The sequence below is a fragment of the Thalassoglobus neptunius genome (assembly GCF_007859735.1).
Taxonomy (GTDB): Bacteria; Planctomycetota; Planctomycetia; order Planctomycetales; family Planctomycetaceae; genus Thalassoglobus; species Thalassoglobus neptunius.
Map to the genome: position 1 here is coordinate 1 of NZ_SIHI01000001.1, position 57,671 is coordinate 57,671.

Below are 57,671 nucleotides of genomic sequence, written 5' to 3' on the forward strand. Positions count from 1 at the left end.
ATTCAGGACTGGCGGATGACTTACAACCACCGCCGTCCGCACAGCTCTCTTGGAGGGTTGACGCCTGCCGAATTTTCGACTCAGTGTGCTTCCGTTCCAGAGAAGGTTCCGCCTACGGCTCCACCTTCTCCTCCACTCCAGCACACTGACTTACTTACCTAACCCCAACTCTCATAAGCCTGGTTCAAACTTCGGGGGCATTTCAATTCCACAGTACGTGGACGGTTTTCTTTTACATGTATTGTTTGTTCATGTTAAAGGAAAGAGTCATCGACTGGAAGAAAATTCGTTCGACTGGAAGTCAATTTATTCTGCTGAGACCGGTTGAAGAGTGGGAGCCGATGAGGGAGCTGTCACTGGCCAACCGAGTGCCCATTGCAGTTGAAACTGCGCGGAGTTGTATTCGATGACCGAGTTGAGATACGACCGTTCCGCGTTTTCCAGTGCACGGATCGATTGAAGGACCTCAATTGGCAATCCCTGTCCATCGCGGATTCTGCCGAGATCGCGCTCGAAGGCATCCATCGCGGTGGGAATCGCTTTTCGTGTGATTTCGATTCGTTCACTCCGATGCACGACTTGTGAGTAAGCCTCAACCACTTCTTGCGCGACTTGATCGAGCAATCGAATCTTTTCGTATTTCGCCTGTTCGATCTGGGCACACGCCGCACGACGTTGTGCTCGTTCGCCGAAGCAGAGGTTTCGAATTTCCCAGGTCACGATTGCGTCGAAATCGACACGGTTGTTGACGTTGTCGATCTCGGTACCGAGTCCTCCGCCGAAACCACTGTCGCTTAAACCTAATAACACGCTGGGAACGAATGGGCTATATTTCTGTCGCTGATATTGATCGCAGGCCGCCGCAACGAGAGCTTGTGCTTCCTTAAGTTCGGGACGATGAGCGAGCCCGGAGCTAATTAAAGATCCCTTGCTATGTTCCAGTGGAACGAGTGTGATGGGAATCACCGACGGCTCAACCGGGATAATACGACGGGAAGCGTCGACACTTAATTCCTGAGCGAGTCGACTTGCTGCGATGTCGGACAGTTCGCGAACTTCGGAAATTCGACTTTCGACCAGCGTCAGCTCTGTCGCCATTCGGTCAGCGTCGGCCTGCAGGCCCTGCCCCGTTGCTGCAAAGTCTGCAGTAAGCTTTGCCAGTTCTTGAGTCCTTGCTTTACTTTGATTCAAAACTGCGAGGTCTTGCTCAGCTTCAAGCAAGTTTAAGTAAGCCAAAGCAACTTCGAGGAGTTGCTGATTCTGCACGACATTGGCAGCATGTCCTTGAGCCCATGCGGTCTTCTGTGCAATTTGTGGCTGGAAAATTGCATCCGCCATGTGGAAGCGTGCGACGAGACCGGGAATGGGAGTTGTGCCAGCACCGGTTGCACCTGCTCCGAATCCGTATTGAAGAGACGAGCGATTCACATCGACGATGTCACCGTCGCTGGCTTGATAGTTTCCGTCATGGCGGTGGTAGCTGAATCCCGCTTGAATGGATGGAAGCCAGAGAACCTCAGCTTGCTCCAGTTCCGCATAAGCTTCCTGGACCCGCCAGCGAGCCAAACCGATCTCAGGGTTCTGACCACCCACCATTGCGAGTGCCGTTGCGAGGTGCATCGGCAATGCGTTGACGTATTGGGTGTCAGCTTCGGTTTCATTCTCGTCCGGAGCCGCAGGAAGCGGAACGAGTTTTTCGGGATCCGCTCCGGTCTGAAGAATCTCGGGAGTCTCGGAGTTGTTGTCGCTGGGAGCACTCGTGAGTTTTTGTTGTGTCGACGCAGGACGGCCGGCTTCCACTCCTAACTTTGGTCGTCGAGCGGAACCTGAAAGAGTGTTGTTTGGCGCATCGACTTCCGAACCGCTCTTGAGAGTCTGGTGAGACACTGCCTGGATACTCGTTGGCGATTGAATCTGCTGCTCACGAGTCTGTGTGTGATGTTCGAGAGTCGAAGGAAGCATCTTCGAACTGGCGACCGCTGGAACGTTCGAGGTTGGTTGCGTCTGTGTCGGCGCAGCTTTAGGGCCTTGGACTCGCTGTCGATCAGAAACCGCCTTTCCAACAGCTTGAGAGAGTTTCTGCGACCGAGGGTGTTGAGGAGCACTACCCTGAACAACTGCAGGATATTCGACTGTCTTTTGAGCGCCTGGATATCCAGTTGCGGTGCATCCAGCAAGAATCGCTGAACCACCAAGCATCCACAATTTCTTCATTGATTGACGCATCCCACCACCTTCTCAGAACCAAAAGCGCTTTCTGATCGTGTTGGTCGTATCGTCTATCCTGTTGTGACGAATGTGAGCAACTGGTCGATCTTGACGAACTTGCACGCTGTGATGTCTCGGCGTGACGGTTAGGTAAAGTGTGAGGGGCGTAGGGCTGGGCACTCACGCTTTTGGGGCGGACAGCCACAGCTCAGATTGCGGAACTGGGAATCTGTACTCGGATATTCAGAACGAGGGGCGAGTTTGTTGTGCTGAACCGGCAATCGATGCCGAAGCCTTCGTGATAAGCTTTGCGGGTTGATCCGGTTTTGTTGACGAATCTCCCGGTTCTGTCGGGTGTGTCGCTCTTGCGGGCCAATCTTGTTGTTTGGGTTGATCGGGTTTCGACGATGCTGGGGGTGGGGCGGCGTCGGGCTTTTGTTTCCACCGCACGTTCACAGCCAATCTTCCCATTGAGATGCGACATGAGAATCCACAACTTAATCCAATCGTTCTGTATCGGAGCCCTGTTGCTGGTCGCCAGAACAGGGTTTGCCCAGTCATATGGAATCGAACTCCACAACACTCTCATGCCCGCTTCTTCAGGGATGGGGGGGACCAGCCTTTCTCGTCCGCAGGATTCCATCTCTGCGACGAACGGCAACCCGGCGACACTCACGCAGTATCACGGAACGAACGTTACTTTTGGTGGGGCATTTGGTGACGCAAACTTCCGCATCAGACAACATGACGCATTTCCTAATCCCCCACTTGATCCCATCGTCACTCCCTACTCTGCGAAGTCCGACTACCCGGCAACTGTGCTTCCGAATATCGGACTGACGCAGCAATTAGAGATCATGGGAATGCCAATGATTACCGGGATCGCGTTTGTTGGAGACGCGGGAGCAGGGGTTGATTTTACTGATTCTCCAGAGTCCGGAGGCGCAGCCGCAGGGTTGACCTTCCTGACTGTCGTTGCCAGCGGTGCAACAGAAGTGACGGACAATCTTTCGGTCGGTGGTTCATTTCGATTTACCACGGGAACGCTCGATTCTCCCTTTGCCGGAGTTTCGAGAAACAGTCTCGACTATGGAGTCCGGGGAACATTCGGTGCGAACTATAACCTCGGATACAACACAACTGTGGGTGTCACTTACCAGACAAAGCAGGAATTCAACTTCAACAACGCTGTCTTGTTGAACCTCGGGAATGGCAACTTTGGTGGCCCTCAAGATGTCTCGCTGGATCTTCCCCGCAACGTTGGTTTCGGAGTTGCGAACTCAAGTCTGATGAATGGGAACCTGTTATTAGCTGTCGATGTGATTTGGAAGAACTGGGACGATGCGGACCTTTTCTCGCCGATTTATGATGATCAGTGGGTTGTTCAAGTGGGATCTCAGCTCACACATGGCCGACTGAAATATCGACTGGGTTATGCTTACGCCCAAAACCCAATTCAGTCTCCGCCCACGGTCGGATCGATTGGGGGAGTGACTCCTCCCGGTCTCTTGGCGGGCGTCGAATATGTTCAGGCTCAGCTGGCAGTGATCAACGAGCATCGACTGTCGGGAGGCCTTGGAATCCAGGACTTTCTTCCGGGAATCGACGTTGATTGTTCGATCGGGAAAATGTTCGGAGCCTCTCAAGATCTCGGAAGCACAACCGTCGATCTGAGTTCTTATTGGTTGACCTTCGGGGTGACCTGGCACTTCGACGGACCCGGACGAAGCAACAGTTGCCTCTGAGATCGTTCTTCGTTGGCTTGATAACAGGTCTTGATGAATCGACGATCAATCAAGATGTCGAAGCAGTCATAACTCGCTTAACATACTAATAAGAAGACCTCGACAGTCGCACGAAGGCACTGTCGAGGTCTTATCTATTATCCATCGGTCGAGGTGACTCGATGAGAACGCTCTCTATTTGTTAAACAGGAAGTGACAAATGTCCCCGTCCTGCATGATGTATTCTTTGCCTTCGATTCGCATTTTTCCTGCTTGTTTAATCGCAGATTCCTTCTCGTATTCAACAAGCTCGTCGATTCCATAAACTTCGACGCGGATGAATCCTTTTTCGAAGTCGGTGTGGATCACTCCGGCCGCCTGAGGCGCCGTCGCCCCGATTGGAATTGTCCAGGCGCGGACTTCTTTCTCTCCGGCCGTGAAGTAACTTTGAAGCCCGAGCGTCTGATAGGCAGCACGAGCAAGCATCGCAAGTGAAGGTTCTGCCAGCCCGACCGATTCCAGCATTTCTTTTCGGTCGTTTTCGTCGAGTTCAGCAATTTCGGACTCGATCTTGGCACACACTGGCACGACTTGGGCGCCGGTCTTATCGGCGAACTCCCGCAAACTCATGACAAGCGGACCTTCACCTGATAAATCGTCTTCGTCAACATTCGCGACATACAGAACTGGTTTTGCTGTTAACAGCCCGAACCCGTTGACGATTTTTTGCTCTTCTTTATTAAGCGCCATTTTGCGAAGTGGTTGCTCATCGTTGAGGTGAGCTTGGCACTTCTCGATTACGGCGACGCGTTTCTTGGCGTCAGCATCTCCGCTGCGGGCAGTTCGCTGAGCTTTTCCCAGCGAGTTATCCAGAGTCTGCATGTCCGCCAGCATCAACTCTGTTTCAATGATGTCGATGTCAGAGACCGGATCAACTTTGCCTGAGACGTGAGTGACGTCTTCATCTTCAAAGCATCGAACGACCTGAATGATGGCGTCGACTTCCCGAATGTGGCTGAGGAACTTGTTCCCCAATCCTTCTCCGACGCTGGCCCCTTTCACAATGCCCGCGATGTCGACGAGTTTCAGCGCCGCTGGAATGATCTTCTGAGGTTGAAAATAGTGGGCAATTGTTTCCAACCGGCTATCGGGAACGTTGACGATTCCCTCGTTCGGTTCGATGGTGCAGAAAGGGTAATTCGCGCTTTGTGCTGACTGGGAACATGTCAACGCATTAAACAGAGTGCTCTTGCCAACGTTTGGCAATCCAACAATTCCGGCTTCCATGGTCTGTACTCGTTCAATTCAGTGACAATCGTTAGTGATGCTGCCACTCAAATGGTTTCAGGAAAAAAAGCCTTACATGCGATGAACGATGCAAGGCTTTTCGAAAGTTCGGTCATGGACACCGACGACGAATTTCGTCGGTGTCCATGATGATCAGTCATGTCAGAAGATGTTGCGACTCGAGTTGGAGGTTCGCATTGACCGTGGTCACGCAGTCCGCGGATCGATTTTATCCGGGTCGACTCCCAAATCGCTGAGAACGCCAGACAACGCTCCCTTGTCGAATTCCCCTTCTTCAGCGAGTGCAGAGAGCGTAGCGAATGTCACGCATTCAGCATCAACTTCGAAGTGGCGACGAAGGACTTGTCGGGTGTCGCTGCGTCCAAAGCCATCCGTTCCGAGAACGACATATCTTCCGGGAATCCACTCTCGAATCTGGTCAGCGACCATTCGGATGTTGTCGCTGGAAGAGATGAATGGACCGTTTTGACCAGCGAGAGCTTCGGTCAGGAATGAGGTCTTAGGAGCCTCATTTGGATGCAGTGTATTCCATCGGTTCACGGACATTGCATCGCGACACAGCTCGCTGTAGCTCGTGACGCTCCAGACATCCGTTCCGATGTCGTATTTCTCTTTGAGGAGTGTTTGGGCTGCAAGAACCTCTTTAAGGATCGTTCCCGACCCGAACAATTGCGGCCGCTTCGACTGCTTTGGACCACTCTCAGTTGAGCTGAGATGGTACATCCCGCTCAGAATTCCCTGTTCGATGCCTTCCGCTTCTGGCATTGCAGGCATTTCATAAGCTTCATTGTAAACCGAGAGATAGTAGAAGATCTCTTCTCCCTGAGCATACATTCGGCGAAGTCCATCCTGAATGATGACGCACAACTCATACGCATAAGCAGGGTCGAACGCAAGCAGGTTCGGGACCGTCGCTGCCATGACGTGCGAATGTCCGTCTTCGTGCTGGAGTCCTTCTCCGTTGAGCGTTGTTCGTCCGGAAGTTCCCCCGACGAGGAATCCCTTCGTGCGGCTGTCGGCAGCACACCAGATCAGATCGCCAACTCGCTGGAACCCGAACATCGAGTAATAGATGTAAAACGGGATCATGTTCATTCCGAGATTGCTATAGGCAGTCCCGGCAGCGATAAACGAACTCATCGCCCCAGCTTCATTAATTCCTTCTTCCAGAACCTGACCGTCTTTGGCTTCTTTGTAGTACATCAGGTTCCCGCCGATGCGGTCGACTGGCTCGTACAACTGCCCTTTACTGGAATAGATTCCGAATGTGGAGAAGAACGATTCCATACCGAAGGTTCGAGCTTCATCCGGAATGATCGGGACGATTCGTTCCCCGATGCTTTTGTGACGCATCAATCCCTGCAGAATCGCACCGTAAGCCTGCGTTGTCGAAACGCCGCCTTTTCCGCCGGTACCTGCGAGTTGACGCTTGAATGACTTGTCATCCAGTCCGGGAACTTCGAGTCGCTCATCAGTCGGCTTTCGAGCTGGGACGTGTCCCCCAAGTTGCTCACGTCTCGACTTCAGGTAGGACATCTCGGGACTGTCATCATCCGGTCGATAGAACGGCATCTGATCGACGTCTTCCGTGGCGATCGGAATGTTGAATCGCTCTCGGAAGGAGTGCAGTTCTTCATTGTTCATCTTCTTGGAGTTGTGCGCGATCATACGACCTTCACCCGCTTCACCAAGTCCATATCCCTTGATGGTTTTCGCGAGGATGACCGTCGGCGCACCTTTGTGGCTGACCGCAGCCTGATACGCAGCGAAGACCTTCTCTGGGTCGTGGCCACCGCGTTTCAACTTCTCAAGTTGATCGTCAGAGAGGTGATCGACCAGATCGAACAACTCCTCATCCGCTCCAAAGAAGTGTTCGCGAATATATTCGCCGCCCGCGACCACGTACTTTTGATACTGGCCGTCGACGATTTCGCCAACACGCTTCACAAGCTTCCCGTTAAAGTCGCGAGAGAAGAGGCTGTCCCAATCTCCTCCCCAAACAACTTTAATGCAGTTCCAACCAGCACCTCGGAACGCACCTTCCAGTTCTTGAATGATCTTGCCGTTTCCACGAACAGGACCATCAAGACGCTGCAGATTGCAGTTCACCACCCAGACAAGATTGTCGAGATGCTCTCGCGATGCCAATGTGATCGCTCCCAGTGATTCTGGCTCGTCGATCTCCCCATCGCCCAGGAATGCCCACACCTTCGATTTCGAGGTGTCCATCAAGCCGCGATGCTCCATGTATCGCAAGAATCGGGCATGATAAATGGAACAGATCGGACCCAGCCCCATGGAAACCGTTGGGAATTGCCAGAAGTCCGGCATCAGCCACGGATGCGGATAGGACGACAATCCAGATCCGCGTGGAACTTCCTGTCGAAAGTTTTCAAGTTCCGATTCGTTCAATCGGCCTTCCATGAACGCTCGAGCGTACATCCCTGGCGAGGCATGTCCCTGGAAATAGACCATGTCACCAGTGTGGTCTTCAGTACGAGCATGGAAGAAGTGGTTGTAGGCAACTTCGTAGAGAGTGGCCGAAGATGCATAGGTCGAAATATGACCGCCAACTCCACCTGTGGGATCATCAACAGATGTTTTCTTGTTAGCACGAACCACCATCGCCATCGCATTCCAGCGAATGAGCGACTTGATCCGCCGTTCCATGTCGAGATTGCCCGGATAGCGAGGCTGTTCTTCGACAGGAATTGTGTTGATGTAAGGAGTCGTCAATTCAAACGGCATCATCACACCGCGGTGATAAGCACGTTCGCGAAGCTGGACCAGCAGGTGTTCCGTACGCTCCGGACCGTAGCGGTGGAGAACATCTTCCAGCGATTGATACCATTCTTCCAGCTCGATAGGGTCAATCCCCTCGATCAAGCCTTCCGCTGATTGCACGAGATCATCGGTTGCCATACATCACTCTCTTCGTTTGACCGCACTTAACAATTCTGATCATGACTGCGATCGGAATGGATTTGTCTACTCCGATGTGTTGCGGAGATCCGCACTGGACGTAATGCGCAGAGTCTAACAGGCAAGTCGAGACGCATCATCCTCCAGATTCACAAGAATTCGCATCCGGACGATTCTTGACTCTAAGAAAGAGGGCGATTACCCTCTCCCACATCACGGATTCACGAAAAACCGTCCCAATCAGTATTTTCGTGCCCAGATTTGGTCAACACAACCGAGTCGACTTGCCGAAATCAAAAGAGCCTCGAAAGTCATCGGTTTTGAAACCCAACACCACGATTGGCGAAGCAGAAACTCAACGAGGCAGACGATTCTGAGATCAAGACCTCAAATTCGTCTCCAAACAAAAAACTCGGGGGGATTAGCTCAGTTGGGAGAGCGCTTGCATGGCATGCAAGAGGTCAGGGGTTCAAGTCCCCTATCCTCCACTTTACTAAGTTCTTGCTGAGACGCTTCTTGCGTCGACCGCCAATCTTCGATGTGTGCAGCAGAACCTTGATGTTGACCCTTTTTGCGGGGGTCAACGGTCCCAAATCAAGGAGCCTGCGCGATGGCACCACATCAATTCCGCGTCCCCAATCTCTGTCTCCACAAATCCTCCGGCCAAGCCTACGCGAAGTGGAAAGGGAAGCGGACTTACTTCGGAAAATGGAACTCTCCAGAAGCCATTGAGAAGTACGAAACCTTCATTGCAGAACTCCGACGTCTCCATGACGGAACGGGAGAACTCAATACAACGATTCGTTTACTCAGTATCGAATTCATGCGGCATGCTGCCGACTACTATCTCCATCCGGATGGTTCCCCGACTTCGGAACTTGCCTGTTATCGAGCAGTGTTGAAGGCGCTCGTTCACCTCTTCGGCGAACATCTGACTTGCGAGTTCGATCCCGCGAAGCTGATTTGTCTGCAAGAAGAATTTGCCAGAAACCACGCTCGGACGACGATCAATCGAAACATTTCCCGAATCCGATACGTATTCGGATGGGGAGTCATTAAAAACCTCGTCCCAACTTCCGTCCCTGATAAACTCAAGTTCGTTCCTCCCCTGAAATTGGGGCGGACGAAGGCGCGAGAACCAGAACCGGTTGCCTCCGTTCCTCTTGAGGTCATTAATCGGACTCTGCCAGGTCTGTCACCTTCGATTCGAGGAATGGTCCAGTTGCAGTTGAAGACTGCCGCTCGTCCGTCTGAGATCCGTTTACTCAAGGTTGGCGATCTCGATACGTCCGGAGAGGTCTGGATTTATTGTCCGGGGCGACACAAGAATTCATTTCGGGGGAAGTCTCGAATCATTACCGTCGGTCCAAAAGGGCAACAAATTCTCACTAGCGCTATGATCGGAAAAGAACCGGGAGACTACGTCTTCGCTCCAGACAATGCGACTCCGACTAAACCCTACACACTTGCTGCATACCGACGGGCCATTACACGCGTCTGTGATCGTCTGGCTCTTCCACGTTGGACACCGAATCAGCTCCGGCACACAGCAGCGACGGAGATCTGCAAATCCTTCGATCAGGATGCTTCTCGGACGGTCCTCGGCCACACTGACAAGTCGACGACGGAGATCTACCTCGATCGAGACGTTTCGCGAGCCGCAGAGATCATGTTAGCGATCGGGTAGCGAGTCTCGTTAACTAACTGTCGTCTAAAGTCATCGATATTCATTCTCGGACGCTAAGATTTCCTGGGTCTGAAATGCCCCCGAAGTTTGAACCAGGCTTATGAGAGTTGGGGTTAGGTAAGTAAGTCAGTGTGCTGGAGTGGAGGAGAAGGTGGAGCCGTAGGCGGAACCTTCTCTGGAACGGAAGCACACTGAGTCGAAAATTCGGCAGGCGTCAACCCTCCAAGAGAGCTGTGCGGACGGCGGTGGTTGTAAGTCATCCGCCAGTCCTGAATACGGTAAGCTGAATGGCGAGTACCGCTCACAGATGACCAGGACAGAACTCGAAACAAAAGGATACGGCAGACGCTGGCTTGTGGAATCATTCATGAGCGGATTGAAGCGAACCACAGGTGCCGCACTCTCAGCCAGAAGCGAGAAAGCCCTGTTCGTCGAAGCCGCCCTCAAAGTCCTCGCCTACGCCCTGAGGCGTTAGCCCACGATCAAAACCTGTGATTTGTTTTCAACACAGCAAATGATCTCGACAACACCTCTGTCGCTGGTGAAGTTTGCTTTTCCATGAGATCAACCCTCGACCCGATTCAACCTCGATGTAGAATGATTCCTGATGAAATCAATTCAGCGGAGCGAAGTCGTTCTGTGAATCCGTGAAGAATACAGGTGTTGAGAAAGGAATCGATGAATGGCTGGTCGTGGGAGCGGCGGAAATGTCATCGCAGCATTGTGCAGTTTTTTTATCCCCGGACTGGGACAACTCCTTCAGGGACGTCCGTTCGTTGGACTGATCCATCTGGCAATCGATCTGTTGCTGTGGATGTTCATGCTGGGATGGCTGATGCACATTTATTCTGCGTATTCAGCAGCTGTCTTCGATCCCTATCGACTCGACTGATTAACACATCCGCTGTCGGAATCTCCGCAACCTGAATACACTCAGGCGATGGGGCTGATGCTCTTCTGAATTACAAGCTCTCTGGCTCAGAAGGATCGTCTTTACCACGATCGGGCTTCAACTCAGTTTGCAGGATCGAAACCTTCTTCGGAATCGATCCCGCAGCCCAGACCGGGGCGACGCGAATCGTCCAGTGTGTCTCTTGAGGGAGAATCGTCGCTTCGGTCACTCGCCCACAGTAGATGGGAAGAGACGAAAGAGAAGCAGCAAGGTCCGTATAGACTAAGTCTCCAACCGCGACCGGCTCCGTCCCTTTGACTTCAAGAATCCGACAGTCTTCTCCGGTTCCCTCGAGAATTCCGGACGACCCGACGACGAGACCAAGTTCCGATTCACGAACAAGTCGGACAGCCATTCGAAACTGTGGATCGAAGATTGGTTGAACGACCGTTGTCCAGCGTCCCACCTGATGAGTTCGCCCCAGGAGCGCACGCCCGGTTGTGACCAGCCGGTCGAGCCGAATGTCTGCATTCTCTCCCTGATCAATCAGCAATCCAGGCTGTTCGAGAACGAGTTCCTCGCTGGAAATTCCGTGACGGCTTCCAGCTGAGACCAGCAGCGAAACCGTCATCGATGATTCTTCGCCCGTTACTCCCAGAACGTTGGCGTCGATGGCGCGTGTCTTCAGGAGCGATGAAGTCGGCGAAGGCGGAGTCACCTCCGGAACTTGTCGAAGCCGTTCGTTTTCGCGTTGCAGTTGCGCAATCTGAGTCTGGAGATCTCGTCTCTCCGCTTTGAAACGTTCGGCAGCTGCCTTGTCTTGCTGGTGTTCCTCGATCGGTGAATGCGACGCTTGAAACAACGACGAGACCGAACTCTCGGCTTTCTGAATTCCCTGCAACGTTAATCCGGCAGCATCTCCGAGAAACGTCCGCAGCTGCCCCTTCCAGTGAGTTGGACCGACGTGCAAGAGGAGTGCGAAGACGACCCAGCCAACGAAACAGAATATCGGATGTCTCCACGAAGCGGGCATTGGTTCGTCAGGTACTCAAGTTCTGAAGTGGGAAAAGGAGCAAACACATCATCTGTTCAGACGAATGAATTCGGTTCAAAACCCTGCTCCTTCGGTTTGGAACTTCTTTCGCCAATAGTGAAGATGCTCAAGACAGATGGCGGTTCCTCGAGCGACTGTCGTCAGGGGTTCGTCATCAACTCGAACTGGAATGCCCAGATGTTCCTGGAAGAACTGACCAGCATTGCGAAGTAGTGCCCCGCCGCCGGTCAGCACGAGACCAGTGTCCGCGAGATCACCGATCAGTTCTGGATCGCATCCTTCGATGGTCAGCTTGATACTTCCGACAATTTTCCACAGACACTCGACAAGTGCCTCGCGGATTTCTTCACTCGTGATTGTTGCCTTCCGCGGGATTCCGCTGATTCCATCAAGCCCGCGAACTTCGGTATTGAGTTCCGAAGCAAGCGGCGCGGCACTCCCGATTTCAATTTTGATTTGCTCCGCCGTTCCGATCCCGATTCTCAACGAGTAACGCTGGCGAATGTAGTCACGAATGGCTTCGTTCATCTCATCGCCCGCAACACGTGTCGACTGGCTGGCGACGATTTCGCCCAGGCTGAGAATGGCGGTTTCCGTTGTTCCGCCTCCAATATCACAGATCATATTGGCAAGCGGTTCGGAGATCGGAAGGCCAGCACCGATGCTGGCGGCTTTGGCTTCTTCGATGAGATAGATTCGACCGGCCCCGGCCCGCTCGGCCGAATTGAACACGGCTCGTTTCTCGACAGGAGAAATTTCCGAAGGAACAGCGATGACAACACGCGGTCGGAGCCCTCCCTTCGGAGGAGCGGCCTTGCGAATAAAGTAGTTGAGCATCTGCTCGCACAGGTGAAAGTCGGTGATCACTCCATGCTTGATCGGCCGCACAGCTTCAATCGAACCGGGAGTCCGGCCGACCATCTGCTTCGCAAGTTTCCCGATTGCAGCCCCTCTTCCCAGAATCTGGCGAGTCTCTTTCGATCGAGCGACGATCGTTGGCTCATTCAATACGACACCCTGCCCCCGTAAGGTGATCAAAGTGTTCACCGTACCGAGGTCAATTCCGAGATCGGGGCAAAGCCAGTCGCGCAGCCGATTGAGCATCCCTGCAGAGTGTCCATCCATGGTTTCGAGAGGAAGGACAAGTTGTATCGTGATTCCCGCTACGGCGGCAAGACGGAAACGACAACAAGCATGATCACTTGTCCACCTCTCGAAAATCGGGCCTCTTCTTCACTGACCTATTGGACTCGGCACGAGCCACCACAGTTCTCGTCTCCGAAAACGAAATCGGGCAAGTGCACAGGTCAGAGCAACTTGCTCTAAAACTCGCCCAACACATTTCCGTCGGAGCGTTCGCCGAGCCAGCGGAAGGTGTTGTAGTCCACATTCTCACTCAAGAAATGGACCGATCCATCAGCCAGCAGAAACTGAATTCCACCGACGTGGTTCGATGAGAAGTTAACGATGTGATTGGTCGAGTTGGGAGTGTGGTGCATCTGCATTCCGCCCATGCCGCCTCCCATTCCACCACCCATGCCTCCGCCCATACTCATCATTTGCCCCACATGTCCGAGAACAAGCGAAGCTGGACCTTCATCCGCCATCATCATCATTCCGGAAGAACGCATCGCGCCGGGGATCGCTGCATACCAGGTTGAGTTGGCAGCGACAGACGGGACTGATCGGTCGAAATGGTGAGTCGAAGCACGTTCACCGACCAGCATTGTGTTGGAAAGCCCGTCGGTCACGTCTCGAAATCGCGTGCTGCTGTTGCGATAGAAAACTCCTGCAGGATTGGGTTGTCCGGGACTCATCGTGACGCTTCCGTACCCAAACACTCCCACGAAGTTTGATTTGCTCAGTTGAACAGTCCCGGCGGTTCCGTCAACCGTGAACTGCATCGGGCCGGGATCAGACGGGCAAGTGAACGCGGAAATGGGAGTGGCTGCGCTAGCGAGGTTTGCTGCGTCATCAGCATTCAACTCAAAGTTGATCTGTTGGTAGAGTGCAGCCATTTCGAGCTGAGGCAGAATCATCGTTCCCCATGCGAAGTTCGGGCCGGCTTCGGCCGAAGCGGGATCGCCAGCTTGCACATCTCGAGTGATGTAGCCCGGCGGCAGAACATTCGCAAAGTCATGGTAATTGTGAAGTGCGAGACCGAGTTGTCTGAGATTGTTTTTGCACTGCGTTCGACGAGCTGCCTCACGGGCCTGTTGAACAGCAGGAAGAAGAAGTGCAATTAAGATGGCGATAATGGCAATCACCACAAGAAGTTCAATAAGTGTAAAAGCGCGACGGCGCTGTCTGCGAGAAAACATCTTTCCCTCCGAAAGTTGAGTCCCTGTCCAGCAACACTGGATCAGGGAAGTAGAATTGAGTTCGAATTGAAGCCTTCGAGCTCAACACTTCGGAGGAGGTGGATCAATGGGATCGACTCGACAAACAAGCTGTTCGTCGATGAGGGCACAGGAACTTCTCACCGGTCGATTCGAGCACCCTCCTGGAGAACTCGAAAGAATACGCGGCTCACAGTTCAGAACAAACAGAACCGACATCGGGGTTCCGCACCGGCAACTTCGCACTGAAACGGGATGGCTCGATTCCGAGCTCTGCTCACTTTCACCCGAGCAACACGAGGTCGATGAATTTGACGTTGAGCAACAACACTTCCCGTTCGACGTCCCGCCAGAACAGCACATGCTTTCCGTTTGACGATTCTTTGAACTGCACGTACACGTCTGCTGTCGGGTCGAAAACCCGACGCTGGTCAAGCAAATCCACACCGTCAGCGCGAAGAATGCGATTCGATCAAATGATGTCCTTCGTCGCAGACGCTGCATTATGAAGTCTAAAGCTTTCCTGAAACGGGCGAGTACTCGACGAGCATCCGGGAAGATCGCTGTGCTCGTCAGGATGCGAGACCACCATCACATGAGTGTACACCACCGAGCATCCCGCTCAAACACTCCACTCGCGACTCAAAGGCATTGTCAAATCTTGTAGAGAACTCCCTCAACGACGCTCTAAACGTTTTTTTAAGGAGTCGAAGCCGCCTGAGAGATCACTAGGCGATCCTGTCTTGAAACGAGTTCGAACGGCAATCAGTTTTATTCTCACCAGTCGAGAGCCATTTGCAATGGTTTCCTGTTCATAGGAAACGATCACCATCCCGACGGAAACGCATCGTCTTGAATTGGAATCTCATCGGGACTGCTTCAACAGTTCTTGTACGAATTGCGAATGAGAACCCTGAAAGACCTCGCCGAAGAACAGCCTAAAGCTGGGCGCTCGGCTCAGACTTCGTTTCGCGAATCCGTGTTCTCAGAAGCGTTTGAAGTCCGAAAATCGATTCGAAAAACTGCCGGTTTCTTCGTAGAGAAATCTGCTCCACGGACAAGTCATCAATCACCGGGACCGAAATCACCAGTCGATTTCGATTGCGCGTACACGTGATTTCTTTCACCCGTTGCGTTCTCGACGCATCCAGTGCGATGGCAATTCGCAAAATGGCGGCAAGTTTCGAGACAGCCACTCGGCGGTATCGATCAAGAGCGGCGTAAGTCTGATGGCTTGGTTTGGGAAGAGCCCGGCGATGGTACCGAGCGACCAGAGCGACCAGATTCAAGTCATCCGAAGTCAATCCGAACAGGCTGCTGTTCATGATCAAATACATCGAGTGCTTATGAACACTCGACTCACTGATGAACGTTCCAATTTCATGAAGGAGGGCCGCGACATACAGGAACGTTTCGAAGCGTTCATCCAGTTCATGCTCAGCTTGCAACTGACGAAACAATTGTCGACAGAGATCGGCAACACACGCAGCATGATCTTTGTCGACGTGATATTTCTCCGCCAGTTTCCAGGCAGAACGAATAATCTGTGATTGAAACTCCGCGCTCCAGTTTCCTCCGTCTGCCAGATCTCGAATGAGTCCATCTCGCAGATTGACGTTGGAGATCAAAACGGTCTCGACACCCAGAAGCTCGGCGAGCGTGAGATTGATCAGCAAAGCGGGAGCGATCGTTTCCGCTTCGGGAAACGACAGCTGATAGCGTGAAACAAGCGTCTCTTCCCGCTTCGTGAAGAGGAAGTCTGTGAACTCAGACAGATCGGAGCGAGAGATTTGAGTCAGCTTCTCATCACTGACCTGTTCTTTCGAAATCTGACTGGCAGCGAATCGAATATCCCCTCCCATCGCAACCATGATCGCGGGGACGTCCGGCTGAATCAGTTCGGTGAGCGGTTCAAGATGGCTGCGAATTTCTGTGAGCATCACGCGCCGCATCCGCTCTCTCGGAACGTTGTATGCAGCCAGAGTCTGTTGCATTCGCAGCGACCCCAAACGAAACGCTTGCGAGTGAGAGACGTTGCCCTGATTCAGAAGCAGCATCTCTGTGCTTCCACCGCCCACTTCCACAACAAAAGCTTGCGACTCGAAAAGCTCCGGCGTCGCCCGCAGCAGCGGTTGAACGCCACGGTACGTCACTCGATGAAGTTCGGCAGCATCGAGTGTCTCAACGAACAACCCTGTCGCGACGAAAATTCTGTCGACGAATGTCATTCGGTTCAGAGCTTCACGAACCGCACTCGTCGCGATCACTCGAATGTCTTCAGGTCGGACAATGGAGTATTCATCGAGTTTTCGTCGATAATCCTTGAGTGTCGCAACGCACTCCTCCATCGTCGAACGGGCAATCTCGCCGTTCGTGAAGGTATCTTTCCCGAGCGCAACTCCCTGAGAAAGCGATTCTAGCAGACGGACTTCGCCTTCCCCGCTGATCTCGGCAATCGCCATTCGAATCGACGTTGTCCCGACATCAATCACAGCGACCGTTCGGATTCGCCCAGTTGTCGTCCGGTGAATTGTGCTCACGTGCTGCCTCCTGACCATTTCTCTCCCGAGCAGATCGAACGCGTTCGCTGAGAGCACATCGAGAATGACTGGCGCATGCGCCCATCACCATTCGATGGCCGCTTCCTGGACGTTTCCTCTCACAAACCTGTGAGTTTCTTCGTCCGCGTGCATTCTCATCAGCTCAAAGCATGCTCGAGTTCTGCAACTTCCGGCACATCATAGAAAATGGGAGACCAGATCGCCCCTGAATTTCGAACAAGATTTTTAGAGCAGCCCAAATGTATTGTCAGTTCGTTAAGAACAACTCATCATCGGAAGACTCTTTCAACCCAACCTCGCTTCGTTCGGACTTGGCTCGCTGCGGCCGCGTATCGAGTTGAAGCATCGGGTTCAAAATCGATCAAGCCGATACGGAACGGCATCGACATGTGTCGTTGACTGAGTCACCAGCTCAGCGATCAACTTCCCAGTTGCTGGAGCCATTGAAACTCCCAGCATGCTATGTCCTGAAGCGACCCAGGTATTCTCAAGTTTCGGGACCTGGCCGATCATCGGAACACCATCCGCACTCATCGGACGCCACCCGTACCACTTCTCCTGAATCGGTTCAGCGGTCGGAGTGTGCAGATATTCTTTTGCCCCTTCGAGCAAAAGATTGAGTCGAGGCGGCGAGAGAGAAGAATCGTAACCGGCGAACTGCATTGTCGAACCGATTCGGTAAGCATCCGACAATGGAGTGATCGCGACACGGTGCTCTTCCAGAATCATTGGATAACGCGGGCAATTCTCAGGCCGAGGCATTGTCAGCGAATACCCCTTCCCCGGTTGAATCGGAAGCGACACCCCCAACTGCTTTACAAGTTGGGGCGTCCACGCTCCCAGCGCAACGATGAGTTGGTCGACTTTGATCTTGCCTGACGACGTCTCGATTTCGGTGATCGCCGAACGTGTTTGATGAAGATTCCGAACTTCCGTCTGCTCCCGAATCTCCACACCTTGCTGCTCAAGACAGGCTCGCCAGGCAGCCATCAATTGGCTCGGATGGATATGTGCATCGCACTCATAAAGCCATCCCCCTCCGAGGCCGGTCTTCAGAGCCGGTTCCAGTTCGTTGAGTTCCTCTCCAGCAAACGGCTTCGCACTCAGCCCGAATTCGTCCGTCAGAAGTTTGTCGACGTGCCTGTAATGTTCGAAGCTTTTTTCAGAGTGATGAACAAAAAGAAGCCCGTCGGAATGCCAATCGCAATCGGTCAGCACGCCTGTCTCGATCAGGTTTCCATAAAGCTCTCGTGATGAATCAAGCAGCGCCTGTCGTGCCCGTCCCGCAGCGAGCATGTGTCGACGATTGCAATGTGCTGCAAATTTCAACAGCCATCGCCAAAGAGTCGGGTCCCAACGCGGAGAGATTGAAAACGGTGAGTTCCGTTGAAAGAACGTCTTAAGAGTCGACTGAATCGCTCCCGGCTGGCAAAGGGGAAGAATATGGCTGGGCGAAATGAACCCACAATTTCCATGCGAACACGCCCCTCCAAAACTTCCTTTTTCCAGAATGGTGACGTCCGCACCGGTCTGACTCAGGTAGTAGGCACAGGCAGCTCCGACAACTCCACCGCCAATAATTGTGATGGAAGGTGCCTGAGAGTTCATGGAGTTGTTCGCTGTCGAGAGATTCGTGTCAGTCACGTCCGGATTCCAAAACGAAACGGGTCATTCGCATTCAGGAGGAGCGTCGATTCCGCAGTCACATAAGCAGATCCCGAGAGTGTCGGGATCACTCCTCCTTCAATCGGACGAACGCTTCCGGAGAAGATGCTACCGATGATGCTTTCTTGCCGGAACACTTCGTCGGGCTTTAACTTTCCATCCTCGTACAGACACGCGAGTTTGGCACTCGTTCCCGTTCCACAAGGAGATCGGTCATAAGCTTTTCCGGGGCAGAGAACAAAGTTCCGGGAATGATTCACCGGGTCCTTCGGGGAACCGAACAGTTCGATGTGATCGATTTCCGCTCCATCCGCCCCAACAATATTCTGAGCAGCCAGAGCCTTCCGAATCCTCCAGGAGACTGATGTCAGTTCCTCAACGTTAGCGAGTTCTAACTCGAAATTGTGTTCGCTGATCAGAAAGAACCAGTTTCCTCCCCAGGCAATATCGCCAACGAATGTTCCGAGACCCGGAACATTCACCGAGACATCTTTCGCGACTCGGTACGAAAGGACATTCGAAAACCGAACTTCGTGGTCATTGAGAAGTTCGAATTCGACAAGCCCCACCGGCGTCTCCAGAAAGTGCCGCCCCGGTTCAATCCGCTTGAGACCTCGAAGCGTGACTCCCACGCCGATTGTCCCGTGCCCACACATTCCCAACGGGCCGACGTTATTGAAAAAGATGACACCTGCAACAGCTTTCGGAGACTGCGGAGGCAAGAGCAGCGCTCCCACCATGACGTCCGAGCCACGGGGCTCGTTGACGACGGCTGAACGAAATTCGTCAAACTCGGTTCGGAAGCGTTCTCGCTGTTCAACAAGAGAACCTGTTCCGAGATTTGGTCCGCCTGAAATGACAACTCTTGTCGGTTCACCCCCGGTGTTCGAATCAATCACTCCGATTCGCTGGACCATTTCAGATTGTTCAGAAAAGGACATGAAGAATGATTTTCCGCTGATGCCTCACGAATCTTCAGAGCGTCTTCGAAACGGTCTTTTCGAATCGCTGCAAACTCAACGCGACGACGCTCTCAATATGTGAATCGAATGCCGTGTCATTGAATCTTCTGAAATTGTGACAAACTCGCTCGGTGTTGTCTTCCGATCGGAGCGCGTCCGGAAACAGATTGTCACTCGAATCCCGTTTGGGAAAGAGCCTCCGATGCCAACATCGTCATTGCGCAATCTCCTGGATTCACGTGAGCCAGCGCCGCACTCATCAAAAGAGATGAATACTGCATCAGCATCCAAACAGAGGAACCCTCTTAACGATTTCTTTCTCCTTCATGGAGTTCAAAACTCGTCGAATTCAATCGCGTTCCTCAGCTTAGGCAACTTGGGGCGAGATTGCGGCTGTTAACAAATAATCGAAATGTGAGTCTTGTAGGAATCAGTCAACTCGATCCGGTGAGATCGCCGATAGTCGAGAAGCAGGTTTCCTCACCGGGACCTTCCTCTTCGGGATTTTGAGTCTCGACGATTGCGAGTTCATTGAGCTCGATCGATCAAAATTCTCGGGAGCTAATCCGGTGAACCGACTTGAGGGAGTAATGTGAGATGCTGAGGATGCATCAAAAATCCGGCCGAAAATGGAGACTTGCCACAGCAGTTTTGGCGAGCCTCGCCGTTGGCTGCGTTCAATCTCGGAACGACGTTTCGTATCTGGGTGACCCCAACGTCAGCTATTACCGTGATCACGCCACCGAAATTGACTATCCGGCGGTCGATTCGCCCATATCTCCGGAAGTTGTCGACACACAGGTTCCCGTCACGGTCCGTTCGAAAGAACACTTGGAAATTCGTGAAATTTCGCTCGGAGAAGCGGTTCAGACCGCTCTGATGAATAGCGAAATCATCCGCCCGGCAGGAACATTCCTCTCGACGGGCAACAGCATCTATACGAATCCTAATCAGATTCCATCGGTTTACGATCCTGCCATTCAGGAGAGTGGAGTTCTCTTCGGAGGACGAGGTGTCGAAGCTGCGCTTTCCGCGTTTGATGCTCAGTTCCAGACTTCGATGATCTGGGGCCGAAATGAACAAGCGACAAACAACGCCTTCTCTGGCGGGGGAATCGCGGGTGGAGGGATTCAGGTTGCGGAAACCGGAACCTTCGCTTCATCGCTCTCAAAAACCTTCGCGAACGGGGGCAGTCTGAGCGTCAATCACAACGTCAACTACCTCGGAACGAACGCTCCGTCTGTCTTCCAGTCGGTCTATTCCGGGAACGTGCAGCTGCAATACCAGTTGCCGTTGTTAGCTGGTGCGGGGACTGAGTTTACACGCATTGCCGGACCGATTGGTCAGTCATTCGGCGGGATCTCCGGGGTCTCTCAGGGGGTCTTGATTGCCCGAATTAACAATGACGTCACCATCGCCGACTTCCAGCTGGCTGTGAGAAATCTCGTCAAAGATGTTGAGGATGCCTACTGGGACCTGTACCTCGCGTACCAGCAGTTCCACGTTGCGATTCAGACGCGGGAATCGACTTACAAGCTTCGCCAGTTGTTTGCCACTCAGTACGAAATCGGACAACAAGGCGTCTATCTTTCCGACGTCTATCAAGCTTCGGATCAGTTCTACGGAACCGAAGTTTCTGCCACGAACGCACAGGCCGCGATTTACTCGCAGGAAATTCGCCTCCGTCGCTTGCTTGGATTGCCGGTCAGCGATGGCACAGTCCTTCGTCCAAGCGATGCTCCAGTGACTGCTGAAATCATTCCTGACTGGTATCAGTCCTTGACTGAAGCTCTGACACATCGAACAGAACTTCGTCGACAAAAGTGGAACATCAAGAGTCTTCAATTGCAGCTTCAAGCAGCCGAAAGCCTCGTTCGTCCACGGCTTGACTTCGTGAGCGGTTATCAGATCAACGGGTTTGGAGATGAACTCCTGGGCTACAACCAACCGGAATTTGGTAACTTTTACGAATCCGTCGGAACCAGCAACCTGACCGGATGGAATCTCGGGTTTCAGATGCGATGGGATATCGGCATGAGGTCTCAGCGAGCCCAGGTGCAAAACTACGAACTGCGACTCGCCAAAGCTGAGAAAGTCCTGATGGAACAAGAGGAAGAAATCAGCCTCGAACTGGGGATTTCCTTCCAGGAACTGAGCCGGACTTATCAAGCTGCCGCCTCCAACTATAACCGAGTCGACGCTGTTCAACGGGAAATTAAGAACCGTCGCGAGCGATTGAATCTGATCGAAGATCCCGATGTGGTTCTGCGATCTGTGATTCGTGGTGCGGAAGCGGAAATTGCCTACCACCAAAGCGTGGTGGACTACAACAAAGCTATCACCAACTTTGAGTTGCGAAAAGGAACTCTTCTCATCAACAGCGGTGTGATGTTGGCTGAAGGGGGATGGCAACCCGAGGCATACGAAGATGCCCGGTATCACAGCGATGCCCGGCTTCACGCGAAGCCCGCAAAGTTGCCGGTTGAATCCCCACCATCCTTCTCGGTTGATGCTCCATTTGGGGGAGTGTACCTCTCGCGACCGGCATCGGAATCAGGCCATCAGTTGATGCCAATTGAATCGGATCTCGAATCACTTCCACCGATTGGTGACGATGTGGCTCCAATGGAAAATGGAGCTGCGGGATCAACTCCTCAACTTGCCCCACCGGCCCCATCGGGAGATGTTCCTGCTGCACCACCGTCACCGGCAGCCACACCGGCGGCTCCACAACCGCCAGCTGTGCAACAACAACCAACGGTTCCTTCGGTTACCCCGCAGGAAGCTCCAGAACCTCTGCAAAAGCCCAACGTTGATCCGCCTGCCAAACCGGACGGGCAAGGGAGCACAACATCGACAACAGAGGTCTTTGATGAGTCTTTCGTCTGGAAACCAAACAAGTAGCCGACTCTCAAGAGAACACGACACTCTCGACATTCACCTGCTGACACTTCGTCACCGCACGAATCTCGTCAGCGATGATCGCGGGAGATGTCGTCCTCGTTGAGCGAACACGTCTATCAAACGACAGAACGGCCCACAAATTGTGGGCCGTTCTTGTTTCGTCCTGAGCGAGTTGACTCAGTTATCAACCGGATTTTCGCAGCGAATGCTGAATTTCCAATCCCGATAAGGACAACGCTTTACGGTGCTTGTTCGTTCTCAGTGGAAGCGTCTTCTGATCCTCCAGCTGCGAGCTTGATGGTCTCGATAAAGACCGCCGTTTCATCTCGTTCCTCCATTCCCGGAGGTGCGAGATAACTGAATGCTCGAGTCGGAATTGGCTTGTCGAGCTGGATGTTGCTGAAATCGAGAGTCAGAATCGGCCGAAATGCTTTTCGGTCCTGAGCGAGTTGCTTCAGATACTGAATCCGGACCGGGAAGCTGTCTTCTGTTCGAAATGTGACCAGAACTCGATCAGGCAGAAACTGAACGACTTGCGTCATCATCGTGCCCAAATTGGCTTGCAGGGTTTCCTGCTGCATCGTGTTCCAGTGGCCCTGGATGATGGCAACAGGCGTTCCGCTTTCGTCTTCGTAGCGAATGTCATCGAAGAGGAAAGTTCGCTCCAGCGACGCGAGCATCGCCGGAAGTCCCCCGATGCCAATCTCCGCAGCCCGCATCGCCGCAGTTGCCTGAGGCTCGCTGAGATCGAGGTATTGCTGCGTTTCCTTCAGAATTTTCTGGATATCACGTCGGCTCAGTTCGATCTGGGGTGTTTCGCCCGCGTCGGCGGGCTCTTTCTTGCTGATCTCTCGCCGCGTGTGCAGGATCTGCCCGTCACAGACTTCGAGAAATTGCCCCTGCATATCCCCCAATTCTACAAAATACTCGACCCGGGTCCGGAACCCCGTCCCTGCCAGATACTTTCCGGAGGAGACGAACCGGTAATTCCCTAAAGTCGCCCGCTGAGACATGTCGGCCTGAACGGATTCTCTCTTGAATAGCTCAGATCGAGCCTGACGCAAGAGCCCGAGGGCCTCTTCGTTTTGGGCTGTAACAGTTTCCTCTTCAACGGGTTGCGCCGTTTCCTGCGACTCCTCCTCAGGGGGAGTTTCGGCCTGGGGCCAGGCGACGGCGATGGAAATCGGACCCGTCAACGCAACGAGGACGAGAAGTGTCAAAGTGAATCGATTTTGCATGTTGGCACGAAAATGACGAATTTTCCAAAGGTTCAGGTCTCAACGATCCGAAGAAAGAAGTGAGTGTGAGCCTGTTCTGTCGCAACGTGATCGCGACACACGGCCGGACAATACACGCAGTCGACACACGGTGTCACTGTCACAAATCAGTTTAGCTGTCATTGACACTGTTGGTCGACCGCAATCTGGAGCGATTCAACGAGACCAGAACGGAAGAGGTCAAACGATGCGACTCTATTTTCTGGCTTTGGGAACATTGCTGATCGTGTGCGTAGGATGTGCACATGATGGACAACAGCTTCTCGAAACTAACAAAAATCGGTACTATGCACCTCCTGCAGCAGCGCTGCAGCATCCTGGTCCTATGGTCGGTGGCCCCGGCCCCGGAGTGATGCAAGTCGGACACCAAGTTCCTGGCCCGCCAATGGGCGCAATGGGAGCAGCTCCCGGTGGAGCACCTTTCGTTTGTCCTCCTGGGACAGGCGGAGCAGTTGTGACAACCTCACAAGTGCGATTCCTCGGACCAGAGGGAATGCACGTTGGCTGGCAGATCGGTGGCGGATTCGCCGAAAACCAGTTGATGGCTCCAGGACGCTACAACTTCCGACAGGCTGCCACCTATCGGCTCAAGTTCAGCAACATTCCTGGTCGTGAAGGTCTGGTCGTCTATCCTTCGCTGCACATCTACCCAACTCATCCAACAACAGCAGCTTACCTCGAGCACAATGCTCTGCCGCTGCGAGTGAACGATGAGGACCTCGATCAGGTCGAAACCAACAACTTCGTCACGAAGGTCATCTACCTTCCAGATGCGAAGTATCAGGAACTCGCCATTGCTGGTGTTGAGGAACTCGTTTCCACACGACTGGCACCCGGACTTGATCCTGTGACTGAAGCTGACCGACGCGGAACAATCATGGCTGTCCTGCGAATGGGTAACATGGACCTCGAAATGCCTGGTCAGCCAGGACAGCTCGGCGAAGTTCGTGGAGCCAACGGAGAAATCGTTCAGACTCAGTACGCTGACGGTGAAAAAGGACAGCACATCGCACCTGTCCCAGTCGGAAGCCACGAAGGCATCGGACGCGGCGGAGTTCCTTCAGACATGATGGTTGGAACCTCAGGTGGTCCTGGACAACCTGCTTACGATCCAATCTCAGGAGTCAACGGAGTTCCTCAGTACGGAATGCCTTACGTTGGAACACCAATCGGACTTCCTGGTCCTCCTCACATCCCACTCGGTCGTCCAGCTGGTCTGCAGTCCATCACACTGCGAAACACCACCGACTACCAGGTTTCGGGTCCTGTTGAAGACATGTTGATCGACGTTCGACATGAGCCAGGAATTCGGATGCCAGAACCTGTCAAGTACATCCAGTACACAGAAAAGCATCCTGGATACCAGGCAAGCGACCTCTCGGTTCCAGCTTGGGCTCAGCAGTAATCTTTGACGAGACGACCGGGAGTTGCGACTCCCGGTCCTTTTGTGTTTTCAACCGCACACTGAATCGAGTGTGCGGTCACTGTCTATCTGAGTTCGGTCGAGCGAGTTCCTCATTCCGGCCGAAATGTTGCAAGTCGAAAGCGAACGATCATGCTTCCGAAACAAACACTCTCAGCCATGATTGCCATCATCGGCGTGCTGTTTTGCTCGTGGGCAGGTGCTGAAGACCGGCATTTCCTCATGAACGCGCAAACGATGCCGACAGGGGAGGCTGCTCGCTGGAGCCTGATGACCAATCCTCAGAAGTACGGCTACTTTCAACCGGTTGAAATCTCGCTTCCATCGGCCGGTCACGTCAGCTTCTATCAGGGTTCTCCACAGAGTCCTGTACTGACGCAAGCTCCTTCGCAAGCCGGAATGATGGTCGGACACACCTATCGTGTTCGAATCAGTGGAATGCCCGAGTACCCCGGCGTCGAGTTGTACCCAACCATCGAATTGCTGGATCGACTCCATCCGCCCGAAGGCGAAGCTGAGAACTTCCCGATTCCCATCGAACTGACTCGCGAAGAAATTCAGATCGTCCTTCAGGAACGAATGGTCACGAAAGTGGTCTATCTGGAACAGCCCGAGTTTGCCGTCCCGTTTGAACAAGGGGCACAAATTCATGTTGAGGATCTTCCAGTCAAAACGAATCTCATTCAGGCAGCCGATGAACGCGGCCGACCGATGGCCATCGTTCGTATCGGAGGACGGATTCCTGATCCGATGTCGCCGAACGACGAATTTTACAGTCGCTCACCCATCAAGATTTCCCCTGCCCGATAGAGCACATTTCGAACTGGGCCAATGAACTCATTCAGCCTGACGAGAAATTCGCTCACCCACCTATCCGGTTGAGTCACTTCACTTTCAACTGATCAACAGGAATCGCCGACGATGACAATTTTCCGTCGACTCCATCAGCCATCCCATCATGATCTGTTTCGTGCTGCAGCTCCCGTTCTGCTTGGCGGGGCGCTGTTGTTCGCATCTTCCTGCGGGTCCGCTCGCCCCTTTGGTCGATCGGCTTTCAACTCGAAGCCGTCTCCTCAGTTACAGGCGGAACAGGGAGTCCAACACGCCTACACGGACAGTGCCGATCCGTCCGGGAAAATGATCACCCAACTGGATCATCAGGCACGCACGTCGGCGACACAGACAACTCCAACTGTTCAGGAACAGCTCTCACGAGGCGAAGATCCCTTCCTGTCCACCCCTTCTGCTCCGACAAACCATGTCGATCCGGCATTCCAAACTGCCAGCGCACAGATGCCGCCCGCGACTGCTGCTCCTGTCGCTGCGATGAACTCCGGCCCTTATGGATCGGATGAAATCCTCCAGACATCGGCCGAAGTCATTGAACGAGCACAACGAGCGCAGCTGCAGGCAGCTGCTCGATACGCTCCCGAACCACGCGTTCCACTCAATTCACAAGTCCGGCAAGTTGCCTCTTTCGAATGCCCCACGGGAACCTGTCCTCCGTCGAGCGTTACAGCCAGTGGCCCTTGTGCATGTGCTGCCACTGGACCGGAATTCATCGGAGACGAATACGTCTGTGATGGTGGAGACCGCGACACCAAGGTTTATCATTACCGATCAGACCGCTACGGGCTGAATACTGAAGACACCGTCGGGGAGTGGGTTGACGAAATGGGCGAACTGCAAGTGAAGCCCTCAACGCGCACCTGCGTCTATGCACCTCGTTTCGGTTCGGTCCGCTCGGCAACTCTTCCGCAAGTTGGAATCGATGTCGATGGTGTGGCTGGGCATCACGATCAGGTTGGCCTCGCCGGAATGGATACCAAGCAGATCCTCGACGAGAAGACTCACACAGACGAAGCTCTGGCAATGCTGGTGCGATCCCGTGCAAGTGGATTGGAACACAAAGCCGCGGACGACTCGCTTCACCAGAACATCGCTCCACATCATCACATCAAACTTCTCAATGTCTATCAGGACATCGTCTTCCTGAAAGACGGGTTGTTCGACAAGATCGATCGAGCGGCATTGAGCGAAAGCATTGCCATTGCTCAGGACTGGACTGCCGATCAGGGAGTTGTCATCTACGCCCACGACCAGGCAGGACAGGAAGTCCAGGCTCGCATCTTCGCACAGGACTACACTGGAGTTGAAGACAAGAGTACGCCGGGCGAACTGGCCATCGTGAAAGCTGTCGATAAGTCGACCGCCAAGCCGGGCGAAGAGTTGACCTTCACGATCCGATTCGACAATACAGGTGACCGACCATTGAGCAAGGTTCGAATCGTCGACAATCTTTCTCCTCGTCTCGCATTCATCGAGAACTCTGTCGATTCGAATCTGGACGGAAGCGTCGATAAGGAAGACAACGGTCAGGGCAGCCAGATCCTGACATTCAAATTTGACAAACCTCTTGAAGGCCATACCGGAGGCTGGGTCTCCTTCAAGTGCCTGGTTCGCTAAGTCATTTGTGAAACAGTCGACCACGGTTCTGCGAAGTTGAATCACCTTCAACTTTGCAGAACCGTTTCTTTTTTGGTGAGGCGAATCTCGCGAATGTTCGTCATCACCAAATGACCGAACCTGCTGCGGCCGCTGATTCTTTGACCGTCGATTTTTGAGGATTCGACGCGCATCCTTGTCGCAAACATCTTGAAGCGTCAGAATGAGGGGAACCAGATCTGACCGAGTGGGGTCATTGAGAGAAACGAGACATTCTAGGGGACGACTTGGTGGTTCGCGTTGGCGTCATTGGAGGGACAGGTTACACAGCTCTTGAAGTAATGAGATTGCTTCAACGGCATCCTCATGCAGAAGTGACCGTTGTGACCAGCCGCTCCGAAACGGGTCCGGTGAGTTCTTCGCACCCGTCGCTGACGGGACAGATCACGGTCAACTTTACGAATCCCGATCCAGACGAGATCGCCGAGAAAACAGATGTCTGCTTCTGTTGTCTTCCCCATAAGGCGAGCATGGATTGCATTCCCTCACTGCTGGCTTCAGATGTCCGCGTCGTCGATCTTTCTGCGGATTATCGTCTTAGCGATCCGAGTGTGTACGAGAAGTGGTATGGCCACGTACACACCGATCCGACTCGCCTGGGCACCACAGTCTACGGTTTGCCCGAACTCTATCGAGACCAGATTCGCGGACAGAATTTGGTAGCAAACCCCGGTTGCTACACGAGTACGTCAATCCTTGCACTCGCTCCATTCCTAAAAGCAGACCTGATTGATCCCCAAGCCATTATTATCGATGCCAAGAGTGGAGTTTCTGGAGCGGGTCGTTCTCCGAAAGTGGCGACGTTGTATGCGGAATGCAATGAAAGCTTTTCCGCCTATTCGGTGGGCAATCACCGCCATGCTCCAGAGATCGAACAGGTCTTGTCGAATGCGTCGGGAAAGTCGGTCGAAGTGCTCTTCACGCCGCATCTAGTCCCGATGGATCGCGGGATCTTCGCCACGATCTATGCGACCCCAGCGAGAGACACAACTGAGAGTGAGCTGAAAGAAGCTCTGCGTGCGTTTTATTCCAACGAGAAATTCGTGCGCGTGGTCGATCACCTGCCGCGAACGAAAGATGTGGCGTATACGAATTTTTGCGATGTGACAGTGCGTTTGGTTCGCGGTCGAGTGATGATTCTCGCGGTGCTCGATAACATGATCAAAGGTGCTGCTGGCGTTGCGGTCCAGAATTTCAACTTGATTTCCGACTTTGACGAAGAGACTGCGTTGTTGTAACCAGCGATTCATGAGTGCATGGGAATTTTGATGCCCTTCGGTGGTTGTCTCAATAGAGTTCTCGAATCGATCAACGTCTCCGAAACAAATCGATCTGCCTAAACTTCTGGATCGGTTTCAGGTTCACTTCAAGAAGGCTTAAGGGGTGAGAGAGTATGAATGATTCATCTGAGAGTGCCTTCGAAAAAGAGCGTGAAGCCGTCGAAAAGCTGAGGGCAAGTCGACAGCAGATCCGCGATGAACTTTCAAAGGTCATCGTGGGCCAGGATGAAGTCATCGAACAGGTATTATTAACCCTGTTCGCCGGGGGACACTGCTTGATCACCGGGGCTCCCGGTCTGGCGAAGACACTGCTTGTCAAATCAATCGCCCAGATCTTCCATCTCGATTTTCGACGCATCCAGTTCACTCCGGACTTGATGCCGGCCGACATCACAGGCACTGAGATCCTGGAAGAGACTTCTCACGGACGTCGCGAAATGACCTTTGTGAGAGGGCCCGTTTTCGCTAACGTGATCCTCGCTGACGAGATCAATCGAACACCTCCTAAAACGCAGGCTGCGTTGCTTGAAGCAATGCAGGAGCATCAGGTCACAGCGGCCGGGGAAGTTTATCCGCTTGAGGAACCGTTTTTTGTGCTTGCAACACAGAACCCGATCGAGATGGAAGGAACTTATCCACTTCCAGAAGCCCAACTCGATCGATTCATGCTCAACGTTGTGATCAGCTACCTTCCCGCCGAAGATGAAGTCGCTGTCGTCGAGCGAACAACAGCCGGTCGGCCGGCGAAAATCGAACCGTTGTTCACCGGCGAAAATGTGCTCGCCTTTCACAGCGTCGTGCGGACTGTGCCTGTCGCGAGAGAGCTTATCGATTACGCCGTCCGGATCACGGCAGCATCCCGCCCCGGTCAGCCGGGGACACCGGAGTTCTCAAACAAATACGTCAGTTGGGGAGCCGGAACCCGGGCCTCTCAGTATCTGATTCTCGCTGCCAAAGCACGCGCTCTCCTGAACGGAAAAGCGCATGTCGGCGTTGAAGACATCAAAGCGATTGCGAAACCCGTTCTGCGGCATCGCATCCTTTTAAACTATAAAGCAGAGGCCGAAAGCTATTCCGTCGAAGACGTGATCGAAAAAATCCTCGACTCGATTTCGCCTCCCGTTTCCTGATGCGAACACGGATGCTTCAGCGGCATTGGCCAAGCCTTCGCCCTGAAGCTTTGTGAACTCAAGCAAAATTCCGCAGAGAAACCGGGGAACGGAACTATTCGGCGATCTCAAACTTGTGGGCTGTCAGTTTTCCCTCGAGCATTTCCGGAATGACGATCAGGTTCTGCTCAGCAATCACTGCCAGATCTGCGACTCCCTGAGGATACTCCTTCACAAGAGTGACTGATCCGTCCCCAGTCACGTGGAACAGCTTCCCGATTCTCCAATCGGTCACGAAATAGCCCCCGCGACCGTCCGATTCGATCCCGTCGAGGTGCCCGGTCGGTTCTGCTGTGATGACTGTGATTTCCTTGGTGTCTCGGTTGACTCTTTTCAGTCGTCCAAGGGCTTCGGTAGAGAAGTCTTCCGTATTAAATCCGGTTCCCCAACCTCCAATGATCAGAGAATTGCCTTCAACAAGAACACCGTTGGGATGTTCCAGCTCCGGACCTTCTAAAAAGACAGAAGCTTTGTTGTCTTTGATCTGGTAGATGCGGCTGGCGACCATATCTGAAACGTAAATCGTTCCATCGTCACTGGTGCAGAGATCGTTGAGGAACTTCGCTTCAGGAATCAGATACTCTTTGACAATTTCGCCAGCTTCAATATCAATGGCAACAACTCGATCAATGTCGCTGACGTACAGCGTGTTCTCGTGGCTTCGAATCCCTTTCGGGGCATTCAAACCTGTCACCCATTTGTGCGAGACAATCTTTCCATCGAGTGTCAGCTTAGTGATCCAGCCATCGCCATCTTTGGCCGCTCCGCCACCGCCGCCAATTTGCGAGAGGAAGAGAAAACCAGACTTCCGGTCGAGGTAAATGCTTTCCGGATGATCAAGTTCATCACCTGTGATGCTCCAGGATTCCTGCAGTTCGATTTCCGCTGACACGACGAGAGATTGTGACAGAAGGATTCCGAGAACGATTCCACAAATTGGCTGGATACTTCGCAGCATAATTAGTCCTGGTGTCTTAGGAATGAACGTGATCAAGGCGGGAACGCGAGGATGTTTCACCAGTAAACGCAATTCTCATCGCGAATGCAAATCAGTCGTGCGAAAATCGAGAACGACAAAATGCCAACGAATCTCCAACGACGTTGACTGGGAGAATCGCGAGCTTTGAACCCAACGTGGCAACTTGAGAGGCTTCGCAAGATTGCCTGATCAGCAAAGTCGTCTGGACGGAAAAACATTGATTGGACGCCATTCCCTTGCAACAATATTGATCCATCTTTTCAACGTAAGCGCGCTTCTCAATTCATTCGACCCGGCTGTCTCGCACTGCTTGCAGGACCAAATGTTTACAGGACCGAAATTGCATGTGGCAGCACGAGAGCATTCTCCGTTTTGGACATCGATCGTGAAACGTTACCGATTTCAGATTGTGATCGCCCTGGGACTCCTGGCCATCGCCGCTTTCCTTTGGTCCGGTCTAAACACACGCGCAGCAGTTGATGGTCCGAAACTGGGTCCGTTCGAATTCGAACGCGAGGGAGCATTGAGCCCTGAACTGGCAGCGAAGAGCCACTTCTACGGATGTGCCAACAAATCACCCAAACACTTCGTCCAGCATGTGCTGCTGGGAATTTGCGATGGACCGATCAACACGCTCCAGAAGTTCGCCGAGTGCCTGCATGAGACGGAATTTCATCACGACGGCCAATCGTATTCCGTCTACGATCTCCCGAAAGTGATGAACGCAAAACTCCCGGTGCGTGTCATCGCCAGCGGAGCCTTCGATCCGGAAGACAAGCGAGTTCTCGCTCTGCACAGCCAGATGATGAGCACCTACTACGCCGAAAAGTTCATGTGCTTCGACGTCGCAGGCACCTCTTACGATCGAAATGAATACCAGTCGCGTGTCGTTGTCGTCTTCGTCAACGGCCGCTGGTATTCCATGCCAAGATGCCGCAGCGCAAGAAGCTTCTACGAGATCGCAGACTCCATGGAACTGACACCACTCGATCCCGATCCAGCGATCTAGTCGAACCTCGCTGTTTCTCAACGCCCACTCACGAACTTCGCCTGACGAACGCACCTCACCTGTCAGATGGGAGACTTGGGTAATCCTGCCAACATATTGGGCAATCCGACATCGAATCATTTCGGAACACCTTTGCCGAATCCTCTCAATCTGTCGGCAAAAAATGCCGATAAGAAAAATAGCGAAATACTAGATTGTGGGTTGGATTCGAGATGCCAGCCACACATCTTGGGGATCGCTCAAATGGGGCTTGAAAACAGCCCAAAGCGACCGTTGTTTCAATGGATGAGTCCGGGTAAACTCCGGTCGCCGTTGCGATGGATGCGACGCTTCAATTCAAGATGTCTTTCAGAAAAGGGACTCAAGGATGAGTCAGTTCGCCATCTTCTCTGGTCCAGCTCTTTGTGATCAGCCTGAGATTTACTCCTTCTCCGAATTCGCAGGCCGACTGAAGTCAACGACTCAACTGCGTGCTGAAGATCGTGCCCGCCTGGAATTTCGCAATCGAACATGCCCGCATTGCGATCGGACGACCGTCGACCCGATTGAGCTTCGAGATGGGCAATTCGGCCGCAATGGAGCCATGATTCCCGGAACCGGAACACTTGTCGGATTCGGTTGCCATGCGTGCGGACACGAATGGCCCGCCTAGAGCAAGTTGCTCTTTCCGGTGTACTCGCTTGACCTTTTCATTAGGTAGAAGGGCCGAGTTTGCTCGTACGAGTGAGTGCAAGCCAAATCAGAGAATACTCCAGAGATGGCGGGGAGATGCCCGTTCACGAAGGTTCGACTGATTCCGCTTCCGTCTCAGACTCGGTTGTCGCTTCGGACTTCGTGCAAATGTGAATCGTCATGCCTGAGCGTGTCAGTGACCAGTCGATTTCCCATTCGGAAGGCAGATCGAAGTCAACACGTTTCGGGACTCGAAAGACGAGAGTCGCATCTGGCGTCGTCACATTTTCTCGAGCGAGGCGTCGCATTGAGTTCCACAGTGGCGACCCTGTCTTGATGTTCGGAACCATCGCATAGGGTGGGTCGAAGAAGACCGTTTCCCAAGGTGAAAAATCCTCTGCCTGTGTTCCCTTGGGTACGAAAGAGCACCGCAGCACATCTGCGGGCCAGACGAGAACTTCGTCCTCGCAGCTGAGCTGTTCGATGTTGGCTCGCAGCAATTCAATCGCTTTGCGATCTTTCTCGATGAACGTCACACGTTCCGCACCGCGCGAGAGAACTTCAAGACCGATTGTCCCGGTTCCCGCGAAGATATCTGCAACACGTTTCCCCTGAATGCGCTTTTGAATTTGTTCGAGCAGCGATTCTTTGACGCGGTCCGTAATCGGTCGAGTTGTCAGTCCTGGGTTGGTGAAGAGTTTTCTTCTCCGGAACTTTCCGGCAATGATCCGCATGTGCGTCAGGTCTCTTGAGGGGGTTGGTCGAGCAAGCTCTCTTTGTGGCGACGAATAATATCTTGGGCTTCTTCTGCGACAGTTTTGTATTCTCGCCGCTTCGGCTTGAGTTGGGAGATCGGCGAAGCATCGTCCGGAGGCGATGCAGACTCATAGAGTGCCGCAGGAGGTGGAGAATCAAAGACCGCAGTGTCCGATTCTGTTGCCCCGTCGAGTTGGTTTTCGGTGAGCCACGAGGCAATATCGTCATCTGAAAGCGAGTCTGCAAGCTGAGCAGGTGATTGAATCGTAATTTTCACTTCCGGTTTCGGAGTCTCAGCAGTCGGATCTCCGATGAACTGGAACATCATCGGCCCGACCGAGAGCGTCCCTCCTGCGAGCAATTCCATTTCTCCTTCGACCGGTCGCCCGTTGATAAATGTCCCGTTTCGGCTTTGTAAATCGCGCACCAGCAAGCTGTTTTCCTGTGCAACCAGGATGCAATGATGGCGGCTGACATCGGACGAGCCAATCCGGATCTTGGAGTCTTCCCCGCGCCCGATCATCGTTTCCCGATCCGTGAGTCGGATTTTTCGACCTTTGTGTTTTCCGGTCTGAATTTCGAGCAGAAGGTTTTGGGGCATGCTAACCACTCTCTGGGAACTGATCACTCATCTCACTGGAGTCGTGCTGATGTGTGACTCTCGAAACTGACGCTGCTGATCGTAAGGGATTTCATCAACCGAAACTCAAAACGCTGTTGCCTGTGCAAATTTGCGATGACCGCTTCTGACAAATGCTCTCACTTCCGAAAAGCATTCAGTCATGAAGCGGAACGACCACGGGTTGACCGCATCGTGGGCAGTTCAATGTCCGTCCGCGATGCGCTGTTTTGACCTTCAAATGTTTGCCGCATTCGCTGCATTCGAAACGCACTTTGTCCGACTCGGAGTTCGCAGTTCCGAAGTGGCGTTTCCGCCAGTGCTCTTCTGCCGCAGCGGCGATGTTCTGAATGAGTTCTTCAGGTTCGAATGGCTTGGTGATATACGCATCAACGCCGATTCGGGACGCCAGCGATCGAGCGTCATCCATGTCGATCGCAGTAAGCATAATCAAGGGGATGTGGGGGTTTTGCTGACGCAGGCGTTCGCAGACTTCAAATCCTGAGACGTCGTTCGGCAAAATGGCATCGGTGATGACCAGATCAGGAATGTGCATGGAAAACGCAGCGTGTGCCTGGCCAGCATCTTTTGCGATTTCAACAGTATATTTGTGCTGCTTGAGAAGTGTTTTTAAGAAGTCAGCCTCATCCCGATCGTCTTCAACGACGAGAATGCGATTGACGATCACTTCTGCTGGAGTCATTCCTCGGCTCATGAGACCTTCCGAACCTGAGAGTGGACGAGTGCAACACGGCATGCTCCATGATGGAGACTTTCGAACGATTCCGGGGGGAAGAAGCGTGAGCACTCCGGCCCATGCCTTCTCCCATAATAGTTCGTTGATCGGTTCGCTGGCAATGTCGGAAATGAAATGAAGCGCAAGCCTTACAGCATGGCGATCCAGCTTAGGCACTCACATGAGCGATTTGAGCACGTTCTCGTTGCCTGTCGATGCCGATTCGCACAGCCAGTTTCGTCAACTGATCCTCCCCATGAGGAGGATCATCGAAGCTGAAGCTCCCTCAGGCGGAAAGCTGTTTAATCTCGGGCTTTGTCGGAAATGTCTTTTCGGCACCAGGCTCCCTGCCAGCGAATACATTTGACAGCTTCGTATGCTTTTCGCTTGGCTTCAGAAAGTGATTCACCGAGCGAGGTGATTCCCAGAACTCGCCCACCGGAGTTGACAACCTTTCCATCGGTAAGTGTTGTCCCAGCATGAAAGACTTTCGTATCCGGGAGTTCGGCAGCTTCGCCTAAACCACGAATCGGATGCCCCGACTCATACGACTCCGGGTAACCTTCAGAAGCCATCACGACACACACTGCAGAACGCGGATCCCATTCCAGTTCGGGAAGATCTCTCAATTTTCCCTGCGAGGCTGCCAGAAGAATTTCGTAGAGATCGGACTTGAGTCGCATCAGGACCGGCTGAGCTTCTGGATCTCCCAGACGTACGTTGTATTCCAGCACTTTTGGCCCTTGGGCGGTCAACATGAGACCGGCATACAAGACGCCCTGAAACTCGGTCCCATTCTTTCGCATCGCGTGAACGGTCGGAATCAGAATGCGCTCGATGACTTCGTCGATCAGCTCGGGAGTCGCAAAAGGAGCTGGAGTATACGCTCCCATTCCTCCCGTGTTTGGTCCCGTATCCCCATCATGGGCGGCTTTATGATCCTGAGCTGGCTCCAGCGTCACGATCGTTTTTCCGTCGACGAGTGCCAGGATGCTCACTTCCTGACCAACGAGTCGCTCTTCAATCACAATCTTTCGACCAGCATCCCCGTACGCCTTTTGCGTCATGATGTGGTGGATGGCTTCGATCGCTTCCGCTTTGGTCGAGCAGACAGAAACCCCTTTGCCCGCAGCGAGACCATCCGCTTTCACGACGAGAGGTGTTTCTTCTCGCTCTTGCACAAACTGAACAGCGTCGGTGGGATCGGTGAAGACCCAATGATCAGCGGTCGGGACATTTGCCCGGCGCATGATTTCCTTGCAGAAGGATTTGCTTCCCTCCAGTGCTGCAGCTGCCTTTGACGGACCGAAGACTGTCAGGCCGCGGCTTTGGAATGTGTCGACAATTCCAGCCACAAGCGGAGCTTCCGGGCCAACGACCGTCAGTGTGACGTCGTTTTCTTCGGCGAAAGCGGCCAAACGTTCGCTGTCTGTGGCGCTGATATCGACATTGATGGCGTCTTCTGCCGTCCCTGCGTTCCCGGGAGCACAGAACACTTTGTCAACGTGTGGAGATTGTTTGAGTTTCCACGCGATGACGTGTTCTCTTCCACCCTGTCCAATCACAAGTACGTTTGCCATGTTACAACCTTAGCGCAGCGACGCAGGCACTTTGAATTGTGAAAACGTGTTCAAAGGCGTCGCGACAAGAGGACGAATGATAAATCCAGAATACCGGTCTGCAACCTTCACCGATCGTGACCTCGGCCGATCGTTCCAGTTTTGAAGACAGCCGCAAGACCGAAGCAGATTTCCGTTGCGGCACGGAACAATTATAGTGCGGCTTCCATTCATTCGCGAGTCGTCCACCCCCGAAGAAATCACATTCAGATGATCAATCGTCAGCGTGAGTTTGCATCACTGGCAGGAAAAACTGCATTGGTGACAGGAGCATCTTCCGGAATTGGAAGAGCGATTGCTGAAGAGTTCGCCGCAGCTGGGGCTCGAGTCATCGTTCACTATTCTTCTTCCAAGCTCAAAGCGCAGGAAGTTGTCGACCAGATTCAAAACTCCGGAGGCGAATCAGATTGCGTGCAGGCCGATTTCCTGACCGATTCGTTTTCTCGGTTCTGCGAGAACGTCTGGAAGGAATCAGGACCGATTGATATTTGGGTCAACAATGCGGGAGTTGACTTGCTGACCGGAGAAGGGGCGACCTTAACGTATGAAGAAAAACTTGAACGATTGCTCCGTGTTGATGTGACTGCCAGTGTTCGATTGAGCAAATTGGCCGGAAACAAGATGAAAGAACACGGCACCGGGACCATCCTGACGATCGGTTGGGATCAGGCGGATCGCGGAATGGAGGGCGACAGCGCGGAGCTTTTCTCGACCGCGAAAAATGCAGTGATGGGGTTCACTCGTTCACTGGCTGTCTCTTTAGCCCCGGAAGTTCGCGTCAATTGTATCGCTCCGGGATGGATTCGAACGGCTTGGGGAGATCAGGCGAGTCAGGACTGGCAAGAACGTGTCATGAATGAAACTCCTCTCAAACGCTGGGGATTGCCCGAAGATCTCGCGAAACTCGCCAGATTTCTGGTCAGCGATGACGCGAATTATCTGACCGGACAGGTGATCAATGCGAATGGTGGCGCAATTCGCTGACAGATGGCTTGACGATCTGAGCAGGCAGAGCCTAAACTGCTTGGCCACATCGGTTTTCTCTGGAATTGCCAGTGAATCGAACGCGGGTGTAGCTCAGTGGTAGAGCACCACGTTGCCAACGTGGTTGTCGAGGGTTCAAATCCCTTCACCCGCTCTTTTGCCTTCTCAGATTGTCTGTTCATTTGTTGGGAAGTGTCTCGTCAAACGCCCTGGGGGGCGTTCGGCCAAGTTGGCTTTCAGGGAATTACGTTGGCCATGACAGGTGAGAAGTTAATTATCATTCCCCTGGTTCGGTCGTGCCCTTGCTGAAAAGTCTCGCAGAATTGAATCGCGAGTGCTGATCTTCAGGCAAGAGAGTGGCACAGGTTGCTTTTCGAAAGAGCCTTACGAAAAACACGTTAGAGGAAATGGTTGTGTCTGAAGAAGTCGAACAAAACGTGGATGAAACCGAGACCGCCGGGGATGTGGGTCTTGCCGAATCGCCGAAAATGGACCTGACGGTCTCAATCGATGATGTCGGGCCTTGTAAAAAGCACGTCCGCGTCTCTGTCCCCAGAGACTCCATCGATGAAGCCTTCTCAGAGGTTGTTGACGAATACTCAGAGAAAGCGGAAGTTCCCGGTTTCCGAGTTGGCAACGTCCCCTCAAGCCTCGTCGCTCGTCGCTTCAAAACCGAAATCGCCGATCAGGTCAAACAGCGCGTGCTGATGGCAAGCCTTGAGCAGTTGGGCGAAGAGTCTGACCTCGACCCGATCAACGAACCGAATCTCGATCTCGAAAGCATCGTTATCCCTGAAGAGGGCGACTTCGAGTATGAGTTCGATGTCGAAGTCCGTCCGGAATTTGAACTTCCAACCTACAAAGGTTTGAAGATCGATCGCCCGACCCGGGAAACCACCGACGAAGAAGTCAACGCGTACCTTGACCAGTTCCTCGATCAGTACGGAAAACTGGTTCCTGTCGACGCCCCTGCCGAAGATGGCGATTTCGTCACCGCCAACATTACCGTTGAACATGACGGAAAACCACTCGCACACATCGAAGACATCTCCATTCGAGTCCGCCCGAAGCTGCGATTCCAGGACGCAGAACTCGACGGATTCAACGAAATCATTGCCGGAGTTTCCGCCGGAGAGAGCCGCGAAGCCGATTTGACCGTCTCAATGGAAGCTGATTCCATCGGGATGCGTGGCGAAACGGTTCACGCGAAGTTTGACGTCCTCGATGTCAAACGAATGGAAACTCCCACTCTCGACGAAGAATTCCTCGAACGAATCGGCGTCGAGTCGGAAGAAGACCTGCGAAGCCAAATTCACGGAATGCTGGACCGGCAGGTCAAATACGAACAACGCCAGGCGATTCGACGTCAGGTTCTCGAGAAGATTACCGAGTCTGCCGACTGGGAACTTCCTGAAGACCTCGTGACCAAACAGGTCGACAACGCTCTGAAACGAGAGATTCTCGAAATGCAGCAAGCAGGATTCACTTCACGTGAAATCCTGGCTCGCGAGAACGATCTTCGTCAACGCTCGTTGAGCATGACACGCCAGAACCTCAAAGAACACTTCGTTCTTGACCGGATTGCCGAGATCGAAAACATCGACGTGACGGAAGAAGATCTCGAAGTCGAAATTCTTTCAATGGCGATGCAACGAGGTGAAAACCCTCGCCGAATTCGAGCCAAAATGATCAAGAACGGTTCGATCGAGAACCTTCAGGCTCAGATTCGTGAGCGAAAAGCTGTTGATATCGTTTTCGATAGTGCCGAGTTCAACGACGTTCCGCTGCCACCGACCGTGACCAACGAAGTGGAAGCACTGAATCGTTCGATCTGCCGAACAGCAAGTCAGGCGGACGCAACCCAGGACGACGACGACGCAGAAGACGAATAAGTCTTCCGGCATTTGAAGTCGCAGATGTCATCAGACACAAAAGGCACGGAAACAAACTTCCGTGCCTTTTTTGATTTCCGGGCACCAGTCCGTTATTGTCTGACTGCATTGCGTCCTCAGCCAATCAAGCGCTGTGACTCTTGCTCTCGCTCATTCAGATTCGTCGCAGCTTGAATTGCCGTGTTCGCGAGTGAGTCGACGAGAACCCATCCGAAATCTGCTCATTAATGTGACAGCGCTGTGTCAAAGATCCTCGATCGCATCGTTGAACAGAAACTTCAGGACATTGCAGCTGCAAAGCGAGCAGTTCCTCACTCTCAACTACAAGCGTTGATCCCGAGTGCTCCACCTGTTCGCGGGTTTGTTGAGTCGCTTCGCAGCCATCACCCCATGGGCCTGATTGCCGAAGTCAAACGAGCTTCTCCCTCAGCAGGGCTGATTCGAGAGGATTTCGATCCCGTCGAAATCGCAACTGAATATGCTGCCAACGGCGCGGCCTGCCTGAGTGTTCTCACAGATGAACACTTCTTTCAGGGTTCGCTCGAATATCTCGTTGCGGTTCGAAAAAGCGTCGAGATTCCGGTCCTCCGCAAGGACTTCATTCTCGATGTCTACCAGATTGATGAAGCGAGAGTCGCTGGGGCGGATGCGATTTTGCTGATCGCAGAATGCCTCGACGACGAAACACTCAGTCGCCTTTACGAGCACACCCATTCGCTCGGAATGCAAGCATTGGTGGAAATTTATGAGCCGCACAACCTCGAGCGGGTCCTCGCACTCTCTCCCCCGCTCATCGGAGTGAACAACCGGAATCTGCAAACGTTCGAGACTCGACTCGAGCACTGCACCGATCTCAGAAAATCGATTCCAGAGGAGATTCTGGTCGTGGGCGAAAGCGGAATTCATTCGCACGACGACGTCCTGATGCTTCAGAACTCCGGTGTTCATGCGATTCTTGTCGGAGAATCGTTGATGCGGCAGCAACACGTCGGACAGGCAGTTCGCACTCTACTCGGAACAGAAAACTAACCAACCTTACAGGAGGGGTTCCATGTCACTGGACCAGACGACCGTCGAACACGTTTTAGTCGTCCCGACGTTGTTGTTTCACGAAATCGGACACTTTCAGGGATACACGACGAACATTGAGCCCTACCTGGAAACACTGCTCGACCCAAGTTACGTGAGCTATCGTCCTCGCCACGAAGTTGAAGAAGACCCAAGCTACAAACAGCTCATCCCCTATTGCATCTTTCGCCACGAAGGAAAGGTCTTTTATTACCGACGTGGAAAGGAATCGGGAGAAGGTCGCCTTCACTCGAAACGCTCGATCGGGATCGGCGGTCATATTTCTTCGGACGATGCAACCTCGGGCTCGAACGTCTATCAGGTCGCGATGAAGCGGGAAATTGAGGAGGAAGTCTTTCTCGAGTCAGGGTTTAGCGAATCCTGTGTGGCACTCATCAACGATGATCAAACCGATGTCGGTCGTGTGCATCTTGGAATTGTTCACGTATTTGATCTGGAAGCGGCCAAAGTTCGCCCTCGCGAAACGTCGATCATAGAAGCAGGGTTTGAAGATCCGATGCAACTCGCAGAGAGTCGCGACGATTTTGAGACTTGGTCACAAATTTGCCTGGAGTTCCTGAATACTGGTCAAACGTGAACAGCTCGTTCACATCCCAACCGAATTCCAGGAAACAATTGTTGATGCATCAGACATAACAAAGGAGTGTGTGTCGATGAAACTTATGCGGAGTTTGATCGTCGCTGGAGCGTTGACTGGCGTCGGAGTATCGATCCTGCCCTCACAGTCTTGTGTCGCACAAGACCGTGCCCCCATGCAGCTAAGCGAAGAACAGCTTGGCGAGTCAATTGCTGCGATGGGAATTGAGGCAGAGAAGAAACAACAACGGTACGATTTTGCTTTTCGGGCCGTCATGGCGGAAGAAGAGTGGGAACTCTCGATGTCCGCCGTGCTGAGCCAGAACGGTGAAGACTTGTGGGTCATGGCCTGGCTGGATAAGCTTCCAAAGACTTCAGCCGAAGCCCCCAAAACTGCCCTGTTGCGCCTGCTTGCCCAAAACGACCAACTCGGGAACGGCAAGTTCTTCGCCTATGTGCCAACAGCACGACGGTTCGTTTTGCAGCGAACTGTCCCGAACGAGGACCTGACATCCGCGAAACTTCGCGTCATCCTTCAGGATCTCGGCTCAACCGTTGTCGAAAACTACCCAATCTGGGCGGTTGCCAACTGGAATCCCACGGGAACACCAGCAGCTCCGACAGGAGCCCCGGCTCAATCGGCCTCACAATCGGGTGGACAACAATTTCAACAGCCAGTTCAACGTTGATGTTTGATTCCGGGGGGAGTCAGGCTGGGTCTCTTTGACTCAGCTGAAAACTCGACGTTGAATGACCGGGGGCGATACCCTGGCTGTAGCCGTAACCTCATCGACCGAAATTTTGCAGAAGCTCGTCCTGAGACGGACTGTGACTCACAGGGGATTCTGATCCCCGCCCGATTCACTGTTTTTGGGACTGGAGCTGCGAGATTTCCGGGTCGATGGGATTACGGCTTGAGTCGTCCATGGAAATCAATTCCAGACTGGTTCTGGTTCGGTGAAATGTTTATGCTGACAACCCATGTGTGGGAGGCAGTCTGCGTCGATCGCTGTTGGTGTCTCCCGTAACACAGTGATTCACTGTCCTGCGAGGAATCCAGAGTGGTTCGCTGTGATAATGTCTCCCTCCAGATAACTGGTCAAAAACCGTACGGATCTTGGAGTGGACTGTTTGATTGAGCCAGCAAATTGTTCTCGGAGTGAGAACTCAATCCTGAGGTGACCTGCGTGGCGACCATAGCAGAAAAGGATTATGCGAAACCCACGCCGGGGAATGACAAAACATTGTTTACTCGACGTACGAGTTCGCTTCTCGGTGTTCAAATTGCCGCTTGTGGCTCCTATTTGCCTGATCAAGTTGTGACAAATGAACAGCTTGATGAACGCTATGGGTGTGACCCGAACTGGATTGTGCAGCGAACGGGAATTCGCGAGCGTCGCCATTGTCCCGATGGGATGGCGACCAGCGACATGTGCATCGAAGCATCACGCCAGGCAATTCGCTCTTCTGGAATCGATCCTCAGCAGATTGATCTCCTCGTCTGTGGAACATTCACACCGGATTATCATTGCCCGTCGACTGCTTGTCTGGTTCAGGACCAGTTAGGTCTCGACTGCCCTGCTTTCGACGCCGCAGCGGCATGTGCCGGCTTCATGTATGCACTCGTCACCGCAGCCCAATTTGTGGCCACGGGAAATGCTCGATACGCACTCGCTGTCGGGGGTGACCTGAACAGCAGAATTGTGAACCCGAAAGATCAGCGGACGTTTCCACTCTTTGGTGATGGAGCCGGTGCCGTTCTGATTACAAGAGGGACTCCTCATCAGGGTCTGATTTGCTATCAACTCGGATCTGATGGAAGTGGTGGTCCGCTGTTGGATCGGCCAGCCGGGGGAACGAAGGCTCCCATGACTCCAGAAGGTCTCGTCGCAGGGGAACACTTCCTCCGAATGGACGGTCGAAGCGTCTTCAAATGGGCGGTCCGCATGCTCGTTGACACGATTGAACTCGTGCTCAGCAAAAGCGGAATGACAGTCCACGACATTTCTCAGTTCGTGTTGCACCAAGCGAACATCCGAATCATCAACGCCGCAGCTGAACAGCTCGGGATTCCGCAAGAGAAGCTGTTCGTGAACCTCGACCGATACGGCAACACCTCCGGCGGATCGATTCCGATTGCCCTCGACGAAGCTGTCCGCTCTGGGCACATTCAGTCGGGCGATGCTGTCCTCATGTGCGGATTCGGCGGTGGGCTGACTTGGGGAACCGGAGTCTTTCGCTGGTAGAAGATTTCTGAAGCCGGTCGAATCAACTCAGGCAGCGTCTCTGCAAGAGTTCGAAACAGGCTGAACTGCGCACTCGATAGCCATCACGACAGCTGCTCCGCAATGATCACCGCGTCTGCGACCGATCGCCATCAACTGTAGTACGACTCGACTGCTAACCCTGTTCGCGTTCTAACACGCTCAGCGATGGCGTCGACTTCTTCATTGAGCAGCGGTGCGACAAAGCTTTCGGCGGGCTGGCGGGCGACGGTGTAAACCTGAACGAGACTGAGTTGGCCTCCCGATTCGAGAACGTCCTTGAGGCGATCAATGTAGGCTTCAATTTCCTCAGAAGTCGGTGGCTCGCCATGCACTCGCATGAAGAGACTTTGGATGACAAGCGGACGAACGCGAGAAGCGTCAAGAATGTTGTCGAGAACCTGCTGAAAGCGGATTTTCGTTCGATCAACAAGCTGGAAATACTCGCTTGTTCCGGCGTCGAGTTTCGCCCAGATTTCACCCTGATTCTCATCCAGCAGCTTGAGGCCGCGCTGGACAACCGGGCGATGAAACATGCTGGCGTTCGTAATGAGCACCATTTTGACAGCATCAAGCCCGAGAGAGGCTTTCAGCTGAGCGGCTCGTTCGATGATTTCGTCGAAATTCCGATACGTGGTCGGCTCGCCGTCTCCTGAGAACGCGATGTCGTTCAAACGTTGAAATTCGGATGGAACGTCCGCGAATCGGGGATCGGTGAAGATTTCTCCCGACGAGACAAATTCCAGCATCCCTGCGAGTTCGTCGAAGAGTTGTTCGAACTCAACAAACTGCGTGACCGATTCGGATCGCCGATCGACCTGACAGTAGATGCAGTCGAAGTTGCACACTTTGTCGGGATTGAGATTTACCCCGATCGAAATTCCCTTGCTACGTCGAGACAGGACCGGATAGACGAACCGATTCTGTTCGTATTGTCGCGGGTGCGATCGGTGCTGCCGAACGGATGGAGAATTCGTCATGGTGCTCAAGCTGACTCACAGAAGGAATAAAATGGGCCGGACACCGCAGCATCCGGCCATTCGATTATAGGTTCAGCAGTCACCAAGACGAGATCTATTGTTCGCTCGCCAGGAAATTCCCTACAGGCCCAGCCAAGGCAATGGAGCTTTGGCAGGAGGAAGATTGACCAGTTGAACTCCGGTCACGTCGGGGTGTCCCTGAACTTCCTTGAGCGCTTCTTCTGAAGGAGCATTGTCGAGATTCAGAACCGCGACAGCTTCTCCTCCGGGCTCGTTTTTCTCACGGCCAAGTGCCATGTGAGAGATATTCACCTGATGCTTGCCAAAGGTTGTGCCAATCGCTCCGATCAATCCCGGAACGTCTTTATGGCGATAAATCAGCATCAATCCGTCGAGGTATGCGTCGAGCTGGTAGTCATTCAGCTTCACCAGACGTAGGAAATCGTTTCCGAACGTTGTGCCGCCTGCGGTGATTTCTCGCTGGTCTGTGCGAACAGTCGCGGAGATCATTGTGGCAAATGCACCTGTTTCCGAAGTCGACGTTTGCGAAATGGCAATTCCGCGATCTTTGGCCGTCACATCGGAATTCACAATGCTGACAGTATCATCAAGCGCGGCCGAAAGAAGCCCGGATGTGAACGCACTCGTGATCAGTTTGACAGGCTGCGAAGTCACATCACCGCGATACTGAAGTTCTGCCCCTTTGATTCCTTCCGATCCTGCCAGCTGAGCCAGCATTAAGCCCAATCGATAGGCGAGATCGAGATAAGCTTTGGCAGCTTCGAGTTCTTTCCCGGAGATCGGGACCATGTTAACGGCGGAACGGATTTCGTTTCGCGTCAAAAAGTTGCAGACAATTTCGGCCGCTTCGACTGCCACCTGTTCTTGTGCTTCTTCTGTCGAAGCTCCGAGGTGAGGAGTACACAGCACGTTCGGATAGCTCGCCAGCTTGTCGTTGGCGCCAGCCTTCTCCGTCACATAGACATCGAGAGCCGCCCCGCCCACCTGACCGGATTCGAGGCCTTCGAGGAGGGCTTCTTCGTCGATGATTCCGCCGCGGGCACAGTTAACGAGCCGCACGCCTTCTTTCATCTTCTTCAGGCGTTCGGCATTGATCAGTCCGCGAGTTTCATCAGTCAGAGGCGTGTGAACTGTGACCAGATCGCACTTCACGAGCAATTCGTCAATGTCTCTGTAGAGTTCGATATTCTGTTCGGCAGCCCGTTCCTCACTCAGGAACGGATCGTAGCCGAGCACGTTCATTTCCAGTCCATTACAACGTCTGGCGACGGCCAGCCCGATTCGGCCGAGTCCGATCACACCGACAGTCTTCCCGGCCAGCTGAGTTCCGGTGAAGAGTTTTCGATCCCAGCGGCCTTCTCTCATCGATTGCGAGGCAGGACCGATATTGCGGCACAGCCCCATCATCATCGCAATCGTTTGCTCTGCTGTGCTGAGCGTGTTTCCATCGGGAGTATTTGAAACGACAATTCCCTGTCTTGTGGCAGCCACCAAATCGACGTTGTCGACTCCAACTCCTGCACGGGCAACGACTTTCAGCCGTTTCTGACCACTGAGAACGTCTTCGGTCAGTTTCGTTCCACTTCGGATGACAATTCCATCCGTCGTTGCGAGTGCCTCTTTCAGTGCGCTGGGGTCCTTGTGGATCTCTGGCTCATAAACCAGATCGATCTCCGGATGATCTTCAAGAAGTTTCAGACCAATTGGGGAAAGGTTGTCGCTGACAAGGACGCGATACATGGGAATTCCTCGAATCCATTCCGGACCGGGTTTGAAAAGAACGAGCTGTGAAACCTGCTGTTTCAGGCGTCATAGTTGGGACGACTGCGCAGAGGGTGTAGCATAGAGGACAAGGGACACGCGCCAAGGGTTCAACGATCAGATGGCCCTTGTTCCAAACCTTCGGAAACTCATTCAAAGAATTCTGCGGTCCCAGCGAACTGCGTGTTCACGAGTCTGTACACTGTGAAATTCGAAAACCGATCCGGACTGATCGGTTTTCGAATGAGTTTTCGCCCAACTATTCGCCTGAATCAGAGGAGTGAACATTGACCCCGGACGAACTTCGACAGCTTCAAGCTCCGTGGAAAGAGAAATTTCGATTGAGTTCCGACGCAGCGCAAGCGACACTCTCAGCAAAGGGTGTTGTCGATGTGGAACGCGTCGCTTGCCGAATTCACGAAAGCGAACCTCAAGCGCGAACTGCAGGTCTCCATCCGATGGCAGGCGGAGACGGAACCGATGCCTGCGCTGCTGAGATGCTGCTTGAAGCCCTTGTCGGCTGTGCAGGTGTGACCTTCGCAGCTGTCAGCACTGCAATGGGGCTGACAATCGAAGACGCTCAAATGTTGGTCGAAGGCGATCTCGACTTTCGCGGTACTCTGGGAATCGATCGGTCGGTGCCAGTCGGTTTCACTGAGATCCGAGTTCAATTCGAAATCAAATCGGACGCAACCGATGAAACACTCTCGAAAGCGGTCGAACTGGCCGAGCGGTACTGTGTTGTGGCGCAAACATTGAAATCGGTTCAGTCGAGCTGGAAGAGAAGCTGACGGAATGTTTCGGGCAGGGAAGTTTTATTCAGAGCTTTGGCGGGGAGTAGAGTGAGTGTCGGATTCTCAAGAAGAGCCGTTGTCGATCTACTGTCCGGCCTGCAACGAGTCGTTTGTTCGTGTGCAGGCAGACACGCTGTGCCCGCAATGTGGGATGCCGATTTCCGCGGGCGACAATTCTTACCTCAAGACAATGCTCTGGAAGTCCGCCGAAGAATGGATCAGTCGATCGGAGGCGCTGCAAGCCGCGAAAGATCGGCAGATCGAAGCACTCATCGGAAAAACTCTCGAGAAGTATTTTCTGCAGTCGCTTCTCGGACGAGGCGGAATGGGATGGGTCTTTCTCGGACGACACCTGCAACTCAACCGTTCGTGCGCCGTCAAGGTTCTGTCGCCGGATCTTGTGGCCCGAGATCCCGACTATTTGGACCGCTTCTGCACTGAAGGTCAGGCGGCCGCCTCAATCGTGCATCCCAATGTCGTGACCGTGCATGCAATTGGTCAGACAGACGATCTCAACTTTCTTGAAATGGAATACGTTCCCGGACGTTCATTGCAGACGGAAATCCGGAACGGTCCTCTTCTCATTCCTCGCGCGACGTTTCTGGCTCTCGGAATTGCGAACGGACTGGCAGCCGCTCATCGGCTGGGAATTGTTCATCGAGACTTGAAACCGGACAACGTGCTTCTGACGCATCACGGTGTTCCGAAAATCAGCGACTTCGGACTCGCGAAGCGTCTGCACGGAAACTCCTATTTCGAAATGCCGGGGACTCTGGCGGGAACGCCTCACTTCATGGCTCCCGAACTCTTCAGTGGAGTCGAAGCTTCCCCTGCGAGTGATGTCTACGCGCTGGGTGTCTGCTTTTATTACATGCTTACCGGAAGACTTCCGTTTCCTCGGCGAAAGATGCAGGATCTCGTCTCAGCAGCCACGACCGAGACCGCCCCGAACATTCGTGAACTCCGTCCGGAACTTCCGCTCGAATTGTGTGAGTGTCTTGGGCTGATGATGGAGAAGAGTCCGCAGAATCGTCCACGAGATGGAATCGAAGCGTCACAGCTTCTTCAGGCGGTTCTCGGTCAAACGCGCGACCTTGAGTCGTTGATGCACGAAGCGTTCGATCACACGCGTCATGTCAGCTGGGTGCGTCGAGGCGAAGAATATCAGATTGATGTTGCGCTCCCTGATCAGCGAAGACAAACCGTCTTTGTCACTCACAGCAACCACCGCTATCACGAGCGACTTTTGCAGATCTACAGTATCTGCTGTCCGGCGGAACCGCATTACTTTCCGGCGGCATTGAGATTGAATTCTCGAATCTCACACGGGGCGTTGGCACTGAGAGATGTGGAGGACCAGGAGTATTTCGTCATCACATGCTCTTATCCCCGATCGACTGTTGACGGAGAAGAGATTCAGAAGAGCGTTCTCGAAATCGCCTCACATGCTGACGCTGTCGAACTGTTGCTGACCGGGAAAGACGTCAACTGATCGTGGCATCGACTGATTCGTCACGGCAATGAACCGGCTGTCAGCGAAGAATTGATGACTTACGAAACAGGCGTTTTCCTTTTCGAAGAGCAGCGGTTTCGAGCCGGTCTCTTCGCTTCCTGCAGAGCTTGACGGTCTTGCGAAGAGTTTTGCGGGAGACTCCCGCTTTGCGAAGCGACGATTTGCCGGGTTGCGTCGTGATCGCTTCGATGAATAAAGCTAAATCGTGGTCGTCTCCAAGCCTGGAAGCGATCTTCTTCGCTGGGCGAAGCCGTGAGTCCATGACATCTTCGTTGAATTCCGACAGAAGTTGGCACTGGTGCCAGTGATACTTGACGTGTTTTCTCCATTCATGCAAATGGGGTGTCGCTCGCGACTTCGCAGCTTTCCGCATCGACCTTCGGCTTTGACGGTATGTCTTCTCAAACCCGTCAATCACACTCTTTTCGACATGTTCGGGTTTCCAGTTTGTGGAACGATCGATTGTCGATTGAATTTGATCGAGGAGTGAAGCTTGAAGTTCTGTTGTATCGACTCGGGAATCCGGACGACTGAACATCGAACGGATCGCGTCCAATTGCTTATCAGGAATTTTTACAGCGAGTTTCTTCTCAATCGACGCGAATGTTTCCGCCAGCGAATCAACATCTCGAATGGCTGAAATTCTGCGGGCTTGATCTCTCAGAATTTTGTTTTCGATGCGGTAGGTGTTCGGCATTATCGGGCGAGCAAGACGGAGGAGTGCCCGCAATCTTTTGAAGCAACGTCGCAGTAAGTGAATCGATCGCGCCCGGTCGCTCTCAAGCTTTGTCACCAGACGTCGGGCTTCGGTCAGTTGCTCGACGGCAACTCGTCGAATTTCTTCGCACTCTCGCTGGTCGGGTTCGATTCTGAATGACGCGTTCATTCTTCAGACTCAAAAGGAGGGCCCAACGAGTTCCGATTCGTCTTAGAACATCGGGGACCCACGAATCGTGCATGTGTCGCGCTGCCACTGAAACTGAAACAGCGCAAGCTGCGTCTCGTGCGACTCAGTCGCTCAAAACGAATCCCGAACGATATTGTAGACGAGTCGGTAAGCGACTGGCAATTCGCTCCTCAGTCAGCTCGGTCTGTGCTCTTCGGAATTGAACACAAGCTGTTCGCCGGTGCGAGTTCACGAAGGTCTCTTCAAGAATGTCTTTGCTTTGAACTCTTATGAAGCATGTTCTTCAGCCGGTTGAATCCCCAATTTCCGCTCGATTTCTTCGAGGGGAACCCCTTTGGTTTCTGGAACCATCGTAAGTACCCAGATGAGTTGAAGAACCATCATGCACATGAAGAACAGGAAAACAGAACCCGGTGCGAAGTACGTCACCATCCGTGGGAAGAACATCGTCAGCATGGCTGCGCAAATCCAGTGCGTGAAACTTCCCAGAGACTGCCCTGTTCCGCGAAATTGATTGGGGAAGATTTCTGAGATGAAGACCCAGATCACAGCCCCCTGCCCGACTGCATGGGCTGCGATGAAGGCGAAAATACAAGCGGGAACAATGGAGACGTTTCCGGAGTAGAAGGCCCAGGAACACAATCCGAGAGAAAGGATGTAGCCCACCGAACCGATCAGCAGCAACGTCCTGCGTCCCAATCGGTCAATCAACCACAGCCCCACAAACGTGAAGATCAAATTCGTGATCCCGATTCCGATTGACTGAAGCAGCGCGGCCTGTGCTCCAAGTCCGGTCAGTTCGAAAATTCGCGGAGCGAAGTAGAGGATGGCATTGATCCCCGAAAGCTGATTGAAGAAAGCGATCAGAATCGCAAGCGTGATCGGCCTTTTGAGTCGTGCCGTCCAGAACGGTTCCTTCGCTGATGTCCGGTGAGAGGCATCTTGAATGATCTGAATCTGCCGGGAAAGTTCGTCTTCGGTCGCCTCGGGTTCAATTAGTTGAAGCGTTCGCCGACCAGCTTCCAGATCGTCTTTGTGTCCGATGAGCCAACGGGGACTTTCCGGAATCGTCAGACACATCATCGTGTAAATCAGAGCGGGAATCGCTTCGACACCCAGCATCCACCTCCATGCGTTCTCACCAATTCCAGACAGAAGATGGTTCGACAGGAAAGCGATCAGAATTCCAAAGACAATGTTGAACTGAAACATCCCCGCCAGTCTCCCACGCAGATTTGGAGGACTGATTTCCGAGATGTACAAGGGAGCAGCAACAGTCGAAACACCGACTCCGAGACCTCCCAGAAAACGCGCGATCATGAAGGAATTGACGTTTTCCGCCAGCCCAGACCAGACAGCGGAGACGAAATAGAGAACGCCAATCCAGAACAATGTCGGCTTACGTCCGAGACTATCTGTCGGCCACGACCCCACAAGAGAACCGACGACCGTGCCCCACAGGGCCATACTCATCGCCAGCCCGTGTTTATTGTCGCTGAGCCCCCACAACTCTTGAATTGTTTTCTCGGCCCCCGAGATAACGACCGTATCAAACCCGAACAGAAACCCTGCGAGTGCGGAGGTGAGTGACCAGATGAAGATGCGTGATTCATAGAAAAGTTTCAGCTGCGGGTGTGGGCGTACGGGTAAAGCCGAGTGATGCACTTGGGAGAACAAAAAGACCAAAGCAAGCGAGCGCTGCTCACTCGTCGCTGAGACCTTTGAGAAAAGCGGATTCAGGAAGTTCTTTGCCTGAGATCGCTTTGAACTGAGCTTCGAGAAGTTGAGTGTAAATTCCCGCCGTGTTGATTGTATTCGCGCCGCGCTCTCGGGCTTCGGCCATGAACTCTGTTTCGAACGGAAGGTCACTGACATCGAGCATTGTCATGTCCGCCTTGATCACGGATGGGTTGATCTGCCCGTGCTGAGACCCCATTGAAATGTTCGGATCAGCGATAATGACCACATCGGCCAGCGTCTCGTAGAGATTCTGATAAGGGACGAAGCGACAGGAATTCTTCTGGGCGGTCTGCTGGGCAAGTTTGTCCTTCGGACCACACACACTCACAAGTCCTTCCCGACGCGTGAGCGCGTAGACGATCGAGTCAGCAATCCCTCCGTTGCCGATGACCAGCAGATTCATTTTCGACAGCGACTTGCCAGACTCTGAAATCACGGATTCCAATGCTTTCAGTCCGCTTCTCCAAAGTGTGTTGTAACCGTGCCAGCCGTTATCACGTTTGAGGAGCAGGTTGAGATAACCACTCTCGGAATCGTGTGCGTCAACATGGTCTGCGAGTTCGAGAATGGAGGAACCATGCTGATTCCCGACGATGATGGCTCGAATTTTCAGAATGTCGAGCATCCGTTTCAGATCGCTCACATCCTCAAGCTCGATCGGCAAACACCGCACATTCAAGTCGAGTTCTTTGAAAGCCGCATTGAGAATGCGAGTGGTCAGCGTCTGCGATTCTCCGAAACCTGAGACAGCAATGAAACGTGTTTTCGAATCAATATCGGAAGCATGGTAAGTGTCATTCAATTCAAAAACGGTGGCCTGCCCGTCGTGTGCTTCCATTCCTTTTTCGAGGGCAGCGTAAATCCACGGAGATCCGTAGCGAAGACCGAGGAGGGAGAAGGTCAATTCCGGTCGCCCCAATCCCATCCCCACGACTGGCAGTCTTCGTTTCTGACTGACAGCAACAAGCAGCGGCCACGCAGCTCCGAGAGTAGGTGTCGGCCATGTGAACTTGACGATATCGGCACGCGCATTGGCTGCGTCGTCGAAGATCCTGTCGATATCGGTTTCCGGGCGATCGAGTCGGGTAAAGCTGATCACTCGTTGGGTTGAGCCGAACCGGGGAACATCATTCGCGATATCGAGATCCAGCTCAATGTAAGCGGGGCCGGCAGCAATCGCACGACGCAACATCAGCAGTCGTTCTTCTTCGGTGCCTTCCCATTGCCCTCCATCCTGTTTTCGTCGACACGAGATGATAATGGGTTTGTCGACAGCCCGAATGAGATCATCGATATCCGGATCTTTACTGAAGTGATCCAGGCACAACTCGATAATATCACCGTGCCGAGCGGCATTCAGTAAATCGGCTTTGGCCAACGTTCGTGATGACGGGGTGACGGTGATACAGATCACTTCTTTGTCCTCATATTCTGGCAGCACAGGAACGAGCGGAAATGCGGTCAGGCTGGACCATTTTCATGGTTTCTCTGCACTCTCTGAACTGGTTCCTTCCGATGAACGCTCGCTGCTTGTGCGAATCGCTGCAAACTCAAAACGAAGAAGCTCTCGAGTGTCAGAAGACTCACATCAGGTTAGCGTAACAATTCACCGTTGTCCCATCTGAACAATTCCGGAATCGCTCGATCGCGAAAAACGATGAGCTTCTTTAATCGGAAGTGAACTCTTCAGAAGCTGTCGGAAGTTCCGATCTCCCCCGAGACTTCCAAATCCTGAAGGCGAGCAGAAGTCCGCCAATCGTTCCGGAGAGATAACTCGCCGAATGCGCCCAAAGGTCGACAATGAACCGGTTGTGGCTCTCAACTGGAACTCTCTTGGCCATCTGTCCGACGAGATTGACCCACCCGGCCTGTGCAAAGAAATAGCCCAGCAAACCTGCGCATGCTGCGGTCAAACCACACACAATCATGAGAATTGCAATCGGGCGAATCAGATCGCGGGCTGTCCGCTTCGGTCGCTGACCGACTCTTGAAGCGATGACAAGAATCACCCCAAGTCCAGCGCCGACCCACCATGTCGCGATGACTCCCCAGCCTAAACCAAGAAGTGTCGGATCGTCTGTTCCGAAGACGTCGGGATGGCCAATCGTAAAATACTCGACACAGATGCGGGCCGTGATTTGATCGTGAATGATTCCGTAGATCACGCTGGCGAGAATGGCAACAAAGATGATCTTGAGTGACTCCATGGCCGCACACCTCAATTCATGAGTGATGAGAGTCGCAATCCGTTTACTCCGAAAGGCCTCCCTCCCGAAGCGTTTCAATGACGTGCGCTTCATCGACATCGTCAATGAGTTCAACGTGCCCAATCCGCGTTGGGAGAATGAATCGCAAACGGCCCCCAACGGTCTTCTTGTCCAGCCGCATCCTGTCGAGCACGTCCGACATTTTGATCGACTCGGGAGAGGAGAGATTCGTCGGCAAATCGAGCGATTCGAGAAGCCGAACTTGTTTTTCGGTCTCCGGCTGTTCGGTGCGTCCACACTTCTCAGCGAGGCGACTTGCGTAAACCATTCCGATGGAAACCGCTTCGCCGTGAAGGAGTTCCCCATAGCCAGCGAGAGCCTCGAATGCGTGGGCGAACGTGTGCCCGTAGTTGAGAATGGCCCTCAACCCGGTTGTTTCGAATTCGTCCTCTTCCACGACTTTGGCTTTCAGCTCACAGCTTCGAGCGATGGCCATTCTGAGAACATGAGGTGCTCGTTCATTGAGCGAGTGAACATTCTGTTCGAGGTAGGAAAAGAAATCTTCATCGAGAATGACACCGTATTTAACCACTTCCGCCAATCCGGAACGGTACTCTCGATCCGGAAGAGTGTTGAGTGTTTCCGTATCGATCACTACTCCACAGGGCTGATGAAAAGCCCCGATCAGGTTCTTCGCTTTCGGATGATTGATCCCGACTTTCCCGCCGACTGCACTGTCGACGGTGGCCAGCAGCGTCGTCGGAATCTGAATGAATGGAATTCCGCGAGCGTAAGTGGCAGCAATGAACCCGCCCGCGTCTCCAACAACACCCCCACCGACGGAGATCACAACAGTTCGGCGATCCGCCTGAAAGTCGACAAGGGCATCCCAAGCCTCGATGATCGTTGAGATCTTCTTCGAACTTTCACCTGCGGCGAATTCAAAGACCCGAGTCTTCCAGCCGGACGCATCGAACGAACCTTGAACCCGATTCGCCCATTCCGCAACGTTCGAGTCCGTCACAATCAGAACGGTGCGCGTCCCCTTGGTGGAAGAATCAAGACGAAGCCAAGTCGAAACCAGTTCCTCGACCTGCGGCAGAATTCCTTTTCCGATGACGATATCGTAGCTGCGGTCTCCCAAGCGAACGTGGACATTCTGGGACTCGTTCTGTTCACTGCCTGCGGACACCGTACATTCCTCTACATCCTGGGGGGTGTTTGATTTGCGAGAGACCACGCAACACGCTGATTGTGTCGCGTTGAGCGCAAGAAAAAAAGGCTGCAATGTTTGGGAGCGCTCCACAACATCACAGCCTTTGGATCAACGTGTTCCGATCATAGCCGCTGGCAAATCGTTTTTCCAGTGAAAACTACCAGCCGCAGCATCCGCCCGAGTAACCGAAGCTGCCGCAAGTCCCACAATCAGAATAACTCGCTCGTTTGAACGGGCAAAGTGGTCCGAGAAGCCCACATCCGTGGCCGTAGCCGCATCCGTTGCGATATCCACATCCCTTGTGATGCTTTCCGAATGTTCCCGGACAGTAAGAGGTACAGTGCGAGGAGCAAGTCGGAGCCGGAGCACAGGTTTCACAGGGTCCACTGGAAATGGGAGCTGTATTGCATCCACCAGCGTATGGGGCAAAAGCGTAGTTCACGGGGTTGTAGTTGTAGGAATAAGGAGCGTAGTCGACGGCGGAGTACGACTGGTAAGTGGAATAGCAGCCACCCCCGTTGAATCCATAGGCAGAGAAGAACCCACCGCCCGCGTAAGCTTCACTGGCAGACATCGACATTGCTGACATGCAGAGGGCCGTGCATGCCAATCCAAACAAGAATCGTGACATTGGATTTCCTTAGGGGTTTGTGATCATCACTTCAATTGTCGCTCCATGGTAAAATGGGACCTCTGGGCGAGCAACAAAAAGTATAAAAATTTGCGCGGATCAACCATAAATTTCGATCCAAAGCAGCACAGAACTCGTTTGAACAGAATCTTGGGACCGTTCCAAAGCTCCAGTTGACTTATTGGACTGTTCAGGCGACAACGGTAGGAACAACGTTTCTGTCAGGCCATTCTCTTGTTGAATTGCAAAGTCATCCAACACCGAAGCGGCTGCTGACAGTAAAGTTTTGATGGAAATTTCATCCATCTGATGATCCCCCGTTCGAACCCATTCTGGCTGTGAGTTCTCTCAGTCAGTTCTCATTCTCTTGCAAAGAATTGATCATATGTTGCGAACACTGAGATTCATTCCCGTTTTTGTCCTCAGCCTCTCCATCGGAGCTGCTGCTCAGGACGCCCCCCTCACCTACTTCTCCAAAGACGTAGACATCGTCCTCCGTCTGAATGAACCGGACAAAACGGTTGAGAGCGTCGTCGCTCTCGTTGACGCCGTTCAGCCGGGATTGGGAGAGATGGCGCGGGCTGCTGTTGTTGAGAATCTCGGCCGAGCGATTTCGAACCGGACCCTGACCGGTGTCGACATGACCCGAAGCTGGTACATAACCGTTCACTCACAGGGACGTGCCGAGCCGCTGGTTGTCTTCGCGATTCCTGCAATTGAAACAGGCGATCTGGTCGGAGCACTGGGTGACACTATGCAAACCCGAGTTGAAGGCGACTGGGTCTTCTACACCGACAAAGGCGATTTGCCCGAACCAGCCACTGGCGATGACTCGATTCATGCAGCGATGGCGGAACCCATCGCGAAAGTCCTTGCCCAGGGCGAGTTGGGAATCTTCGTCAACGCCAACCATCTGACTCAGGTCTATTCTGAGGAGATTGAAACTGGTTACGAAGAGGTTCTCGAACAACTCAACAATCTGCGTTTCGCGATTCCTCAGAACTCCGGAGTCAACATCGGCCCCGTCATTGAGATGTACGGAACGATGGTCGAATCCTTCTTCCAGGCCGTGAGAGATGCAGACGCACTTTCGATCGCCGTATCGGTCGATCAGAAAGGAATCCGATTTGAAGAACTCGCTGAATTCCGAAGCGGAACAGACTCAGCCAAGTTCCTCGAAGACCTTCCAACGTCCCCGATCGCTGAACTCTCAAAACTTCCCAAAGGCGCAGCAGCGTACTACGGGCTGAACAACGGCGTGAAAGATTTGACTCGCTGGGGAGTTGGCCTCAGTGCGGGAATGTCGGAAGACCCAGAATCTCGCGAGAAAATCGATGCTGTCATTGAGCAACTCGACGACGTGGAAATGGGTTCCATGGCAGCCAGCGTGACGATCGGTGACGCTTCCGACGGAATGATTCAGGCGACCGGTATCGGTCACGCAGAGCCGATGGACAAATTCAAGACGTACATGCGTGAGAGCATTGTCGCCATGAGCGACATCGAATTCCCGGGAGTCACTCAAACATCGACGATCGATGAAGATGGCGAAACCTTCGGCGATTACACAGCTGATGTCATTAAGATCGTCCAGGAATACGATCCGTCACAACCCGGAATCGAAATGCAGGAGCAGTTCCAGAAAGTCATGTTCGGCTCGGAGGGAATTCAATCCCGCGTCGTGTATCTCGACAATGCCTATCTTTCCATCATGGGTGGAGGCAAAGAGGGAGCGGAACAGTTCTTGAAGAACTATCAGTCGGGACGGGAAAACGGTCTTGCTGAGAATCGAGCGAACCTGATGGAAGAGGTTAATGCGATCCTCTTTGTCGACGTGGCCAGCGGAACGGCCGGAATCCTGAAAGCTGTCTCCACAGTCGAAGGTTTGCCACCAATGCCGTTTGATGTTCAGACGATCGACAACCTCTATCTCACTCAATCATACATCGGGACCGCACTGGCAGCGGAAGGACGTTCTGCCCGTTGTCGAACGGACTTGCCAGTCGCTCAGATGCAGAACATCGCCAAGCTCGTCATGTTGTTTGCACCATTGGCAGCTGGCCAGCAGTTCTAAGACTTCTCGTAGTTTGAAGCATTGCTTCACGAGTCAATCACCGGGGCAGCCATCACTCGAAGGCTGTCCCGTTTTTTTGCTGATTGCGAAGAGTTCATGCACCAAAAATTACTCTTGTTGTTCGCCGCTCAAGCTTCGTGAACAGCCGCAGGGTGTGAGATCACTCATCGGTCTGTTATGGTTCGAATTCGTCGAACCCCAGCCGTGAAAGTTTTCCTGTCTCATTGAGCATCCTCATGAGTGGATGGCCGAAGAGAAGTCGCATGGCGTTGGAACAGGAGAACCGCGGCGCGTCTCCATGAAGGAAAAGACTAATGGCGAAGAAAGCAGCTTCCGCAAAGAAGGCTCCGACTCTGACCGACCTGTACGATCAGGTCTCACGCAAGGCAGACACTGCGAAAACGCAGATCAATGCGGCTGAAACAAAACGCGTTCTCGCATGCTTTTTCGATGCCCTTGAAGACTATTCCCCAGCTGAAGCAATGGACCTTGTCGCGAAAGGTCTCAAGGCTGCACAAAAACGCCGACGCTAGAGCAAGTTGCTCTTTCCTGTGAACTCGCTTGGGCTGTCTCATCAGACGAAATGCTGAGTCCGCTCGTGCGAGTGAGTGCGATCTCAATCAGAAAAGACTCTGAACGCATCGATTCAGTGAGACTTGGCCAAGTGAACGCTGGTCGAGTGAGAACGAGCAGAGTCTCGCGTGACTCGAACGGCCGATCATTGCGAGATTCACTCCACGAGTCTTTCGGGA

Annotated in this window: 48 protein-coding genes and 2 tRNA genes; 25 read left to right on the forward strand and 25 right to left on the reverse strand. The window is 53.1% G+C overall.

Features of this window, described 5'->3' with window-relative positions; genetic code table 11:
* A complete protein-coding gene (locus tag KOR42_RS27740; RefSeq protein WP_390620856.1) occupies nucleotides 1-162 on the forward strand; it encodes an integrase core domain-containing protein in 162 nt (53 codons plus the stop codon).
* 144 nt (nucleotides 163-306) lie between these two features.
* Here the strand turns inward: KOR42_RS27740 and KOR42_RS00010 are convergent, their stop codons facing one another.
* Entirely contained in the window at nucleotides 307-2,226 is a 1,920-nt protein-coding gene (locus KOR42_RS00010) for a TolC family protein (RefSeq protein ID WP_197440715.1), read from the reverse strand.
* Nucleotides 2,227-2,690: 464 nt separating this feature from the next.
* Here KOR42_RS00010 and KOR42_RS00015 point away from each other — a divergent pair, with 464 nt between their 5' ends.
* Nucleotides 2,691-3,953, forward strand: a complete 1,263-nt coding sequence (locus tag KOR42_RS00015; RefSeq protein ID WP_146506591.1) for an OmpP1/FadL family transporter — start codon at nucleotides 2,691-2,693, stop codon at nucleotides 3,951-3,953.
* A gap of 174 nt (nucleotides 3,954-4,127) precedes the next feature.
* On the opposite strand, the gene ychF is transcribed toward KOR42_RS00015, so the two are convergent.
* Nucleotides 4,128-5,219: a redox-regulated ATPase YchF gene (gene ychF / locus KOR42_RS00020; protein ID WP_146506592.1), complete on the reverse strand. Its 1,092-nt coding sequence runs from the start codon at nucleotides 5,217-5,219 to the stop codon at nucleotides 4,128-4,130.
* A gap of 207 nt (nucleotides 5,220-5,426) precedes the next feature.
* Nucleotides 5,427-8,162, reverse strand: a complete 2,736-nt coding sequence (gene aceE, locus KOR42_RS00025; RefSeq protein ID WP_146506593.1) for a pyruvate dehydrogenase (acetyl-transferring), homodimeric type — start codon at nucleotides 8,160-8,162, stop codon at nucleotides 5,427-5,429.
* Between the two features lie 415 nt (nucleotides 8,163-8,577).
* On the opposite strand from aceE, the gene KOR42_RS00030 reads away from it, so the two are divergent.
* A tRNA-Ala gene (locus KOR42_RS00030) sits at nucleotides 8,578-8,650 on the forward strand.
* 122 nt (nucleotides 8,651-8,772) lie between these two features.
* Nucleotides 8,773-9,849, forward strand: coding sequence for a tyrosine-type recombinase/integrase (locus KOR42_RS00035; RefSeq protein WP_146506594.1), 1,077 nt, complete (start codon nucleotides 8,773-8,775; stop codon nucleotides 9,847-9,849).
* Nucleotides 9,850-9,962: 113 nt separating this feature from the next.
* Here KOR42_RS00035 and KOR42_RS27630 read toward each other — a convergent pair whose 3' ends face one another.
* A complete protein-coding gene (locus tag KOR42_RS27630; protein ID WP_146506595.1) occupies nucleotides 9,963-10,214 on the reverse strand; it encodes an integrase core domain-containing protein in 252 nt (83 codons plus the stop codon).
* Between KOR42_RS27630 and KOR42_RS26360 the strand changes: the two genes are divergently transcribed.
* A complete protein-coding gene (locus KOR42_RS26360) occupies nucleotides 10,157-10,324 on the forward strand; it encodes a transposase (RefSeq protein ID WP_146506652.1) in 168 nt (55 codons plus the stop codon). The two genes, KOR42_RS27630 and KOR42_RS26360, sit on opposite strands and share 58 nt — an antisense overlap.
* Before the next feature lie 207 nt (nucleotides 10,325-10,531).
* Entirely contained in the window at nucleotides 10,532-10,741 is a 210-nt protein-coding gene (locus KOR42_RS00045) for a hypothetical protein (RefSeq protein ID WP_146506596.1), read from the forward strand.
* A 70-nt stretch (nucleotides 10,742-10,811) separates the two neighbouring features.
* Here KOR42_RS00045 and mreC read toward each other — a convergent pair whose 3' ends face one another.
* The 6 genes from mreC to KOR42_RS00075 form a co-directional block, all read right to left on the reverse strand.
* Nucleotides 10,812-11,774: a rod shape-determining protein MreC gene (mreC, locus tag KOR42_RS00050; protein WP_146506597.1), complete on the reverse strand. Its 963-nt coding sequence runs from the start codon at nucleotides 11,772-11,774 to the stop codon at nucleotides 10,812-10,814.
* A gap of 75 nt (nucleotides 11,775-11,849) precedes the next feature.
* Nucleotides 11,850-12,899 carry a rod shape-determining protein gene (gene mreB, locus KOR42_RS00055; protein WP_146506598.1) on the reverse strand — a complete coding sequence of 350 codons (1,050 nt, stop codon included), beginning with the start codon at nucleotides 12,897-12,899 and terminating at the stop codon, nucleotides 11,850-11,852.
* 218 nt (nucleotides 12,900-13,117) lie between these two features.
* Entirely contained in the window at nucleotides 13,118-14,116 is a 999-nt protein-coding gene (locus KOR42_RS00060; protein WP_146506599.1) for a DUF1559 domain-containing protein, read from the reverse strand.
* A gap of 956 nt (nucleotides 14,117-15,072) precedes the next feature.
* Nucleotides 15,073-16,674, reverse strand: a complete 1,602-nt coding sequence (locus tag KOR42_RS00065; protein WP_197440717.1) for a Ppx/GppA phosphatase family protein — start codon at nucleotides 16,672-16,674, stop codon at nucleotides 15,073-15,075.
* A gap of 372 nt (nucleotides 16,675-17,046) precedes the next feature.
* Nucleotides 17,047-18,339, reverse strand: coding sequence for an NAD(P)/FAD-dependent oxidoreductase (locus KOR42_RS00070; protein ID WP_231740525.1), 1,293 nt, complete (start codon nucleotides 18,337-18,339; stop codon nucleotides 17,047-17,049).
* Nucleotides 18,336-19,277, reverse strand: a complete 942-nt coding sequence (locus tag KOR42_RS00075) for a proline racemase family protein (RefSeq protein WP_146506601.1) — start codon at nucleotides 19,275-19,277, stop codon at nucleotides 18,336-18,338. Before KOR42_RS00075 ends, KOR42_RS00070 begins: the two co-directional genes overlap by 4 nt.
* A 642-nt stretch (nucleotides 19,278-19,919) precedes the next feature.
* On the opposite strand from KOR42_RS00075, the gene KOR42_RS00080 reads away from it, so the two are divergent.
* Nucleotides 19,920-22,226 carry a TolC family protein gene (locus KOR42_RS00080; protein ID WP_146506602.1) on the forward strand — a complete coding sequence of 769 codons (2,307 nt, stop codon included), beginning with the start codon at nucleotides 19,920-19,922 and terminating at the stop codon, nucleotides 22,224-22,226.
* Nucleotides 22,227-22,465: 239 nt separating this feature from the next.
* Here the strand turns inward: KOR42_RS00080 and KOR42_RS00085 are convergent, their stop codons facing one another.
* Nucleotides 22,466-23,464, reverse strand: coding sequence for a hypothetical protein (locus KOR42_RS00085; protein WP_146506603.1), 999 nt, complete (start codon nucleotides 23,462-23,464; stop codon nucleotides 22,466-22,468).
* 226 nt (nucleotides 23,465-23,690) lie between these two features.
* Between KOR42_RS00085 and KOR42_RS00090 the strand changes: the two genes are divergently transcribed.
* The 5 genes from KOR42_RS00090 to KOR42_RS00110 all read left to right on the forward strand — a co-directional run bounded on the left by KOR42_RS00090 (nucleotide 23,691) and on the right by KOR42_RS00110 (nucleotide 29,841).
* On the forward strand, nucleotides 23,691-24,908 hold the full coding sequence (locus tag KOR42_RS00090) for a hypothetical protein (RefSeq protein WP_146509933.1): 1,218 nt from the start codon (nucleotides 23,691-23,693) through the stop codon (nucleotides 24,906-24,908).
* Nucleotides 24,909-25,058: 150 nt separating this feature from the next.
* A complete protein-coding gene (locus KOR42_RS00095; protein WP_146506604.1) occupies nucleotides 25,059-25,736 on the forward strand; it encodes a hypothetical protein in 678 nt (225 codons plus the stop codon).
* 111 nt (nucleotides 25,737-25,847) lie between these two features.
* Nucleotides 25,848-27,392 (forward strand): DUF11 domain-containing protein, encoded by a 1,545-nt coding sequence (locus tag KOR42_RS00100; RefSeq protein ID WP_146506605.1) that lies wholly within the window; start codon nucleotides 25,848-25,850, stop codon nucleotides 27,390-27,392.
* A 269-nt stretch (nucleotides 27,393-27,661) separates the two neighbouring features.
* Complete coding sequence (gene argC, locus KOR42_RS00105) at nucleotides 27,662-28,669, forward strand: N-acetyl-gamma-glutamyl-phosphate reductase (protein WP_146506606.1); 1,008 nt, start codon at nucleotides 27,662-27,664, stop codon at nucleotides 28,667-28,669.
* Nucleotides 28,670-28,824: 155 nt separating this feature from the next.
* Entirely contained in the window at nucleotides 28,825-29,841 is a 1,017-nt protein-coding gene (locus KOR42_RS00110) for an AAA family ATPase (RefSeq protein ID WP_146506607.1), read from the forward strand.
* A gap of 94 nt (nucleotides 29,842-29,935) precedes the next feature.
* Here the strand turns inward: KOR42_RS00110 and KOR42_RS00115 are convergent, their stop codons facing one another.
* Nucleotides 29,936-30,838: an NHL repeat-containing protein gene (locus tag KOR42_RS00115; protein ID WP_146506608.1), complete on the reverse strand. Its 903-nt coding sequence runs from the start codon at nucleotides 30,836-30,838 to the stop codon at nucleotides 29,936-29,938.
* A 406-nt stretch (nucleotides 30,839-31,244) separates the two neighbouring features.
* On the opposite strand from KOR42_RS00115, the gene KOR42_RS00120 reads away from it, so the two are divergent.
* Nucleotides 31,245-31,868 carry a hypothetical protein gene (locus tag KOR42_RS00120; RefSeq protein ID WP_146506609.1) on the forward strand — a complete coding sequence of 208 codons (624 nt, stop codon included), beginning with the start codon at nucleotides 31,245-31,247 and terminating at the stop codon, nucleotides 31,866-31,868.
* A 367-nt stretch (nucleotides 31,869-32,235) separates the two neighbouring features.
* Entirely contained in the window at nucleotides 32,236-32,520 is a 285-nt protein-coding gene (locus KOR42_RS00125; RefSeq protein ID WP_146506610.1) for a hypothetical protein, read from the forward strand.
* A gap of 124 nt (nucleotides 32,521-32,644) precedes the next feature.
* Here the strand turns inward: KOR42_RS00125 and KOR42_RS00130 are convergent, their stop codons facing one another.
* From KOR42_RS00130 to purD, 4 genes are all read right to left on the reverse strand, one after another.
* Nucleotides 32,645-33,274 (reverse strand): RsmD family RNA methyltransferase, encoded by a 630-nt coding sequence (locus KOR42_RS00130; protein WP_146506611.1) that lies wholly within the window; start codon nucleotides 33,272-33,274, stop codon nucleotides 32,645-32,647.
* A 5-nt stretch (nucleotides 33,275-33,279) separates the two neighbouring features.
* Nucleotides 33,280-33,897 carry an FHA domain-containing protein gene (locus tag KOR42_RS00135; protein WP_146506612.1) on the reverse strand — a complete coding sequence of 206 codons (618 nt, stop codon included), beginning with the start codon at nucleotides 33,895-33,897 and terminating at the stop codon, nucleotides 33,280-33,282.
* 175 nt (nucleotides 33,898-34,072) lie between these two features.
* Nucleotides 34,073-34,618 (reverse strand): response regulator, encoded by a 546-nt coding sequence (locus KOR42_RS00140; RefSeq protein ID WP_231740529.1) that lies wholly within the window; start codon nucleotides 34,616-34,618, stop codon nucleotides 34,073-34,075.
* 335 nt (nucleotides 34,619-34,953) lie between these two features.
* Nucleotides 34,954-36,231, reverse strand: a complete 1,278-nt coding sequence (gene purD / locus KOR42_RS00145; RefSeq protein WP_146506614.1) for a phosphoribosylamine--glycine ligase — start codon at nucleotides 36,229-36,231, stop codon at nucleotides 34,954-34,956.
* Nucleotides 36,232-36,480: 249 nt separating this feature from the next.
* Between purD and KOR42_RS00150 the strand changes: the two genes are divergently transcribed.
* The 7 genes from KOR42_RS00150 to KOR42_RS00180 all read left to right on the forward strand — a co-directional run bounded on the left by KOR42_RS00150 (nucleotide 36,481) and on the right by KOR42_RS00180 (nucleotide 43,057).
* A complete protein-coding gene (locus KOR42_RS00150; RefSeq protein ID WP_146506615.1) occupies nucleotides 36,481-37,254 on the forward strand; it encodes an SDR family NAD(P)-dependent oxidoreductase in 774 nt (257 codons plus the stop codon).
* 82 nt (nucleotides 37,255-37,336) lie between these two features.
* Nucleotides 37,337-37,408, forward strand: a tRNA-Gly gene (locus KOR42_RS00155).
* Between the two features lie 253 nt (nucleotides 37,409-37,661).
* Nucleotides 37,662-39,146: a trigger factor gene (tig, locus tag KOR42_RS00160; protein ID WP_146509934.1), complete on the forward strand. Its 1,485-nt coding sequence runs from the start codon at nucleotides 37,662-37,664 to the stop codon at nucleotides 39,144-39,146.
* Between the two features lie 240 nt (nucleotides 39,147-39,386).
* Nucleotides 39,387-40,175 carry an indole-3-glycerol phosphate synthase TrpC gene (trpC, locus tag KOR42_RS00165; protein WP_146506616.1) on the forward strand — a complete coding sequence of 263 codons (789 nt, stop codon included), beginning with the start codon at nucleotides 39,387-39,389 and terminating at the stop codon, nucleotides 40,173-40,175.
* A 22-nt stretch (nucleotides 40,176-40,197) separates the two neighbouring features.
* Nucleotides 40,198-40,812, forward strand: coding sequence for a phosphoesterase (locus KOR42_RS00170; protein WP_146506617.1), 615 nt, complete (start codon nucleotides 40,198-40,200; stop codon nucleotides 40,810-40,812).
* 76 nt (nucleotides 40,813-40,888) lie between these two features.
* Nucleotides 40,889-41,500 carry a type III secretion system chaperone gene (locus KOR42_RS00175; RefSeq protein ID WP_146506618.1) on the forward strand — a complete coding sequence of 204 codons (612 nt, stop codon included), beginning with the start codon at nucleotides 40,889-40,891 and terminating at the stop codon, nucleotides 41,498-41,500.
* A gap of 498 nt (nucleotides 41,501-41,998) precedes the next feature.
* Nucleotides 41,999-43,057 carry a beta-ketoacyl-ACP synthase III gene (locus tag KOR42_RS00180; RefSeq protein ID WP_231740532.1) on the forward strand — a complete coding sequence of 353 codons (1,059 nt, stop codon included), beginning with the start codon at nucleotides 41,999-42,001 and terminating at the stop codon, nucleotides 43,055-43,057.
* Nucleotides 43,058-43,188: 131 nt separating this feature from the next.
* Here the strand turns inward: KOR42_RS00180 and KOR42_RS00185 are convergent, their stop codons facing one another.
* Both KOR42_RS00185 and serA read right to left on the reverse strand, forming a co-directional pair.
* Nucleotides 43,189-44,055: a radical SAM protein gene (locus tag KOR42_RS00185; protein ID WP_146506619.1), complete on the reverse strand. Its 867-nt coding sequence runs from the start codon at nucleotides 44,053-44,055 to the stop codon at nucleotides 43,189-43,191.
* Between the two features lie 120 nt (nucleotides 44,056-44,175).
* Nucleotides 44,176-45,816, reverse strand: a complete 1,641-nt coding sequence (gene serA / locus KOR42_RS00190) for a phosphoglycerate dehydrogenase (protein ID WP_146506620.1) — start codon at nucleotides 45,814-45,816, stop codon at nucleotides 44,176-44,178.
* A 308-nt stretch (nucleotides 45,817-46,124) separates the two neighbouring features.
* Here serA and KOR42_RS00195 point away from each other — a divergent pair, with 308 nt between their 5' ends.
* Both KOR42_RS00195 and KOR42_RS00200 read left to right on the forward strand, forming a co-directional pair.
* Nucleotides 46,125-46,628 carry an OsmC family protein gene (locus KOR42_RS00195; RefSeq protein WP_146506621.1) on the forward strand — a complete coding sequence of 168 codons (504 nt, stop codon included), beginning with the start codon at nucleotides 46,125-46,127 and terminating at the stop codon, nucleotides 46,626-46,628.
* 55 nt (nucleotides 46,629-46,683) lie between these two features.
* On the forward strand, nucleotides 46,684-48,123 hold the full coding sequence (locus tag KOR42_RS00200; protein ID WP_146506622.1) for a serine/threonine protein kinase: 1,440 nt from the start codon (nucleotides 46,684-46,686) through the stop codon (nucleotides 48,121-48,123).
* Nucleotides 48,124-48,163: 40 nt separating this feature from the next.
* Here the strand turns inward: KOR42_RS00200 and KOR42_RS00205 are convergent, their stop codons facing one another.
* The 7 genes from KOR42_RS00205 to KOR42_RS00235 all read right to left on the reverse strand — a co-directional run bounded on the left by KOR42_RS00205 (nucleotide 48,164) and on the right by KOR42_RS00235 (nucleotide 55,151).
* Complete coding sequence (locus tag KOR42_RS00205; protein ID WP_146506623.1) at nucleotides 48,164-49,030, reverse strand: CHAD domain-containing protein; 867 nt, start codon at nucleotides 49,028-49,030, stop codon at nucleotides 48,164-48,166.
* Between the two features lie 288 nt (nucleotides 49,031-49,318).
* Nucleotides 49,319-50,716, reverse strand: a complete 1,398-nt coding sequence (locus tag KOR42_RS00210) for a sugar porter family MFS transporter (RefSeq protein ID WP_197440718.1) — start codon at nucleotides 50,714-50,716, stop codon at nucleotides 49,319-49,321.
* 37 nt (nucleotides 50,717-50,753) lie between these two features.
* Entirely contained in the window at nucleotides 50,754-52,205 is a 1,452-nt protein-coding gene (locus KOR42_RS00215; RefSeq protein ID WP_197440719.1) for a type I 3-dehydroquinate dehydratase, read from the reverse strand.
* A gap of 253 nt (nucleotides 52,206-52,458) precedes the next feature.
* Nucleotides 52,459-52,998, reverse strand: coding sequence for a hypothetical protein (locus tag KOR42_RS00220; RefSeq protein WP_197440720.1), 540 nt, complete (start codon nucleotides 52,996-52,998; stop codon nucleotides 52,459-52,461).
* 43 nt (nucleotides 52,999-53,041) lie between these two features.
* The gene (gene aroB / locus KOR42_RS00225) at nucleotides 53,042-54,190 is read right to left on the reverse strand and encodes a 3-dehydroquinate synthase (RefSeq protein WP_146506626.1); all 1,149 of its coding nucleotides are present in this window, start codon (nucleotides 54,188-54,190) and stop codon (nucleotides 53,042-53,044) included.
* A gap of 181 nt (nucleotides 54,191-54,371) precedes the next feature.
* A complete protein-coding gene (locus KOR42_RS00230) occupies nucleotides 54,372-54,845 on the reverse strand; it encodes a hypothetical protein (RefSeq protein ID WP_146506627.1) in 474 nt (157 codons plus the stop codon).
* 99 nt (nucleotides 54,846-54,944) lie between these two features.
* Nucleotides 54,945-55,151 (reverse strand): hypothetical protein, encoded by a 207-nt coding sequence (locus tag KOR42_RS00235; protein WP_146506628.1) that lies wholly within the window; start codon nucleotides 55,149-55,151, stop codon nucleotides 54,945-54,947.
* 79 nt (nucleotides 55,152-55,230) lie between these two features.
* Here KOR42_RS00235 and KOR42_RS00240 point away from each other — a divergent pair, with 79 nt between their 5' ends.
* Nucleotides 55,231-56,919 carry a hypothetical protein gene (locus KOR42_RS00240; protein WP_146506629.1) on the forward strand — a complete coding sequence of 563 codons (1,689 nt, stop codon included), beginning with the start codon at nucleotides 55,231-55,233 and terminating at the stop codon, nucleotides 56,917-56,919.
* 314 nt (nucleotides 56,920-57,233) lie between these two features.
* Nucleotides 57,234-57,452 carry a hypothetical protein gene (locus tag KOR42_RS00245; RefSeq protein ID WP_146506630.1) on the forward strand — a complete coding sequence of 73 codons (219 nt, stop codon included), beginning with the start codon at nucleotides 57,234-57,236 and terminating at the stop codon, nucleotides 57,450-57,452.
* The last annotated feature ends 219 nt before the right edge of the window (nucleotides 57,453-57,671 follow it).

What these genes read in the sequence shown, in the direction of transcription:
- KOR42_RS00115 (WP_146506608.1), bottom strand. Translation starts at nt 30,838, where the DNA reads ATGCTGCGAAGTATCCAGCCAATTTGTGGAATCGTTCTCGGAATCCTT.
- purD (WP_146506614.1), bottom strand. Translation starts at nt 36,231, where the DNA reads ATGGCAAACGTACTTGTGATTGGACAGGGTGGAAGAGAACACGTCATC.
- KOR42_RS00080 (WP_146506602.1), top strand. Translation starts at nt 19,920, where the DNA reads ATGCTGAGGATGCATCAAAAATCCGGCCGAAAATGGAGACTTGCCACA.
- KOR42_RS00110 (WP_146506607.1), top strand. Translation starts at nt 28,825, where the DNA reads ATGAATGATTCATCTGAGAGTGCCTTCGAAAAAGAGCGTGAAGCCGTC.
- KOR42_RS00085 (WP_146506603.1), bottom strand. Translation starts at nt 23,464, where the DNA reads ATGCAAAATCGATTCACTTTGACACTTCTCGTCCTCGTTGCGTTGACG.
- KOR42_RS00125 (WP_146506610.1), top strand. Translation starts at nt 32,236, where the DNA reads ATGAGTCAGTTCGCCATCTTCTCTGGTCCAGCTCTTTGTGATCAGCCT.
- KOR42_RS00130 (WP_146506611.1), bottom strand. Translation starts at nt 33,274, where the DNA reads ATGCGGATCATTGCCGGAAAGTTCCGGAGAAGAAAACTCTTCACCAAC.
- serA (WP_146506620.1), bottom strand. Translation starts at nt 45,816, where the DNA reads ATGTATCGCGTCCTTGTCAGCGACAACCTTTCCCCAATTGGTCTGAAA.
- aceE (WP_146506593.1), bottom strand. Translation starts at nt 8,162, where the DNA reads ATGGCAACCGATGATCTCGTGCAATCAGCGGAAGGCTTGATCGAGGGG.
- KOR42_RS26360 (WP_146506652.1), top strand. Translation starts at nt 10,157, where the DNA reads ATGACCAGGACAGAACTCGAAACAAAAGGATACGGCAGACGCTGGCTT.
- KOR42_RS00140 (WP_231740529.1), bottom strand. Translation starts at nt 34,618, where the DNA reads ATGACTCCAGCAGAAGTGATCGTCAATCGCATTCTCGTCGTTGAAGAC.
- KOR42_RS00075 (WP_146506601.1), bottom strand. Translation starts at nt 19,277, where the DNA reads ATGGTCCAGCGAATCGGAGTGATTGATTCGAACACCGGGGGTGAACCG.
- KOR42_RS00100 (WP_146506605.1), top strand. Translation starts at nt 25,848, where the DNA reads ATGACAATTTTCCGTCGACTCCATCAGCCATCCCATCATGATCTGTTT.
- KOR42_RS00205 (WP_146506623.1), bottom strand. Translation starts at nt 49,030, where the DNA reads ATGAACGCGTCATTCAGAATCGAACCCGACCAGCGAGAGTGCGAAGAA.
- KOR42_RS00150 (WP_146506615.1), top strand. Translation starts at nt 36,481, where the DNA reads ATGATCAATCGTCAGCGTGAGTTTGCATCACTGGCAGGAAAAACTGCA.
- KOR42_RS00060 (WP_146506599.1), bottom strand. Translation starts at nt 14,116, where the DNA reads ATGTTTTCTCGCAGACAGCGCCGTCGCGCTTTTACACTTATTGAACTT.
- KOR42_RS00135 (WP_146506612.1), bottom strand. Translation starts at nt 33,897, where the DNA reads ATGCCCCAAAACCTTCTGCTCGAAATTCAGACCGGAAAACACAAAGGT.
- KOR42_RS00170 (WP_146506617.1), top strand. Translation starts at nt 40,198, where the DNA reads ATGTCACTGGACCAGACGACCGTCGAACACGTTTTAGTCGTCCCGACG.
- KOR42_RS00090 (WP_146509933.1), top strand. Translation starts at nt 23,691, where the DNA reads ATGCGACTCTATTTTCTGGCTTTGGGAACATTGCTGATCGTGTGCGTA.
- KOR42_RS00095 (WP_146506604.1), top strand. Translation starts at nt 25,059, where the DNA reads ATGCTTCCGAAACAAACACTCTCAGCCATGATTGCCATCATCGGCGTG.
- KOR42_RS00230 (WP_146506627.1), bottom strand. Translation starts at nt 54,845, where the DNA reads ATGTCACGATTCTTGTTTGGATTGGCATGCACGGCCCTCTGCATGTCA.
- tig (WP_146509934.1), top strand. Translation starts at nt 37,662, where the DNA reads ATGGTTGTGTCTGAAGAAGTCGAACAAAACGTGGATGAAACCGAGACC.
- ychF (WP_146506592.1), bottom strand. Translation starts at nt 5,219, where the DNA reads ATGGAAGCCGGAATTGTTGGATTGCCAAACGTTGGCAAGAGCACTCTG.
- KOR42_RS00185 (WP_146506619.1), bottom strand. Translation starts at nt 44,055, where the DNA reads ATGACGAATTCTCCATCCGTTCGGCAGCACCGATCGCACCCGCGACAA.
- KOR42_RS00245 (WP_146506630.1), top strand. Translation starts at nt 57,234, where the DNA reads ATGGCGAAGAAAGCAGCTTCCGCAAAGAAGGCTCCGACTCTGACCGAC.
- KOR42_RS00035 (WP_146506594.1), top strand. Translation starts at nt 8,773, where the DNA reads ATGGCACCACATCAATTCCGCGTCCCCAATCTCTGTCTCCACAAATCC.
- KOR42_RS00235 (WP_146506628.1), bottom strand. Translation starts at nt 55,151, where the DNA reads ATGGATGAAATTTCCATCAAAACTTTACTGTCAGCAGCCGCTTCGGTG.
- mreB (WP_146506598.1), bottom strand. Translation starts at nt 12,899, where the DNA reads ATGCTCAATCGGCTGCGCGACTGGCTTTGCCCCGATCTCGGAATTGAC.
- KOR42_RS00010 (WP_197440715.1), bottom strand. Translation starts at nt 2,226, where the DNA reads ATGCGTCAATCAATGAAGAAATTGTGGATGCTTGGTGGTTCAGCGATT.
- KOR42_RS00175 (WP_146506618.1), top strand. Translation starts at nt 40,889, where the DNA reads ATGAAACTTATGCGGAGTTTGATCGTCGCTGGAGCGTTGACTGGCGTC.
- KOR42_RS00015 (WP_146506591.1), top strand. Translation starts at nt 2,691, where the DNA reads ATGAGAATCCACAACTTAATCCAATCGTTCTGTATCGGAGCCCTGTTG.
- mreC (WP_146506597.1), bottom strand. Translation starts at nt 11,774, where the DNA reads ATGCCCGCTTCGTGGAGACATCCGATATTCTGTTTCGTTGGCTGGGTC.
- KOR42_RS00240 (WP_146506629.1), top strand. Translation starts at nt 55,231, where the DNA reads ATGTTGCGAACACTGAGATTCATTCCCGTTTTTGTCCTCAGCCTCTCC.
- KOR42_RS00220 (WP_197440720.1), bottom strand. Translation starts at nt 52,998, where the DNA reads ATGGAGTCACTCAAGATCATCTTTGTTGCCATTCTCGCCAGCGTGATC.
- KOR42_RS00045 (WP_146506596.1), top strand. Translation starts at nt 10,532, where the DNA reads ATGGCTGGTCGTGGGAGCGGCGGAAATGTCATCGCAGCATTGTGCAGT.
- KOR42_RS27630 (WP_146506595.1), bottom strand. Translation starts at nt 10,214, where the DNA reads ATGATTCCACAAGCCAGCGTCTGCCGTATCCTTTTGTTTCGAGTTCTG.